This is a genomic window from Bacteroides eggerthii (assembly GCF_025146565.1).
GTDB lineage: Bacteria > Bacteroidota > Bacteroidia > Bacteroidales > Bacteroidaceae > Bacteroides > Bacteroides eggerthii.
Genome location: NZ_CP102258.1, coordinates 692,058 through 749,728, shown reverse-complemented (window position 1 = coordinate 749,728; position 57,671 = coordinate 692,058). Strand labels below are relative to the sequence as shown.

Here is a 57,671-nt window from a genome sequence, read left to right as displayed (position 1 = left end):
CACAAAACCGTCTTTCAGATAGTCGTGTTCCACAGAAGAATGTTGCTGTACACAACTGAAACCGCAATGATGATTCGTAAATACCAATCCGTCTTCCGACACAACCACCCCCGAACAAAAGCCACCGAAGCTGACTACGGCATCCTTCAATGAAGGGCGTCTGGAACTGTACAGTTTATCTGCCGGCATCTGCAGGCCAAGCTCTTTCATGGTACGGCGTGTCTGTTTATCCAGATTGCCCAGCATCCACATGCCCTCATCCGCCCGCACCGCTAAAGTGAAGAAGCAACAAACGGCTATAATTACGAACCTAAATTTCATATCATTTCGCTCTATGTATCTGAAACAAATATCATTCAGCAATCAACCTTAACCGACTGGAACCGGTACGCGCTTTCAGCCATTCGGTAATCTTCTCTTTCTCATGGGTGTCCGGATGCTTGCCGAACTTCAAGACAGCAAGCGTAACGGTATCTATCCGTACTGAGTCAACCGTCAGTTCGAGTGCATGAGAAATGGAAACCGACTTAACGGAAGGATAAAGCACTTTCAACTCAGGAATAATCTTTTTGCCCAATTCATCGTATTTCCGATACTGTTCCAAGTTCTTTTCCAATGAAGAGATTTGTTGTTTCTGCTCCACCAGACGCTGCTCACTGTTCTTATAGAAATCCTCCATAACCATGGCCCGAATAGAGGAAATATCCACCGACTCGTTGTTCATCCCTTGAAGCACAACCAGTTTGGTATTATCCAGTTTATAATCTTTCATTTTACTGCGGGCTATGGCAATAGAGGCTTCCGGCACTTCCTGCCCTATCAAGACTACGCGTATTTCGTGCTGTTTGCCTTCATGATGGATTTTTTTATCCAATACCTGTGTGTTTTCAAACGCAAGCTGTTCGTTTACAAAACGGTTTGCTGCGCTTTCAAAGAAAGTATCCTGAATAATCCCTACCGTAAGATATACAGCCGGGCACATCGTGACAATAGCTATCAGTACGATATACTTCCGCACTTTCTTCTCACGATTCTTATCCACAAACTCTTTGCGTTGGAAATGCATCACACGCACACCGATAAAAGTAGCCAGACTGATGAAGACGGAGTTGATGAAATAAAGATAGAATGCACCGAGGAAATAAATCAGATTGCCCGTTGCCAATCCGTAACCGGCTGTACACAGCGGCGGCATCAACGCCGTAGCAATGGCGACACCCGGAATCACATTCCCTTTTTCTTTGGTGGAAAGCGCCGTTACTCCCGCAAGGCCACCCATTAATGCGATGAATACGTCATAAATCGTAGGTGAGGTACGTGCCAGCAACTCCGACTGTCCCTCGGCAACCGGACTGACCAAAAAGAATATGGTGGCGGTGGTAACACTGAACAAGGTGGTTATCAAGAAACTTTTCAGTGAACGTTTCATCAGTTCAAAGTCATTCAGACCGACCGAAAGCCCCACACCCATTATAGGTCCCATCAACGGAGAGATAAGCATCGCGCCGATAATTACGGCGGTGGAATTGACATTCAAACCGAGTGAGGCCATAAAGATAGCAAATATCAGAATCCACAAATTGGCTCCCTTAAACTCAACACCCTTCCGAATGGAATCGACAGTTTCGAGCTCATTGTCTTTATCTTTGCGTAAATCCAGATACTCTTTCAGAAAGTTCTTGATTGCAAATGCGTTTCTGTTGGAATTGACAGGCTGTTCCATAAAATAAACTATTTTCTAATAAAACGATTGATAACAGGTATTTGGCCAAGCGGTAAGTCACGCTTTATAATATAAGCTACAAATAAGGATAATAGCAACGTGCGGAAAGCCATACGAAGATAGATATTTCCAATCGGCACATATTCCGCAATTACATAGAGTATGGCAGCCAGGAGCACATAACATCCGATTGACTTCAAATCATACCGGATAGGATATTTCTTCTGACCGACAAAATAAGAGAGCAGCATAGCTACACCATATCCCGTAAATCCGGCCCATGCACAAGCCATATAACCGTACTTCGGAATCAAAAGGACATTCATCGCCACCAGAATTGTGCAACCTATCAATGAGAAATAAGCCCCCCATCGCGTTTCATCAATCAGCTTATACCAAAAAGAAAGATTAAAGTAAATTCCCATAAAAATCTCCGCAGCCATTACGATAGGAACCACACGCAACCCCGGCCAATAGTCGCGACCGATGATATACCGGAGAATATCCAAATAGAACATCACCGCAAGAAAAGCAACCAGCGTGAAGATGATAAAGAACTTCATGGCCTGTGCATACACCTGTTTATTGTCCTTATCACGACTCTTACCGAACACGAAAGGCTCGTAAGCATAACGGAAGGCCTGTGTCAGCATTGCCATTACCATTGCAATCTTGCTGGCGGCTCCATAGATGCCAAGCTGTACGGTGGCTTCCGCCTCGTCAGGATACACAAAGGGAAAGATTATCTTGTCCGCCACCTGATTCAGAATACCCGCAATGCCCAACACCAGCAACGGCAAGCTATAAGCAAGCATCCGCTTCAACAGTTTCTTGTCCAGCACATAAGTGAAGCCGCGCAATTCGGGTATCATGCAAAGCATAATGGTAGAGGTGCATACAAGGTTGAAGAGGAAAGCATACGCCACGTCATCGCCTTCCATCCAGACGTAATAAATCAGGTTCAAGGCTATGTTCAGGAAGATGAACAACAGTTTGAGCGCCGCAAACTTAATAGGACGTTTCTTATAGCGCAAATAAGCGAAAGGAATACTTTGAATGGCATCCATCGCCACTACAATCATCATCATTCCCACATACCAGGGATGTTCTCCATACTCCAGCCAATCGGCAACGGGTTGAAGAAACAACAATCCCAGAGCAAGGAATGTCAACGCACCGATGCCTACGCTGAGTAATGTTGTGGAATATACCCGCATCGGGTCGTCCTCTCCTTTATTGGCAAAGCGGAAAAAGCCCGTCTCCATGCCGCACGTCAACAGCACCAGCAACAGCGCCACCCACGCATAGATATTAGTCACAACGCCATAACCTCCCGACTGCGCAGACAAGGCCATGGTATATACGGGTACTAACAGATAGTTGAGGAAACGCCCCACAATACTGCTCAACCCGTAAATGGCAGTTTCTTTTGCCAATGATTTTAATCCAGCCACGTTATTTAGTGTTTAGCAATTTTTCAATGCTCCATTATACTCCATGCCGATCGTTTACCGGAAAACGTCAATCATTAAACAACGTTCTCTGACTATTGTAGAGGCTTCGTCCCAAATGTTTGTAAGCCAGCTCCGTTACTTCACGACCGCGAGGAGTGCGCTTCAAGAAACCTTCCTTTATCAAGAACGGTTCATATACCTCTTCAATAGTGCCTGCATCTTCTCCCAAAGCCGTAGCAATGGTTGTCAGGCCTACCGGACCACCCTTGAACTTATCGATAATCGTACAAAGTATCTTATTGTCTATCTCATCCAGACCGTATTTGTCAATATTCAGCGCTTCGAGCGCAAAATTAGCGATCTGCGTATCGATGCTGCCCGAACCTTTCACCTGCGCAAAGTCCCTCACGCGGCGCAGCAAAGCATTGGCAATACGCGGCGTACCCCGACTGCGTCCTGCAATCTCCGAAGCAGCCTTTGTGGAACAAGGAACATCCAGAATACTTGCCGAACGACGGATGATGCCACTCAACACATCATCATCGTAATATTCCAAATGAAGGTTGATGCCAAAACGGGCACGCAACGGAGCAGTCAGCAAACCGCTACGGGTGGTAGCGCCCACTAAAGTAAACGGATTCAGGTCGATCTGTATGCTTCGTGCCGACGGGCCTTTGTCGATCATAATATCAATGCGGTAATCCTCCATAGCCGAATACAGGTACTCCTCCACCACAGGACTCAACCGATGTATTTCGTCAATGAAAAGCACATCGTTCGGTTCCAGACTGGTAAGGACACCGGCCAGATCACCCGGCTTGTCGAGCACCGGCCCGGAAGTAATCTTGAAGCCTACTCCCAGTTCGTTGGCTATAATGTTGGAAAGTGTGGTTTTTCCCAATCCGGGAGGACCATGAAGCAATACATGATCCAAGGCCTCGCCTCTGAGGCGGGCAGCCTTTACGAAAATACGCAAATTATCAACCACTTTATCCTGTCCGCTGAAATCCTCGAAATTCAAAGGACGGAGAGCGTTCTCGAAGTCACGCTCCTTGCTGGTCAGTTGATGATCACGTATGTTAAAATCTTCTTGTTCCATTCAAAATCAGTATATACAGCGACAAAGATAATGCAAATCTTTCAACGTTTCATAAACTCCTTCCTTTCTTCTTCCGGAAATTTCTCAATGGCATAACGCAGCATGGTACGCGGCATCACCTTGCAATATTTCTCCAGAAACTGCACCAACAAATCCTTGTCCCTCTTCCCCATTTCGCGCAGCATCCAGCCTATTGCCTTTCTCATCAAATCGTGCGGATGATGCAACAGCCGTTCGGAAAGCGCCAGAATATCAATGAAATCACCGTTTTTGATTAGAGTATAAGTGGAAACAACCGCAATACGCTGGTCCCAAAGCAGTTCACTGCCTGCCAAACGATAAAGATCTTCGCGGGACTTATCTTTCAAATATTCCCCCACAATACCCGGAGCAGACAAGTCCACCAAGTCCCAGTTATTGATGCGCGACGTCTGTGAAAGATAGAAATCATAAATGCGTTTTCTCTCCTTTTCATCGCTTTTCTTGAAGCGCTCCACCAGCATCAACAGAGCACAAAGACGACATTCATGCCATTGGCTTTGCAAAAGTTCCGCCATAACATCCAAAGGAGCATCTTTATGCCGCTTGGCCACTAAACGGGTATTCGGCACTACCACTCCCAGAAACTTGTCGCCTTCGCCATATTGCCCTTTTCCCGTTTTGAAAAAATTAGGGAGATACTCCCTTTTCACCGGATCTATGTACTCGCTTATCTCCTGTTCTATCTCCTTTGCCCACTGTCTCATATTCTCTTATATATTTGCTATTCGTAATGTTACCTGCCAAAAATAGCAATTTTTTCCACGCTAAATAGAAAGATATTCCTACTTTTGCAGAAAATCAACATATTATTTTATGATTTTAAATTACATTTGGGTAGCATTTTTTGTAATAGCTTTCATTGTGGCGCTCTTCAAACTCCTGTTCATGGGAAATGTAGAGATATTTACGGAACTTGTCAACTCTACATTCGACTCCTCCAAAACTGCATTCGAAATATCGTTGGGGCTGACCGGCATTCTGTCCTTATGGCTCGGCATTATGAAGATCGGTGAAAACAGCGGTATGATCAACGCACTCTCCCGCTGGTTGAGTCCGGTGTTTTGCCGCCTCTTTCCGGAGATACCCAAAGGACACCCCGCCATGGGATCTATTTTCATGAACCTCTCCGCCAACATGCTGGGGTTGGATAATGCCGCTACCCCAATGGGGCTGAAAGCCATGAAAGAACTTCAGGAACTCAATCCGAAGAAAGACACAGCCACCAACCCGATGATTATGTTCCTTGTGCTGAACACTTCCGGATTGATATTGATACCTGTCAGCATCATGATGTACCGTTCGCAAATGGGTGCTGCGCAGCCCACCGACATCTTCATCCCGACACTGATTACCACTGCCATTTCCACCACTGTCGGTGTGATTGCCGTCAGCATTGCACAACGGATAAACCTGTTGAATAAACCTATCCTCATTCTGATCGGTTGCATCAGCCTGTTCTTTTCCGGACTTATCTACCTGTTCACCCAAGTAAGCCGCGAGGACATGGGAGTCTATTCCACACTGGTTGCCAATATAATACTTTTCTCCATCATCCTGCTTTTTATCCTTTGGGGATTGTGGAAGAAGATTAATGTGTACGACGCTTTTATAGAAGGTGCCAAGGAAGGGTTTACAACAGCCATACGCATCATCCCCTACCTGGTAGCTTTTCTCGTTGGAATCGCCGTTTTCCGCGCTTCAGGCGCAATGGATATAATAGTAAACGGCATCGGCTACATCGTAGGCTTGTTCGGAGTAGATACCGGCTTTGTAGGAGCTTTGCCCACCGCTTTGATGAAATCATTGAGCGGCAGCGGCGCCAATGGCCTGATGATTGATACAATGAAGCAATATGGCGCCGACTCCTTCGTCGGCCGCATGAGTTGCGTGGCACGCGGTGCTTCGGATACAACGTTCTATATACTTGCCGTTTACTTCGGCAGTGTAGGCATTACGAAAACCCGCAACGCGGTTACCTGTGGTCTGATAGCAGATTTATCCGGCATTATCGCCGCTATCATCATCAGCTATATATTCTTTTTCTAAAAAAAGCCCATTCTAATAAATAGTAAACAATATGATAAGTTATCAAGCGGACGGCATCAAAATGCCTGCAATCAAGAAACGGGAAACAACGGAATGGATTAAAGCCGTTGCTGCCACCTATGAAAAAAGAATCGGTGAAATCGCCTATATTTTTTGCTCGGACGAGAAAATTCTCGAAGTAAACCGGCAATATCTTCAGCATGATTATTATACCGACATCATCACTTTTGACTATTGCGAAGGCAACCGCCTGAGCGGCGATCTCTTTATCAGCCTTGATACGGTACGCACCAATGCCGAACAATTTGCCGGCAACGACTATGAAAGAGAACTGCACCGGGTCATTATCCATGGCATCCTGCACCTTTGCGGCATCAATGATAAAGGTCCGGGAGAACGGGAAATTATGGAAGCTGCCGAGAACAAGGCACTGGCCATGCGATAGAAATTGCAACGCAAGACAAGCATAAAAGTGATGAGTTTTTTGTCATCACTCATCACCCTTAGGCTCAACTATCTGTAAATAAGCGACTTAATAAGTTACGAGAAACATTATGACAGTGACGACCAAATGTTGGTCGTCACTGTTTTTGTTTACTATTATGCTCTCTAGCATATCGTAACATCCTTATTTACAGCAACAACAAACGTTCCATACAGCCCTTGTCACAATATTGTTAAAATACCTTTTATACCGAGACATTAAGTTCATTTGCGCTGAAAGGACAAGTGCAATTGCCTCTTCCCAACCGAAGGAACGTTGCTGATTTGATAAACCTGAAGAAGAAAATCGGTTAAAGCAATGAAAAATAAAAAGATACGCGTACCAAGTCAATACCAACGGTTGGTACGGCTTGTACCTCACTAAGGTACAAGAGATTTCTCAGTGAGGTACACGTCGTACCAAAGCAGGAAACTTGCCGTACCTTACTAAGGTATTCTCCGGAACCAAGGAGCCGGATATCTATGTACCGGAGACGCCGGCAGTCCCACACGAAGTATTTCCTAAGAATTCACAAGGAAAAGAAAGAAATCGCGGCTACAAAATAACTTTTTAGTAACTTTGCAGGGTTTAAAAAGAGATTGAACGAATGGAGTTTAAGTATGATGTTATTGTAATCGGCGCCGGACATGCCGGCTGTGAAGCCGCTGCCGCTGCCGCAAACCTGGGTTCAAAGACCTGTCTTATCACGATGGACATGAATAAGATAGGCCAAATGAGTTGCAACCCTGCCGTAGGCGGTATTGCCAAAGGGCAAATTGTACGTGAAATAGACGCATTGGGTGGATATATGGGATTGGTAACTGACAAAACCGCTATCCAGTTTCGTATATTAAACCGCTCCAAAGGACCTGCCATGTGGAGTCCGCGTGCGCAATGCGATCGTAACAAATTCATCTGGGCATGGCGTGAAATTCTGGAAAACACTCCCAACCTGCATATTTGGCAGGATACCGTACAAGAGATTCTTGTTGAAAACGGCGAAGTGACCGGACTCACTACTCTTTGGGGAGTAACTTTCCGCGCCAAATGCATCGTACTGACTGCCGGAACTTTCCTGAACGGACTGATGCACGTGGGACGCACCATGCTTCCGGGCGGACGAATGGCCGAACCTGCATCCTACCAACTGACCGAATCCATTGCCAGACATGGCATCACATACGGACGAATGAAAACCGGAACGCCGGTACGCATCGACGGACGCAGCGTGCACTATGAGGATATGGATGTTCAGGACGGAGAAAACGATTTCCACAAGTTCTCCTTTATGGATAACGGCGTGCGCCATTTGAAGCAACTGCCATGCTGGACCTGCTTCACCAATGAAGAAGCACACCGCATCCTGCGCGAGGGTCTGCCGGACTCTCCCCTTTTCAACGGACAAATTCAAAGCATAGGTCCCCGTTACTGTCCCAGTATAGAGACAAAAATTGTGACCTTCCCCGACAAAGAGCAGCATCAGCTTTTCCTGGAACCGGAAGGTGAAACCACTCAGGAACTCTACCTGAACGGCTTCTCTTCTTCCTTGCCAATGGACATACAGATTGAGGCACTGAAAAAGATTCCTGCATTCCGGGATCTCGTAATTTACCGCCCCGGTTATGCAATAGAATATGACTTCTTCGATCCCACCCAGCTCAAACATACGTTGGAAACGAAGAAAATCAAAAACCTGTTCTTTGCCGGACAAGTAAATGGAACCACCGGCTACGAAGAAGCAGCCGGACAGGGCATCATCGCCGGTATCAATGCACATATCAACTGCCATGGCGGAGAACCCTTCACCCTTGCACGCGATGAAGCATACATCGGCGTATTAATCGATGACTTGGTAACCAAAGGCGTTGACGAGCCTTACCGTATGTTTACTTCACGTGCGGAATATCGTATCCTCCTCCGTATGGATGATGCCGATATGAGACTTACCGAAAGAGCCTGGAAACTCGGACTTGCAAAGAATGACCGCTACGAGTTACTAAGAAGCAAACGCGAAGCCGTTACAAACATCATAAACTTCACCCGGAATTATTCGATGAAACCAGCATTAATCAATCCGGTACTGGAACAACTTGGCACCACTCCACTTCGCCAGGGATGCAAGCTGATAGATTTGATAAACCGTCCGCAAATAACCCTGGAGAACATGGCACAGCATGTCGGCGCTTTCCATCGGGAACTTGATAAAATTACGGAAAGAAAAGATGAGATTATCGAAGCGGCAGAGATACTTATCAAGTATGAAGGATACATCGGACGCGAACGAATCATAGCAGATAAACTGGCACGACTGGAAAGCATAAAGATTAAGGGAAAGTTTGACTATAATTCCATTCAATCCCTTTCCACCGAAGCCCGCCAGAAGTTAGTCAAAATCGACCCGGAAACAATAGCCCAAGCAAGCCGGATTCCGGGAGTATCACCAAGCGACATTAATGTACTGTTGGTGCTTTGCGGCCGATAAGAGCCAACGTTCCACGTGAAACAAAAAATTCAATAAACGCAATAAAAAAACTGATTATGAGCAAAGAAACACTTGCCAAGAGCATTCGGGAAATTCCCGACTTCCCTATCCCCGGAATCTTATTTTATGATGTAACCACCCTGTTCAAAAATCCGGTTGCATTGCAGGAACTTTCAGACACCTTGTACGAAATGTACAAGGACAAAGGAATAACCAAAGTTGTAGGCATAGAATCCAGAGGATTCATTATGGGACCAATTCTCGCCACCCGCTTAGGAGCCGGCTTCGTACCCATACGCAAACCCGGAAAGCTGCCGGCAGAAACCATTGAAGAAAGCTACAATAAAGAATATGGAAAAGATACGGTGCAAATCCACAAGGATGCCATTGAACCGGACGATGTAGTGTTGCTACACGATGACCTGCTGGCCACAGGCGGAACAATGGAAGCTGCCTGCAAATTGGTAAAGAAGATGAATCCCCAAAAGATATATGTAAACTTCATTATCGAGCTGAAAGAGCTGCATGGAAAGGATGTATTCGATAAAGATGTGGATGTAGAGTCTGTACTGACGCTATAAAAATAACGGTAGGGCGACAGCACCTTTAGAGTATGGAAGAACTAAAAACAAGTGATTATCTAAAAGGTATCGTTCTGAACCTTCCCGAAAGCCCCGGTGTTTACCAATACCTGAACACCGAAGGAACGATTATATATGTAGGAAAAGCCAAAAACCTGAAACGCAGGGTGTCGTCCTACTTCAACAGGGAGCACGAACCGGGAAAAACACGCGTACTGGTAAGCAAGATTGCAGATATCCGGTATATCGTAGTCAATACGGAAGAAGACGCCTTATTACTGGAAAACAACCTCATTAAAAAGTATAAGCCCCGCTACAATGTATTGCTGAAAGACGATAAAACCTACCCGTCCATCTGCGTACAGAACGAATACTTTCCACGCGTATTCAAGACACGAAGAGTCATACGCAACGGCTCTTCGTACTATGGTCCGTACAGTCACATACCGTCCATGTATGCGCTGCTCGACCTTATCAAGCATTTATATCCGCTACGCACTTGCAACCTGAACCTCTCTCCGGAAAACATCCGGACCGGGAAATTCAACGTATGCCTGGAATATCACATCAAGAACTGTGCAGGTCCTTGCGTCGGCAAACAAAGTCAGGAAGAATATCTGAACAACATCGCCGAGATAAAAGAGATACTCAAAGGCAACACCCAAGAGGTAGGGCGGATGCTGTATCGGCAAATGCAGGATCTTGCCGCCGAAATGAAGTTTGAAGAAGCGCAAAAGATCAAAGAAAAGTACCTGCTGTTAGAAAATTATCGTTCCAAATCAGAAGTCGTGAGCAACATATTGCATAATATCGACGTGTTCTCCATTGAAGAAGATACCGATGAAAAGTCCGCATTCATCAATTACCTGCATATCACGAACGGAGCTATCAACCAAGCTTTCACCTTTGAGTACAAAAAACGGCTGAACGAAACCAAAGAAGAGCTCCTTTCGCTGGGTATCATCGAAATGCGCGAACGCTACAAAAGCCTCTCCCGCGAAATCATCGTGCCTTTCGAACTGGATATGGAACTCAAAGATGTCGTCTTCACCATTCCACAACGCGGTGATAAGAAAAAACTGCTTGAACTTTCCATCCTCAATGTGAAACAATACAAAGCCGACCGGCTGAAACAGACGGAAAAGCTGAACCCGGAACAGCGCACTGTGCGTCTCTTGAAAGAAATCCAAGGGGAATTGCATCTCGACCGGCTGCCTATGCGCATAGAATGTTTTGATAATTCCAACATCCAAGGGTCGGACCCTGTTGCGGCATGCGTCGTTTTCATCAAAGGTAAACCGTCCAAAAAGGACTATCGGAAGTACAATATCAAAACAGTGGAAGGCCCCGATGACTATGCATCCATGAAAGAGGTCGTGAAACGGCGTTACCAGCGCGCTATCGAAGAGAACAGCCCCCTCCCCGATCTTCTTATCACCGACGGCGGAAAAGGGCAAATGAGCGCCGTAAAAGAGATTATAGACGAACTAAACCTTGACATCCCCATTGCCGGACTTGCCAAAGACGGGAAACACCGTACATCGGAACTGCTGTATGGATTCCCGCCTCAAACAATCGGACTCAAACAAAATTCCCCCCTTTTCCGTCTGCTGACACAGATACAGGACGAGGTACACAGATTTGCCATAACTTTCCACCGCGACAAGCGCAGCAAGCGACAGGTAGCCTCGGCCTTAGACGAGATAAAAGGAATCGGAGAAAAAACCAAAAACACCCTGCTAAAAGAGTTCAAAAGCGTAAAACGCATCAAGGAAGCATCCACAGAGGATATTATCAAGGTGGTTGGCGAAGCCAAAGCAAAAATCATAAAGGAACACTTTGCCAACAAATAGCCCTATCTTACACATAACAATCACAAATTTATTCGTAACTTTGCAATTCGCAAAATTAATTTTTAGAACCAAAGCATGAGAGTAGTCATACAACGTACCGGACATGCATCTGTTACCATCAACGGGATTTGCAAGTCTGCCATTCAAAAGGGCCTTATGATATTGATTGGCATAGAGGAGACAGACGGAAAGGAAGATATTGATTGGTTGTGCAAAAAGATCGTCAACCTGCGCGTCTTTGACGATGAAAATGGCGTAATGAACAAATCCATACTCGACATCGGCGGTGACATACTGGTAATCAGCCAGTTCACGCTGCACGCATCGACCAAGAAAGGCAATCGCCCCTCCTATATCCGGGCAGCGAAACCGGAAATATCTATCCCGCTATATGAACAATTCTGCAAAGAATTGAGTTTAGCGTTAGGCAAGGAAATAGGAACCGGCGAGTTCGGAGCCGACATGAAGGTAGAATTATTGAACGACGGTCCTGTGACCATTTGCATGGATACAAAAAACAAGGAATAATGACACTGAAAGAAGCACAGAAAGAAGTAGACTCCTGGATTAAGCAATATGGAGTGCGTTACTTCAGCGAGCTCACCAATATGGCCGTACTGACCGAAGAAGTAGGTGAACTGGCACGAGTTATAGCGCGCAAGTATGGCGACCAATCCTTTAAGGAGGGAGAAAAAGATAATATCGAAGAAGAAATAGCAGATGTCCTTTGGGTACTTCTCTGCATCGCAAACCAAACCGGAGTCGATGTCACCGAAGCGTTTGCACGCAGCATAGAGAAGAAAACCAAACGTGACCAAACAAGGCATATCAATAACCCTAAATTATCTGATCATGGAGAATAATGAATCCACCCAGAACAAGTACGATGCTGCTTTGGCAAAGTACAACACCAATTTGAACGATGCGGAAGTGGCTGCAGAAGTAGCCAAAATAATCGAGGAGAAAGTGCCTGCAAACAACACTCCGGAAGTAAAGAAATTCCTGTTCAATTGCATTGACCTCACCACGCTCAACAGTACAGACAGCGATGAAAGCGTCATGAAATTTACTCAAAAAGTAAACCGGTTTGACGAAGAATTTCCCGACCTGAAAAACGTGGCAGCTATCTGTGTATATCCCAATTTTGCAGAAGTAGTAAAAGATACATTGGAAGTAGAAGATGTAAAAATTGCCTGTGTATCAGCAGGTTTCCCTTCTTCCCAAACTTTTATAGAAGTAAAAATTGCCGAAACCGCCATGGCCATTATGGAAGGTGCTGACGAAATAGACATCGTCATCTCTGTAGGCAAGTTCCTGAGCGGAGACTATGAAACCATGTGCGATGAAATACAAGAACTGAAAGCTACCTGCAAAGAGCACCACCTGAAAGTAATCTTGGAGACGGGAGCTTTGAAAACGGCAGCAAACATCAAGAAAGCCTCTATCCTATCCATGTATGCCGGAGCTGATTTCATCAAGACCTCTACCGGAAAACAACAGCCTGCCGCTACTCCGGAAGCAGCATACGTAATGTGCCAGGCCATTAAGGAATACCATGCGTTGACAGGCAATAAGATTGGTTTCAAACCGGCAGGCGGCATCAACTGTGTAAATGACGCACTGATTTACTATACCATTGTGAAAGAAGTGCTTGGAGAGGAATGGCTGAACAATGAATTATTCCGTTTGGGAACCAGCCGTTTGGCAAATCTATTACTCTCGGAAATCAAAGGCGAAGAAATGAAGTTCTTTTAACAAGAAGTATTAGTGTAGAATGCAGACAGCCTGACAAGATCTCTTGTCAGGCTGTCTGCATATATAAATCATTTTATTATTTCTCACGCTCTATCACATAATCAAGATAGGAAATAAGCGCTCTCTTAACATCCGTATCTTCCATGGCAGCCAACAATGAAAGCGCCTTTTCTTTAAAGTCCACCATAACTTTCGTGGCATACTCAATGCCGCCATGCTCTTTGGTAAATTCGATCAATCGGGCTATTTCATCAGCAGTCGCCGTTCCGTTCTTAACCTTTACAGCAATCTCCTGCGCCGGCTTGTCCTGCGTTGAATTGAGTACATAAAGCGCAGGCAATGTCAGCTTTCCTTCCAGCATATCATTTCCGGTAGGTTTACCGATTTCTTTGTTCTCATAATAATCGAATATATCGTCTTTAATCTGAAAACAAAGACCGATATACTCACCAAACAAACGCGCATATTCCGCCTTTTCATCGTCAACACCCACCGAAAGCGCACCTGCTTTCATGCACGCGGCAAACAATACGGCTGTCTTCTTGCGGATGACATCAAAATAGACCTCTTCGGAATATTCAGGGTTACTGACATTGGAAAGTTGCAACAACTCCCCTTCTGCCAAATCCTGCCCTAAATTTGAAACGAGATCAATTATAGCGTAATTACGCGTCATCCCCACTTCCACCAAAGCCGTTGCCAACAAATAATCACCCGTAAGAACCGCTACCTTATTATTAAAGATAGCATTCACAGAAAGCTGCCCCCGGCGTTCGGTACTCTCATCCACCACATCATCGTGCACCAAGCTCGCTGTGTGCAGAAGCTCCAGAGCAACCGCAGCATGCAGTGTTGCCGGACGAACCTCATTGTACAACTTTGCAGCAAGCAGAACCAGAATCGGGCGCATCATCTTCCCATTCTTCTGTCGGATATGCGCAATCACGCTATTCAGCAAAAGATTAGAACTGGAAAGGCAAGTATCAAAATGCTTTTTGAAGTCTTCCAACTCCGCAGAAATCGGGGATTTTATGAGGGATATACTGTCCATACATCGCTATTTGAGCACAAAAATAGTAATAAAACAGTTAATACGGTATTTTTTTGTACTTTTACCATGAAAAAAAGGATAAATCTATGAATTCAACCGATAAACTTTTCTTGCTTGACGCTTATGCATTGATATACCGTTCTTATTATGCATTTATCAAAAATCCGCGAATCAACTCCAAAGGATTCAACACTTCTGCCATTTTGGGATTTGTAAACACTCTCGAAGAAGTGCTGAAAAAAGAAAATCCTACGCACATAGGGGTAGCTTTCGATCCTTCAGGACCAACATTCCGCCACGAGGCTTATGAACAATATAAAGCGCAGCGGGAAGAAACTCCCGAAGCCATCCGTCTCTCCGTACCTATTATAAAAGATATCATCCGCGCCTACCGTATTCCTATTCTGGAAGTCTCCGGTTACGAAGCCGATGATGTGATAGGTACACTTGCCACAGAAGCCGGAAGACAAGGTATCATCACCTATATGATGACTCCCGATAAAGACTATGGGCAGTTGGTATCGGACAATGTATTCATGTATCGTCCCAAACACAGCGGCGGATTCGAGGTCATGGGCATCGATGAGATAAAAGCCAAATTCAATATCCGCTCCACAGAGCAGGTCATCGATATGTTGGGATTGATGGGCGACTCTTCCGATAACATTCCCGGCTGTCCGGGTGTGGGAGAGAAAACCGCACAGAAGTTAGTTGCGGAATTTGGCAGCATCGAAAACCTGCTTGCCCACACCGATCAACTGAAAGGCGCACTGAAGACCAAAGTGGAAGCCAACCGGGAAATGATTACTTTCTCCAAATTCCTTGCAACCATTAAAGTCGATGTACCCATTAAGCTCGACATGACAACACTCGTTCGCGAAGAACCTGATGAAGAGAAGCTTCGCAAGATTTTCGAGGAACTGGAGTTTCGCACTCTCATTGACCGCGTTCTGAAAAAATCAGGTGCTCCCCTCTCCTCTTCTTCCAACTCCGTTTCACCCGACCTTTATGCCGGAACCTTGTTTGCTCGTCCAGTCGATAGTCCAACTCCTGAAAACAACGGTCCTGTTCAAGGCGATTTGTTTGCAAATTTTGCAGACAACGGCACAGACAACGCGGAAAATTCAAATCTCACGCACTTAGAAATGCTTGATGTAGACTATCAACTCATTGATACAGAAGAAAAAAGAAGCGAAATTATTCAAAAGTTACTTACAACAGAAATTCTCTCAATAGATACTGAAACTACCGGAACCGAACCAATGGAGGCAGAACTGGTAGGAATGAGTTTCAGTAATGCCGAAAACCGGGCTTATTACGTCCCTGTTCCGGCAAATCGTGACGAAGCATTAAAAATCGTAAATGAATTCCGCCCGCTTTATGAAAATGAAAATTCCATGAAGGTGGGACAAAACATCAAATACGACATGATTGTCCTTCAAAACTACGGAGTGCAGGTGAAGGGAAAACTTTTCGACACCATGCTCGCCCATTACGTATTGCAACCGGAACTCCGTCACAACATGGACTACCTTGCCGAAATCTACCTGCGCTATCGGACAATCCACATAGATGAACTCATCGGAAGCAGAGGAAAGAACCAGAAAAGCATGCGTGACCTTCCACCGGAAGACGTGTACCGCTACGCTTGCGAAGATGCGGACGTCACTCTAAAGTTGAAGAACGTACTTGAAAAGGAACTGAAAAAGCAATCTGCCGAACATCTCTTTTATGAGATTGAAATGCCACTCGTACCGGTACTTGTCAACATTGAAAGCAACGGAGTACGCATCGATACAGAAGCTCTCAAGCAATCGTCCGAACATTTCACTCTCCGCCTGCAGGAAATCGAAAAAGAAATCTATGCACTGGCAAATGGTGAAACTTTCAACATCGCCTCTCCCAAGCAAGTAGGTGAAGTGCTGTTCGACAAACTCAAAATCGTAGAAAAAGCCAAAAAGACCAAAACCGGCCAGTATGTTACCTCGGAAGAAGTACTCGAAAGTCTGCGCAACAAACATGCAATCATTGGCAAGATACTCGAATACCGCGGGCTGAAGAAACTGTTGAGCACCTATATCGATGCATTGCCCCAACTGATAAATCCGCGTACAGGCCGCATCCATACCTCTTTCAACCAGGCAGTAACCGCCACCGGCCGGCTCAGTTCCAGCAATCCTAACTTGCAGAACATCCCCATTCGCGATGAAGACGGTAAGGAAATCCGTAAAGCCTTTATTCCTGATGACGGGTGCGAGTTCTTCTCCGCCGACTACTCACAGATTGAACTGCGTATTATGGCACATCTGAGTCAGGACAGAAATATGATTGACGCTTTCCTCAGCGGATATGACATCCATGCGGCCACCGCTGCCAAAATATACAAGGTGGATATCAGCGAAGTAACCACCGATATGCGCCGTAAGGCTAAAACCGCCAATTTTGGTATTATATACGGTATCTCTGTCTTCGGGCTGGCAGAACGTATGAATGTTTCCCGTCAGGAAGCCAAAGAACTGATAGACGGATATTTTGAAACCTATCCGCAAATCAAGGAATATATGGACAAAAGCATTCAGGTGGCACGCGAAAACGGATATGTGGAAACCATCTTCCACCGCAAGCGCTTCCTGCCGGACATCAACTCCCGAAACGCCGTAGTACGCGGTTATGCAGAGCGTAATGCAATCAACGCCCCTATTCAGGGAAGTGCTGCCGATATCATCAAAGTAGCCATGTCGCTCATCTATCAACGCATTCAAAGTAACAATCTGAAAGCAAAGATGATTTTACAGGTCCATGACGAACTAAATTTCAGTGTTCCTGAGGCAGAAAAAGAGATTATACAAAAAATTGTAATCGAAGAAATGGAACGGGCATATCGCATGCTGGTACCCTTAAAAGCTGATTTTGGCTGGGGGAAAAACTGGTTGGAAGCACACTAATCCGGTCTATAACTTTATTTAACTTACAATCAGAAAGCAACAGAAGTGATTGCTTTAAAATACAGTTTGCTCATCAGAATATCCGGCATCTTCACTGCCGGATATTTTTTATTCATTAATCTTTCCAAAAAGAAAGTATATTTCCTGTACATATTCTGACATATTGATAAAATAAATCCCGATTATTATATTTATGTCAATTTATTGCGTACATTTGCAGCGTAATCAATGACATATTGATAGAAAATAGTAAGTATAACTCTAAAAACATAAAACCATGAAAACTTTAAAAACTTTGATTCTGTTCTCTTTTCTTTTTGTATGTGGAATGAATGTATCAGCAGACAATAAAAGTAACCTCATTTACAATTCGGAAGAAGTAAATGGTATGAAGGTCGCTGAAACTGTTTACAAAATGGACGGCAGTACACTTGCCAACTATATGAAGTACAATTATAAGTATGATGACCAAAACCGTATGACAGAAAGCGAAGCCATGAAATGGAACGCTGTCAAGAATACATGGGCCAACGACATGTGCATCCGCTACGCTTATCAAGGAAAGTCGGTTACCACTACCTATTATAAGTGGAACAATAAAAAAGGCACATACGTCCTCATTCCTGAAATGACTATTACAATGGATAACCCTAACATGTAAAATACATCCATTCTCTCTTAAAGATACTTTACAACCCAAAACCTTTCTATAAACTAAAGAGCCAAGATACGCAATGTATCCGGCTCTTTTTGTATTTTTGTCTTTCAATAAAGAATATGAAACATGATACCCCAGGCACTTATCCTCTACATTGAGACAGAGATTATCCCCCGGTACGAGCAATTTGACAAGGCACATAACCTTTCGCATGTGCAGGCAGTCATTGAAGAAAGCCTCGCCCTTGCCAAACTTTATCCTGAAGCAGACGAACGCCTCGCATATACCATAGCGGCCTATCATGATACAGGACTTTGCCGGGACCGCGCCACACATCACCTTGTTTCAGGAGAAATCATAGCGGAGGATGCCAACCTCCTGCAATGGTTCGGCAAAGAAGAAATAGAAATTATGCGTGAGGCCGTAGAAGACCACCGGGCCTCCACCGACCATGAACCACGCAGTATCTATGGCAAAATCGTAGCCGAAGCCGACCGTATCATAGATCCGGACACCACGTTGCGCCGTACCGTACAATACGGGCTAAAGCAAAACCCTGCAGCCGACGAAACATGGCACTACCAACGTTTCTACGATCATCTGATGGAAAAGTATGCTCCCGGCGGCTATCTGAAACTTTGGTTTCCCCACTCAAAGAACGCCCGGCAGTTGAAAGAGTTGCAGGCCATTATAGCGGATGAAGTGCGTCTAAGAAGCATTTTTCACCAAATGTTCGAAGAAGAGAAAAGATAAAAGACTATCTTTGCAGCCAATTAGCTGAATAATAATTAAAAAACAAGATATACTTATGGCATTAAAAGCAGGTATAGTGGGACTGCCCAACGTGGGGAAATCCACTCTTTTCAACTGTCTGTCCAGCGCAAAAGCACAGGCGGCAAACTTTCCTTTTTGTACTATCGACGCTCAAATGGGCCAAGTGTCCGTACCCGACGAACGACTGACCAAACTTGCCGAAATCGTTCATCCGGGGCGTATCGTGCCCGCCGTATGCGACATTGTCGATATTGCCGGACTGGTGAAAGGCGCCAGCAAAGGTGAAGGATTGGGTAATCAGTTCTTAGGCAACATCCGCGAGTGCGACGCCATTATTCATGTGTTGCGTTGTTTCGATAATGGCAATATCGTTCACGTGGACGGAAGCGTGGATCCTGTACGCGACAAGGAAATCATTGATACCGAACTCCAGCTCAAAGACCTCGATACAGTAGAAAACCGCATCAAGCGCGTGGAAAAAATAGCAAAAGTAGGTGGCGACAAATTGGCAAAAGTGGAATACGAACTCCTGCTCCGTTACAAAGATGCACTGGAACAGGGACAGAGCGCCCGCACCGTAATACCGCAAAACGATGATGAGGAGCAATGCGCCAAACAGATGTTCCTGCTTACCACCAAACCAGTACTTTACGTCTGCAACGTGGACGATACAAGCGCCGCAAGCGGCAATCAGTATGTGGAGCAAGTACGTCAGGCCATTCAGGGTGAAGATGCCCAACTCATCATAATCTCCGCCCAGACCGAAGCCGACATTGCCGAACTGGAAACTTACGAAGAGAAACAAATGTTCCTCGAAGACCTCGGCCTGAAAGAAAGTGGCTGCAACCGACTGATTAAAGCCATTTATAGCCTGCTGAACCTTGAAACCTTCATCACCGCCGGCGAAATGGAAGTAAAGGCATGGACCTACCGTAAAGGCTGGAAAGCTCCGCAATGCGCCGGTGTCATCCATACAGACTTTGAGAAAGGTTTCATCCGCGCCGAAGTCATCAAATACGAAGACTACATCAAGTATGGCAGCGAAGCCGCCGTACGCGAAGCCGGAAAACTGGGCGTGGAAGGCAAGGAATACGTAGTGCAGGACGGAGACATCATGCACTTCCGCTTCAACGTATAAAAAACATCCATTGTGAGCTGTCCGGAGATTCCTGGCAGCTCATTTTTTATAATCACATCAATATGCTACAAATGACAAACAGTAATCTGAAATACCTCATTGCAGGCACAGGCGGAGTAGGCGGAAGCATTGCCGCTTTCCTTGCATTGGCAGGAAAGAACGTTACTTGCATCGCACGCGGCGAGCATCTTGCCGCTATACATGAGCATGGTTTGCGGTTACACTCCGACTTGAAAGGTGAACATACACTGAAGATACCCGCTTATACCACAGAAGAATACACAGCCCTCGCTTCCTCATCAGCCCACTTCAAGGCAGATGTTATCTTTGTATGCGTCAAGGGCTATTCCGTAGACTCCATTACAGAATTAATCAAATGCGCCGCACATAAAGATACGGTGGTCATCCCCATTCTCAATGTCTACGGAACCGGTCCCCGCATCCAACGGCTGGTTCCCGGTGTAACGGTATTGGACGGTTGCATCTACATCGTAGGATTTGTTTCCGGCAAAGGAGAGATCACACAGATGGGAAAGATATTCCGCCTGGTCTACGGAGCACACAAAAACACGATTGTTCCTCGTGAAACATTGGAAGCCGTACAACATGACTTGCAGGAAAGCGGCATCAAAGCTGAGATATCTCCCGACATCAACCGGGATACTTTCGTAAAATGGTCTTTCATTTCGGCCATGGCAGTAACAGGCGCTTACTATGACGTGCCCATGGGTGAAGTGCAAAAACCCGGCAGGATACGCGACACCTTTATCGGACTTTCGCAGGAAAGCGCTGCATTGGGACAAAAGCTGGGCATTGAGTTCAAGGAAGATATGGTGGAATATAATCTCAAAGTAATCGACAAACTGGCTCCCGAAAGTACCGCTTCCATGCAAAAAGATATGGCAAAAGGACATCAAAGCGAAGTGCAGGGATTACTGTTCGATATGATTACGGCAGCCGAAGAACAGGGAATTGAGATTCCTACATACAGAATGGTAGCAGAGAAATTCAAATAATTTTATACCTTTGTCCAATTATCTTATATTATCTTTGTCATTCAGAACGTGGTGCAAAATCTTTTCCTTGCCACACATACACAAAAAGAGCAGATTCTTTGCTACGCTCCGAACGACGACACCCAATGACATAAACTAATTTTAATTACTTATGAATATACCAACTCTCCTCTCTATCAACTGGAATCCTGATCCGGAGCTGTTCAACCTTTTCGGAAGTATTCCAATCCGTTATTACGGCCTGTTATGGGTTGTCGGTATTGCTCTTGCCTATGCGATAGTACACCGTCAGTACCATGACCGGAAAATCGACGAAAAGACGTTCGAACCGCTGTTCTTTTATTGCTTCTTCGGCATCCTGATAGGGGCGAGATTAGGACACTGCCTGTTCTATCAGCCGGACTATTACCTGAACCACTTCTGGGAAATGATACTCCCCGTAAAGTTCCTGCCGGACGGCGGTTGGAAATGGACGGGATACGAAGGGCTTGCCAGTCATGGCGGCACGCTGGGATTGATTATCTCCCTCTGGATGTACTGCCGCAAGACAAAGATGCACTATATGGACGTACTGGACATGATAGCCGTTGCCACTCCTATCACCGCCTGCTGCATCCGCCTTGCCAACCTGATGAACTCCGAAATAATCGGTATGCCGACCAATGTCCCCTGGGCATTTGTATTCGAACGCGTAGATATGCTGCCCCGCCATCCGGCACAGCTCTACGAAGCAATAGCTTATTTTATCTTCTTCCTGGGCATGGTCTACCTGTACAAACGCGGACAGAAGAAGCAGGAAAGCAAACTTGAAACAGACTTCAGCACCACCAAGGCAAAGTCCACCGCAGTGCAAGCAGTAGCCTCCCTACCCTATCATCGCGGCTTCTTCTTCGGTCTCTGCCTGACGGAGATATTCGTCTTCCGCTTCTTCATCGAGTTCCTGAAAGAAGACCAAGTGGATTTTGAAAAGACAATGGCGCTGAATATGGGGCAATGGCTCAGTGTTCCGTTCATACTTATCGGAATTTACTTCATGTGTTTCTACGGCAAGAAAACGGCAGGAAAATAATATCCTCCGGCAATAAAAAAACTTCAAGGCATGAAACCGGCAGTCCATCCAAGGAAACTGAAGGTTTCATGCCTTGCCGCTAAATCCATACCACACAGGCTACTTCCCTTTTACTATCCGCTTGATGTCATTCAGCTTGTTCAACGCTTCAAGCGGCGTCAGGTTATTTACGTCCAGATTCAGTATCTCATCACGTATTTGGCACAGTATCGGGTCATCAAGCTGGAAGAAGCTGAGCTGCATGCCGCCACGCATCTCTCCCACTTCGGCCATAGGTTTGCTTGATACACCCTGTTGACGGTTGTCCGTCTCAAGTTGCTTCAAAATGTCAGCGGCACGTTTCACGATACTTTTGGGCATACCCGCCATTTTAGCCACATGAATACCGAAAGAGTGTTCGCTGCCACCCCGTTCCAGTTTACGCAGGAAAATGACTTTATTATCGATTTCCTTCACCGACACATTATAGTTCTTGATGCGTTTGAAGGACTTCTCCATTTCATTCAGTTCGTGATAGTGCGTGGCAAACAGCGTACGGGCCTTGGCACGAGGATGTTCGTGGATGTATTCCACAATGGCCCATGCAATGGAAATGCCGTCGTAAGTGGAAGTGCCGCGCCCCAACTCATCAAAGAGCACCAGACTGCGGGAGGAGAGATTGTTCAAGATGTCCGCCGCCTCGTTCATCTCCACCATAAACGTAGATTCGCCTACGGAAATGTTGTCGCTGGCACCCACGCGGGTAAATATCTTGTCCACCAGACCGATGTGTGCGCTTTCCGCCGGAACGAAACTGCCGATCTGCGCCATAAGCGTGATCAAGGCGGTTTGGCGGAGCAATGCAGACTTACCCGCCATATTAGGACCGGTGATGATGATTATCTGTTGCGTACTGCTGTCCAGCATCACATCGTTGGCTATGTATTTCTCGCCTATGGGAAGTTGCTTCTCAATGACCGGATGGCGTCCCTGATGTATCTCCAAAACCTCATCGTCGGAAATTACCGGACGGATATAATTGTTTTCGCGGGCGGCGGTGGCAAACGAAAGCAGACAGTCCAGACGCGCTATCTGATTTGCATTAATCTGAATGGCAGGAATAAATTCGCTCAAAGACTGCACCAGCTCCGTATAAAGTTGCGTTTCCAACACCAGAATCTTGTCCTCAGCGCCGAGTATTTTCTCTTCATACTCTTTCAATTCCTGCGTAATGTAACGTTCGGCATTGACCAAGGTCTGCTTGCGGATCCACTCCTGCGGCACTTTATCCTTGTGCACATTGCGCACTTCGATATAATAGCCAAAGACATTATTATACCCTATCTTCAGACTGGGAATACCCGTCAGTTCACTTTCACGTTGCTGCACCTGCAAGAGATAATCCTTGCCGGAATAGGCTATTTGGCGCAACTCGTCCAACCCGGCATTCACGCCCGATTTTATCACGCCGCCTTTATTAATAAGCAACGGAGGATCGTTGTTGACCTCCTTGTCAATGCGGTCGCGAATGGACCGGCAGATATTCAGTTGTTCGCCGATGTGGTTCAGACTGGCATTATCTGCATCCATACAGGCTTCCTTGATAGGTTCAACAGCCTGCAATGCCACCTTCAGGGCAACCACTTCGCGCGGAGAAACGCGCCCTACGGCTACTTTGGAAATGATGCGTTCCAAATCTCCTATCAGATGCAGCTGTTCTTCGATCAGCTCCTTGAAGTCGGGTTTGCGGAAGAAGTATTCCACTACGTTCAACCGTTCGTTAATGGGCTGTACGTCTTTCAGGGGAAACACCATCCAGCGCTTCAACAAACGGGCTCCCATCGGGCTGATAGTCCTGTCTATCACATTCAACAGACTGCTGCCGCCGTCGTTCATGCTGCCCATCAATTCGAGACTGCGCACCGTAAACTTATCCAGACGGACGTACTTGTCTTCCTCTATGCGGGCCAACGAAGTGATGTGCCCTATCTGGGTATGCTGCGTCATAATGAGATACTGCAAGACAGCCCCCGAAGCAATGATGCCATTCTTGAGATGTTCCACCCCAAATCCTTTCAGGTTCTTGACTTCGAAGTGTTTCAGCAGTTTCTCGCGGGCGGTGGTCTCCGTAAACACCCAGTCGTCCAACTCGAACGTAAAGAATTTGCTGCCGAAATTGCCTTCAAACATTCCCCGGCGGCCACGCTCAAAAAGCACTTCTTTCGGGGCAAAATTATTCAACAACTTATCGACGTAATCGAAAGGTCCTTCCGCTGTCAGGAACTCACCGGTGGAAATATCCAGGAATGACACTCCGCAGGCACCCTTACCGAAGTGAACGGCGGCAAGGAAGTTATTCTCCCGGTAGTTCAGCACATTGTCGTTGATGGACACACCCGGAGTCACCAATTCGGTGATGCCGCGTTTCACCAGCTTTTTGGTGAGCTTCGGATCTTCCAGCTGGTCACAAATGGCTACGCGTTTACCCGCACGTATCAGTTTGGGCAGATACGTATCGAGCGCATGGTGAGGAAATCCCGCCATTTCGATTGTTTTCCCTTTGCCATTGGCACGCTTCGTCAAAGTAATGCCCAATATCTCGGCAGCTACAATGGCATCGGTGGAATAAGTCTCATAGAAGTCACCACAACGAAACAGCATGACGGCATCAGGATGTTTTGCCTTCAAATCAAGGAACTGCTTCATCATCGGGGTAAGGACAATATCTTCATTCACAATGGTATCTTTTTAGAATTTAATGTAATCTGATTAGTCAGGACAAAGATAATCCTTTTTTAGAAAATACACAGAACGGGGCTTTAAATCCTTAGCAAGCCTTAACAAAGTGGGGAATTTTACTAAAACATGTTATAAAACACACTTTTTTATTTGCTTTATTTGGAGATTTCCAAAAAGTCCGTACCTTTGCAATGTGTTTTTCATAGTATTAGATTTAAGGTTAACAAAGGTTGGAGTACAGCGGTACTCCTTTTTTTATGCCCATGGGTCTCCTCTTTCCCCTTTATCTCTTTCCCGCCCAATACACACCGCCCAATATGAGCATGGCTCCCATGAGTGACATTACGGTGAACTGTTCGTCCAGCAGGACAGCGGAACCTATCAGCGTGAAAAGCGGATTCAAATAAATGTAGTTGGAAGCCCGCACCGTACCCAATTGCTTCAAAATGATGTTCCACACCACAAAGCAAACCAGAGAAGCAAGTACACCCAGAAAAAGAAGGTTCATCCAAACCGCCGGCTGCCAAAGTCCGGAAAGAGAAAATTGCCAGGGATGAAGGATAAAAGCGGGAAGAATAGTCAGTATTCCGTAGAAGAAAATCTTGCGGGTAATGAAAGTCGTACGATAACGCCCGGACATTTTTTTCATTATCAGGCTGTAGAACGCCCAGGAGAAGGCGGCAAGAAGAGTCAGGAAATCGCCAAGCGGTGGAATCTTCAATATGAAATGGCCGTTATAGACCACCAACGCCACCCCCACCAGCGCCAGCAGGGAACCGCCCACCAGTCCGGCGGTGGCTTTTTCTTTTTTATAGATCAGCAAGGACAAAATAGTGGTGAGCAGCGGAGCCGTACAAACAATAAAAGCCACATTGGTGGCCAGTGTGATTTCCAATGCCGTATTCTCCGTAAAGAAGTAGAAAGAACCGCCCGTAACGCCGCCCCACAGCAACCAAAGTTCATCTTTCCAATTATCGGCAAACAGTTTGCGCGGAGAGATAAACCAAATTCCCAGATAAGCCATCAGAAAACGAAGCAAAAATATCTCCTGCGGAGAAAGTCCATGCTCTATCAATACTTTTGTAGAAATAAACGTCAGTCCCCATATCCCTACGGTAAGAATGGCTATGAGATGATAAATATAGTTCTTCGTTGTATGCATACACCGCTTATAAATTACGCACAAAGATAATGCTTTCCTTTTTCTATACAATGAGACAGGCTTTTATAATACCCGAAAGAAGATTTACTGAAACCTTTGGGGAGATTTACTAAAATGAAAGGAAAGATTTAGTAAATCTCCGTCCGAGTTTTAGTAAATCTCCCCAAAGGCCTTATACAGGGCTTTTGAAAAGAGGTTGTGCCCATTATCAGAAAAACATACAAATTGAAGCGCCTCCGACAGGAAACATACAAAAAAAGGGATGTGATCTTCACAGATTACATCCCTTGCAATATCCTAAAAAATCTTCTTTGTAAAATCCTATTGAATTAATTTAGCCATTATTTGTATTACAAACAAAAAATTAGTTTTAAAAGCACATCACAAATATAAGTAATAAAAAGCGGAATGTCAAGCATTCATGCTGTTTTTTTACACTACTTCGCTACAAATCTGAAAATAAACCCTTAACTTTGCACCGTTTAATTAACAGGATATAAACCGAATTAAACAAACTATCAACAAGTTTTAGTAAGTATATCAACAAGTTTTCAACAATATAATTAAAACCATTATGGAATACAATTTCAGAGAGATTGAAAAAAAATGGCAGAAACGGTGGGTGGAGAACAAAACCTACCAAGTGACGGAAGACGAAACAAAACAAAAATATTATGTACTGAACATGTTCCCCTACCCCAGCGGCGCAGGCCTGCACGTGGGACATCCATTGGGATACATCGCTTCGGACATCTATGCCCGTTACAAACGCCTGCAAGGTTTCAATGTCCTGAACCCCATGGGATACGATGCTTACGGCCTGCCGGCAGAACAATATGCCATACAGACGGGACAGCATCCCGCAATCACCACCGTCAACAATATCAACCGCTATCGCGAGCAGTTGGACAAGATAGGTTTCTCCTTCGACTGGAACCGCGAAATCCGCACCTGCGACCCGGAATACTACCATTGGACGCAATGGGCTTTCCAAAAGATGTTCAACAGCTTCTACTGCAACTCCTGCGCATCGGCAAAACCCATCGCCCAACTGATAGAGCACTTTGAGACCAAAGGAACCGAAGGACTGGACGTGGCTTGCAGCGAAGAGCTCAGTTTCACCGCCCAAGAGTGGAACGCCATGAGCGAAAAAGAACAGCAGGAAACCCTGATGAACTATCGCATCGCCTACCTGGGTGAAACAATGGTGAACTGGTGTCCCCAACTCGGAACCGTACTTGCCAACGACGAGGTGGTGGACGGCGTATCGGAACGCGGCGGTTTCCCCGTAGTCCAGAAAAAGATGCGCCAGTGGTGTCTCCGCGTATCCGCCTATGCACAACGCTTGTTGGACGGACTCGACACCATCGACTGGACCGATTCCCTGAAGGAAACCCAAAAGAACTGGATAGGCCGCAGCGAAGGCGCTGAAATTCAATTCAAAGTGAAAGACAGCGATTTGGAATTCACCATTTTCACTACCCGCGCAGACACCATGTTCGGAGTTACCTTCATGGTACTTGCCCCCGAAAGCGAACTGGTGGCACAAGTGACCACCCCGGAACAAAAAGCCGATGTGGACGCCTATCTGGAACGCACCAAGAAACGCACCGAACGCGAGCGCATCTCCGACCGCAGCGTAAGCGGCGTCTTTTCCGGAAGCTATGCCGTCAATCCTTTTACGGGCGAAGCAGTGCCCATCTGGATCAGCGACTATGTGCTGGCAGGATACGGAACGGGAGCCATCATGGCCGTACCGGCACATGACAGCCGCGACTATGCCTTCGCCAAACACTTCGGATTACCCATCGTTCCGCTGGTGGAAGGTTGCGATGTCAGCGAAGAAAGTTTCGATGCCAAGGAAGGCATCGTATGCAACTCACCAAAAGCCAATACAGAGCCTTATTGCGACCTCAACCTTAACGGGCTGACTATCAAGGAAGCTATCGCTACTACTAAAAAATACGTGAAAGAGCATAATTTGGGACGCGTGAAGGTGAACTTCCGCTTGCGCGATGCCATTTTCTCACGCCAGCGCTACTGGGGTGAACCGTTCCCCGTTTACTACAAGGACGGTATGCCTTATATGATTGATGAAAGCTGTCTGCCCCTGGAACTTCCCGAAGTAGCCAAATTCCTGCCTACCGAAACAGGCGAACCGCCGTTGGGACATGCCGCCAAATGGGCTTGGGACACAGCAAACAAATGTGTAGTGGACAACAACAAGATTGATAACATAACCGTTTTCCCACTGGAACTGAATACAATGCCGGGATTCGCAGGTTCGAGCGCATACTATCTGCGTTATATGGACCCGCGTAACCATACTGCCTTGGTAGACAAGAAAGTGGATGAATACTGGCGTAACGTCGACCTCTACGTAGGCGGTACGGAACATGCCACCGGCCACTTGATTTATTCCCGTTTCTGGAACAAGTTCCTGCACGACCTCGGTGTTTCCGCCGTAGAAGAACCGTTCCAAAAACTGGTGAACCAAGGCATGATTCAAGGAAGAAGCAACTTTGTGTATCGCATCAAAGATACCAACACGTTCGTATCCCTGAACCTGAAAGACCAATACGACACTACCCCACTCCATGTGGATGTCAACATCGTATCCAATGATGTCCTCGATACGGAAGCCTTCAAAGCATGGCGTCCCGAATACGCAACGGCTGAATTCATACTTGAATCGCCGGAAGGAACCGAAGACAAATCAAGCAAAGGCAAATACATCTGCGGCTGGGCTGTTGAAAAAATGAGCAAGTCCATGTTCAACGTTGTCAATCCGGACATGATTGTAGAGAAATACGGCGCAGACACGCTCCGCATGTACGAGATGTTCCTCGGTCCGGTGGAACAGTCCAAACCTTGGGACACGAACGGCATAGACGGCGTGCACCGCTTCATCAAGAAATTCTGGTCACTGTTCTACGACCGCAACGGCAATTATCTGGTGACCGACGAACCTGCCAACAAAGAAGAACTGAAATCTTTGCATAAGCTCATCAAAAAAGTCACAGGAGACATCGAACAGTTCTCTTACAACACAAGTATCAGTGCTTTCATGATTTGTGTCAACGAACTGTTTGCACTGAAATGCAGCAAGAAAGAGATATTGAACCAGCTCACAGTCACACTGGCTCCTTTTGCCCCGCACGTATGTGAGGAACTGTGGGAAACATTAGACAATGCCGGATCGGTGTGCGATGCACAATGGCCTGCATACAACGAAGAATATCTGGTGGAGAATACGGTGAACTATACCATTTCATTCAACGGAAAAGCCCGTTTCAACATGGAATTCCCTGCTGATGCAGCATCGGAAGCCATACAGGAAACGGTACTGGCAGACGAACGTTCCATTAAATGGATAGACGGGAAAAACATCGTCAAAGTCATCGTAGTGCCCAAGAAGATTGTAAATATTGTTGTTAAATAACAAATATGCAAATTACAAAACCAACCAAAGCCGAAGTGATGAGGGAGTTGAAAGACTACATCTTCATCACTTTCGGACTAATTTCCTACGCTATGGGATGGGCTGCGTTCCTCATCCCCTATCAGATCACTACCGGCGGTACCACAGGTATCGGAGCCATCATCTACTACTCCACCGGATTCCCTATCCAATGGTCGTATTTCATCATTAATGCAGTCTTGATGACCTTCGCCATCAAGATTCTCGGACCGAAGTTCAGCATCAAAACCACTTATGCAATCTTTATGCTGACTTTCCTTCTGTGGTTCTTCCAGATATTGGTGAACGGAGCCGACGGAGTGCCGCCACTGGTATTGGGTCCCGGCCAGGACTTCATGGCATGCCTGATAGGCGCTGCCATGTGCGGCGTCGGTCTGGGCGTAGTGTTCAACTGTAACGGAAGTACAGGCGGTACGGATATCATTGCCGCTATCATCCATAAATATCGTGATGTAACCTTAGGACGTATGATCATGGCATGTGACGTCATCATCATCACTTCCTGTTACTTCATATTCAATGACTGGAGACGGGTTATTTTCGGTTTCGTAACCCTGTTTGTCATCGGTATCGTGCTGGATTATATCGTCAACGGCGCACGCCAGTCGGTGCAATTCTTCATCTTTTCCAAGGATTATGAAAAGATTGCCGACCGCATTACCAAAGAGACCCACCGCGGTGTGACGGTACTCGACGGCATAGGATGGTACAGCAAACGCAATGTAAAAGTACTGGTTGTGCTGGCCTATAAGCGCCAATCCGTTGAAATATTCCGTCTGGTCAAAGACATCGACCCGAATGCTTTTATTTCACAAAGCTCTGTCATAGGCGTATATGGAGAAGGTTTTGATAAATTGAAAGGAAAATGAAAAAGAAATTTGTATTTGCAACCAACAATGCCCATAAGTTGGAAGAAGTTACCGCTATTTTAGGAGACAAAATAGAACTTCTCAGCATGAAAGACATTCATTGTCATGCGGATATTCCCGAAACGGCAGATACACTCGAAGGAAATGCCTTGCTAAAAGCAAGATATATCTTTGAAAACTACAACATGGATTGCTTTGCCGATGATACCGGACTTGAAGTGGAAGCGCTGAACGGAGCTCCCGGAGTATATTCGGCACGTTATGCCGGCGATGCGCACAACTCGGAAGCCAATATGAGGAAACTATTGCAGGATATGGAAGGAATAGAGAACCGTAAAGCCCAATTCCGTACTGTTTTTGCCCTTATCATCAATGGAAAGGAGCATCTGTTCGAAGGCATCGTAAAAGGTGAAATAACGAAGCACAGATGCGGCAGCTCCGGCTTTGGATATGATCCTGTCTTTATTCCCGAAGGATACACGCAAACATATGCCGAAATGGGAAATACGCTGAAGAATAAAATCAGCCATCGGGCATTGGCTACGAATAAACTTTGCAATTTCCTATCCAAGTAATGATTCCGCCATTTGAAACGCAGCAAAGAGTCTACTTCTCTCTTTTTTATATATTACCGTAAGGTAACTATATATTGCCTTACAGCGTGAATCCTTGTCAAGCAATAGAATATGTTAAAATATAAGCGGGTGTGTCAAAACTCTGACAAGCCTATCATTAGTTTCGCTCAAAATATCTTTTATTTCTTACGCTAATGTATAGTCTGTCATGCAGAACGTAGTGAAACATCTCTTCTCCTACTCATACTCACACAGAGAGTAGATTCTTCGCTCCGCTCTGACTATACCTTAATAAAAAAAGGCAGAAGAGGTTTTGAGCGAAGCTAATGACAGAGTAAAATGATAATTAATGTTAGTTTTGACACACCTTCTTTGTTATAAGTCAGTATAGTTACTTACCGTAAATATAGAGAATAGATTCAGAGTCGGTTATAATCCTAATTTGGCAGAGATTTCCAGCATCTTCTTAATCGGCTTCACTGCTTTTTCCGCTATTTCCGCATCTACTTTTATTTCCGGAGACTCGTTTTTCAGGCAATCATAAAGCTTCTCCAATGTGTTTAATCTCATAAAATTACATTCATTGCAAGCACAAGTACTGTCATTGGGAGGAGCCGGAATAAACTTAGTCTGCGGACATTTCTTTTGCATCTCATGCAGGATACCGGATTCCGTAGCAACGATATATTCCTTTTCGGGATGACCGACCGCATATTTCAGAAGAGCAGCCGTAGAACCCACCACATCCGCCAGTTTCAAAACCGTACTCTTACATTCGGGATGCGCCAATACCACCGCACCGGGATGTTGCTGTTTTAATTCAACAATCTTTTCAACCGAGAACTGTTCGTGTACATGGCACGCGCCGTCCCATAATAACATGTTCCTGCCGGTAACGGAGTTGATATAATTTCCCAGATTCCTATCCGGACCAAAGATTATTTTTTCATCTTTGGGAAAACTTTCCACGATTTGCTTGGCATTGGTGGAGGTAACCACTACATCGGTAACCGCCTTTACGGCAGCCGTCGTATTCACATAAGATATAACCGTATATCCGGGATGCTCTTTGACAAACTGCGCAAACTTATCAGCCGGACAACTGTCGGCAAGTGAACAACCTGCAGCCATATCCGGTACCAACACCTTTTTGTCGGGACAAAGCACCTTCGCTGTCTCACCCATGAAGTGAACACCGCACATCACGATAATGTCAGCTTCGGTTTTTGCCGCCCATTGCGCCAAAGCCAAACTGTCACCGACATAGTCGGCTATGTCTTGTATTTCACCTTTCTGGTAATAGTGTCCCAGAATGATCGCATTCTTCTCTTTCTTCAGCTGCTTAATAGCTTCTATCAGATTATTCATAATAATAATTTTTATTTCTCTTCTTTCTTTAAAAATCCTTTGATAGTGATGATAGGCTGTTAATAGTGTGGACAAGTTAATACGATTTTTCTTGTCCATGAAGTTATTAGTATGAGGTAAAACTTTATACTCCGGTTATTAACGTATGAAATAAGGGTTATACCGCTTGATAATAAGTCCCCTACTCTCTCATAACTTCACTTCATTAACACCTTGTTGATAAACCGCAAAGTTAATAACTTTAGAGAGATTTATTAGTGAAAGAGTGCTTAAAAATGTGTTTATATAGCCTTTGAAAATTTAGGCTAACTTTTTTGGTTTGTTCGTTATACCCATGTAATATGTGTTACTTTGAATAATGCAAGTATTATTTTTAAAAATCTTTCCCTGTACTATTGACACCTTTTCAACGGTTATTAACAGGGATGTGAACGGAAAAAAGTATCTTTGCCGGCAGACATACTCTTTGTGGGAAACCGAAAGATGTAAAATTGATTGTTATGAATAGAAAACTGAAGATAACCGAACTTAATCGCATTAGTACAGAGGAATTTAAAGAAGCTGAAAAGCTGCCGCTCACAGTTGTATTGGATAATATTCGCAGTTTGCATAATATAGGTTCCGTATTTCGTACTTCGGACGCTTTTCGCATCGAATGTATTTATCTGTGTGGCATTACAGCTACTCCACCCCATCCTGAAATGCATAAAACAGCTTTGGGAGCGGAATTTACTGTTGACTGGAAGTATGTTAATAACACTGTCGAAGCTGTTGATAACCTCAAGAACGAGGGCTATACGGTTTATTCCGTAGAACAAGCCGAAGGCAGTATCATGCTGAATGAGTTGACTTTAGATAAAAGTAGGAAGTACACCATAGTAATGGGGAATGAAGTAAAAGGTGTTCAACAAGAAGTTATTGACCATTCTCATGGCTGCATTGAAATTCCACAATATGGCACGAAACATTCTTTGAATGTATCGGTCACAGCAGGTATTGTTATTTGGGATTTATTCAATAAATTGAAATGACATGGGTGTTAATAAGTGGTTGGAATACTGTTTTTCAACCTGTTTTCAGACAGAGAAATAAACAATTGTTTATTTTGTTATTAACAGAATTAATGGTTTGTAAATAAGTGGTTTATGACTTTTAGTTTGTCAGTTAGTAACTATGTTCTTAACAGGTTGTGGATAAGTGGTGAAAACTGTGTATGAAGGTTATTAAAGTTGTCCGCTTTCTACCATTAAAATCACCCTTTCCGTAAGTGCATCGTCTCCGGTAGGATCATATTGTTTTTTCAGACTGGCACCGAACAATGCTGCAAAGGTTTGATAGAATCCGGCTTTGAAAGGTCCCATAAATGCTTTGACCAATTCATAAGAAGTGGAATGGGTTTGTCTGTCCACTAATTTAATCAACAGCTTTCCTTGAGAGAAGGAGAGTTTTTTCATTCGGGGAGTATACTGTTCCTTCAGCCCTTTTTCCACAGCTTTCAGATGCTTTTGCCGTCCTTTTTCGGTAGGTATGGTTTGCAAGTATTCATAAGTTTCGATAATTGCCCGGTTGATTTCTTTGGAAATGGGAAGTACTTTCTTTACATCGCGGATGAGTTTGTAGTACTTTGCCATTTCACGCCTGTTCTTGAATTTAAGCGGTTTGAAAATGTAGACGGTAGGCAGTTTGACGTATGGAATGGTGTCACCTTCATAAACGCACATAGGAGTAAGGAAGACACTTTTCGTTCCATTCTCTTTGGAGGTTTGCTGGGCATGGCAAATGAGGCTTCCTGATAAGAGAAACACAATGAGTATTACTATTTTAAACTGCCCGTTCATGGCACAAAAGTACACCATTCTATGGAATGTTGTTGCATTGCTTTTGTTTTTCCTTGTTCAATTAACTAATTTAAGGTAACTTCGCTGTCTATAAATTTGAAAATAGCTCATTATCAATGACGATAATCAAGGTAGGAGTTTTTATAAGTATGCTGTTAATAACTCCTATGCTTGTAGCTCAAAATACGACTGTATCCCTGTGGGAAGAAAATCTGGAACAGCTTTCCATGGATGGGGAAGAAAGAAACTGGGAAGACGAACTGGAAGAACTTTCCAGGCGTCTGCAGGAACCGATTAATATCAATGTTGCTACCAAGCGGCAATTAGAAGAATTTCCTTTCCTGACTGCATTTCAAATAGAACATCTTTTGGCGTATGTGTATGTGCATGGACAGATGCAGACTGTCTATGAATTACAACTGGTAGAAGGAATGGATAAACGTACTATTGAGTTATTATTGCCTTTTATCTGTGTAAAGTCTGTTGAGAATAAATCAGGTTATCCTTCTTTGAAAAAGATATTGAAGTATGGTAAACAGGAAATACTGACACGTATGGATGTACCTTTGTATGCCCGTAAGGGATATGATAAAAACTATTTGGGACCGGCTGTTTATCATTCGTTGAAGTATGATTTTCGTTATGGCGATTATTTGCAGATGGGAATAGTGGGAGAGAAGGATGCGGGTGAACCGCTTTTTGCCTTGCAAAATAAAAAAGGATATGATTATTATTCTTTTTATTGTCTGCTTAAAACTTCGGGCAGATTGAAATCATTGGCATTGGGCAATTATAAGTTGAGTTTTGGTCAAGGACTGGTGCTTAGTACGGACTTCCGATTGGGAAAAACGTTTTCCATGTCTACATCGGAATACCGTACGGGAGGAATTCGGAAACACAGTTCTACGGATGAATATAATTATTTTCGCGGGGTAGCCGCTACAATGGAACTTCTCCGCTGCTTGGAGCTTTCTGTTTTCTATTCGCACCGTTCTATGGACGGTGTAGTAAAAAACGGGGAAATCACTTCTATTTTCAAGACAGGACTGCACCGTACGGAAAAAGAAGCTGATAAAATGGATGTTTTTACCATGCAATTAGCGGGAGGCAACCTGACTTATGAAAAGAATAAGCTGAAAATAGGGGTGACAGGTATTTATTATTTTTTCAATCATCCTTATGAACCGGACTTGAAGAAGTATGCAAAATACAATTTGCATGGAAATAATTTTTATAATCTGGGTGTGGATTATAAATATCGTTTGGGAAAATTGGTGTGGGTAGGAGAGGGAGCAGTGGGAAAACAAGGATATGCTTTGCTAAATCAATTGAAGTATAGATTATTAACAAGTTATCAACTGCTGTTAATTCATCGTTATTATTCGCATGATTACTGCTCTTTCTTCTCCCATTCTTTCGGAGAAAGCGGTACGCCGCAGAATGAAAACGGCTGGTATCTGGCAGCAGAGGCAACTCCTTTGGAACATTGGAAATTTTTTGCTTCATTGGATTTGTTTTCTTTTCCCTGGTGGAAATATCGGATCAGCAAACCTTCACAAGGTATGGACGGGATGTTTCAGGCCACTTATTCTCCTCGTAGAAACTTATCGGTATATTTTAATTACCGGTATAGGCAAAAGGAGAGGGATGTGCCGGAAACAGGCGGGAAAGTCACCTTACCTGTCTATCATCACAAGTTCCGTTGCAGGCTTACTTATATGCCGAAAGGTTTTCTGTGCCGTACTACGGTCGATTACAACCATTTTCGCCAGCAAGATGGGAAAGGGTATGAATTCGAGGGAAAACAAGGTTGGCAGTGTAGCCAGTCTTGTGCTTATACATTTTCTGGATTTCCTTTGGCTGTATCTGTGCAAGGCACTTACTTTCATACGGACGATTACGACTCCCGGATTTACGCTTCTGAAAAAGGCTTGCTTTATACATTTTACACCCCTTCTTTTTATGGCAGAGGGTTTCGTTATTCTGCTCATGTACGTTATGACTTGAACAAAACTTTTATGTTTCTCGTTAAGTTCGGGCAAACCGTCTATCAGGATCGTGCAACCATCGGTTCGGGTAACGATTTGATAGAGGGAAATAAAAAAACGGACTTGCAGATGCAGCTTCGTATTAAGTTTTAAAGAGCAATTAAGTCGTTTTTTATAGCAATTTTCTATATTTGCCGTTGAAAAACGTAGAAAATAGGTGAAAAATTAGAAATAAAATGACTGTCATTTATCCCTCTCCCATATTCGGTCCTGTCCATTCCCGCCGTTTGGGAGTATCTTTGGGAATTAATCTGTTGCCGGAAGACGGTAAGGTATGTACTTTCGACTGCATTTACTGTGAGTGTGGGTTTAATTCCGATCATCGTCCTAAGAAGCCGCTTCCCACACGTGAAGAAGTACGTGCTGCTTTGGAAGCCCGTTTGCAAGACATGCAGAAGAACGGGCCTGTTCCCGATGTACTGACTTTTGCCGGAAACGGAGAACCGACTGCACATCCGCATTTTCCTGAAATTATAGAGGATACACTTGCCTTGCGCGATAAATATTTTCCGGAAGCTAAAGTCAGCGTATTGAGCAATTCAACTTTCATTCACCGTCCTGCCGTATTCGAAGCCTTGAGTAGGGTGGATAACAATATTCTGAAACTGGATACGGTAGATGAAGCTTATATCCATGAACTTGACCGTCCGACAGGACATTATTCTGTTCGTGAAATAATTGACGGTATGAAAGCTTTCAAGGGTAATTGTATTATCCAAACCATGTTCCTGAAGGGCGGTTTTCAGGATAAGGATATGGACAATACTTCCGATAGGTATGTTTTGCCTTGGTTAGAGGCCGTTAAGGAGATTTCTCCCCGACAGGTAATGATTTATACCATTGACCGCGAAACTCCCGACCACGACCTGCAAAAGGCCACTCATGAGGAATTGGACCGTATTGCAGTATTGGTAAAGGAAATGGGGATAGCTGTGAGCGTTTCTTATTGAATAAGATAATTTTAATATTAAAAAGGGGACTATCCTTCGCGGACGGTCCCCTTAGTTCGTTTTATAGAGTAATTTTTATGAAAAAAAAATGAAAATTCCGAGTATTATTCTTCGTCTTTGTCAACTTTGGCTTCCGCGATGATTTCTTCGGGAACTTTTTCACAGCGGATGTATTTGTTTACATCGCTTTCATCATCTTTTGATGTCCAAGTCATTGAACCGCTTTCCAATAAATCAGTTACGATATATTTATTGTTCCAGTCACCGTTACCATAGTCATAAACTCCGCTGATGATATAACCCAAATAAGGATTGTTTTCAATGCTGAAACTACCGGTAATGTAACGGGCATACATACTGTCGAACTTCTGGTACATTTCGAAAGTTTGTTCCTTGCGGTTGAAAATCACATAACAGTATGTACCTTCATCCAAAGAAGCTCCGTTCCATTCGGCAAGTTTCCATGTACCCTCCAGATTGGCGGGAGTAACTTCTAAGGTCGGGATTACCGGTTCGTCATCTTCACAGGAAGAGAAACAGAACAGGAAGGCGAACAAAGCCATTAATTTGAAAATATTCTTCATATCGAATTTCTTGTTTTTATCGTTACTTAATACAGTTTACTTTTATATTTAATGTCCGGTCCGAAGGGCGTGCATCCACTCCTTCAAGAATAATCGGGAAGGTGAATGATTTCCCTTTTTCCGCGGGAATGAGCGATGCGTTGACCGTTACTACGATATCGGCTTCACTGCCCGGCTGAATAACTTCCGGCTCTGTGCGGAAAGTTGCGAATTTAGGAATGATGAGTGCTGACAAACGCAGCGGCTTGTCTCCGCTGTTACCGCATAGAATTCGTTCCGAAGGCTGCTTTCCGGCAGCTACTTCCCGAAATTCCAGTTGGTTTTGTTTCAGTCTCAGTTTTCCCATTGCATATGGGTAGCGTGCCCATTCGTCGGCTCCGGGAATGACGTTTCCTATCAGTGTCAGGCGTGCCACCGGGGTTTTATCCGAAGAAGATAGATAGACGAAAGTGTTCGTATCTATCGTTCCGGGATGATTTTTCGGGTGGTAAGTCAGCGTGATGGTTCGCGTTTCGCCCGGAAGTACTTTTCCTGTATAGGCATCTGCCGCCGTACAGCCGCAAGTTGTCCTTACGCGGGTGATGACAACCGGCGCTTTGCTTACATTGGTGTATGTGAAGCTGCAAGCCCGCGGAGCGTCATCTTCGGTCAGTGTTCCAATATTCTGTACAGTTTTCTCGAAACGCAGTATCTCATCCCCCTGTTTCATCAACGGCGGATTTATGAGCGAGTCGATTTTCTCTTGTGAGAGAAAGCGGACGTCTTGGGCTTTAACCGCCCAAGCCTGTCCGATTCCTGCACAGAGTATAAATAGCTGTATCCAAGTAATGGGTTTCATTGATAATTTTAATTACATCCAACCGTTGTCGTTAGCTTTCTTGCGAACGGTAACGGTGATGGTCTGTTCCGTACCGTTACTTACCTTCACTGTGATGTGAGCCGAACCGGTTTTTACTCCGGTTACCTTCATCAGCGTACCGTTGACGGTTACTTTCGCAACGGCTTCGTCGCTTGACGTACAAGTATAAGTCAGTTTCTCGCCGTCTATGAAGAAGCCGGCCAGATTGATGGTAGATTCGGCGTTTTCCGCCACATATACATTGGGCACTTTCATGTCCGAACCGCTTCCTTCGATGTTGTTCAGCAATATGCCGGCATTGGCTGCTCCGGTACCCATTTTGTCGATATAGGCAGACAAGTTCATCTGGGTGAGCGAAGCACCATGAGAAGCGCTGTTTCTGTAGAACTTTTTAGTTCCCGTATAGAAAGAGTTGACAGGTTTCACCGATTCTTTCAATAGTTTCACAAATTCGTCCGCCTTGAAATGGCGACGTTGTTTTACGGCGTATGACAATCCTAAAGCTGCTACGCCCGATACGTGCGGGCACGCCATTGAGGTCCCGTCCATATAGCCGTAGGCAGGTTTTCCGTTTTGTATCATAGTGGAAAGAATGGAGCCCGATGCTTCCGGATTTTCTTCTAGCCAATATTCCGGTTCTCCTTTTCCTGCTTGGCTATAATACTGTACGTCACCGCCCGGAGCGCAGATGTCCACTTCTGTGCCGAAGTTGGTATAGGACGCCGGTGTGAAGTCGGCGGCTATTGAACTTACGGATATGCATTTGGAATAGGCGCTGGGGAAAGCCGGTATTTTGGCATATTCATTACCCGATGCAAAGATGGCGATACCGCCGTCTATCACTCCATTGGGAGAACCTGCATTGTTGATGAAGTAATCCAGGGCTTCTTTTTCCAGCGGATAGAGCTTGGTCCATTCTGCCTCGGTTGCCGGGCCCGGTACAAATCCATCTATTGCATTGGCGTCTGCCGAGTTATATCCCCAGCTGCATTGCAGGATTACTGCTCCGTTGTCGGCGGCATATTTAATGGCTTGGGCTTCCGCGCTCAGCGTAACGCCGCCTTGTCCTGCAAATACCTGGCACGACATAATCTTCACGCCTGAGTTTGCAGTGCCGTCTCCGCCGGCGATGCCGCAAACACCTTTGCCATTGCCGTTTACGGCCGCAATGCTTCCGGCAACGTGTGTTCCATGTCCGGTGTCGTAGGTATCTGTCCATGAGATAATGGCGCTGTTCGTTACGAAGTTATAACCGTATCTGTCGTCTTTATATCCGTTTCCGTCATTATCTTCATCGCTATACAGATTTTCCTGTTCGTTCACCCAGATGTTGTCTTTCAGGTCGGGGTGGGTGTACATTACGCCTTCATCCAGTACGGCAACGATGATAGAGGGGTCTCCTTTGCACTTTGCCCATGCCTCTACACAGCCTACGTCGCATCCGGCTATTGATTCTGCTCCATTCTCCGGATTATCAAACGGGTTTGTTCCCGTATTGTTATAGTGCCATTGGAATTGCAATCCCGGATCTGAAAAAGTGCTGTTGGTTGCCGCGCGCGTAGCCGCTTTCTGTTGCAGGGCTGCTTCGCTGATGTAAGTACGGTAGTTTCCGGTGTTATAAGCACGTTTGATGCGGCTGTTTCCTTGTACCTTCGAAATCTCTCCCAAACGGCTGAGACGGTTGGCAGCCTGCTGCAAATCCGTATTTTCATCGAATTTCACCAAGTACCACAGGTGCAGTCCGGCGGTGCGGGTACGTTCTTCGTTTCTGGAGTCTACGGGAAATATACGCTCAAAGTGGTATCCTCCTAAAATGTCAAGCACCTCATCGGTAGACGGAATGCCCGAACGGGTCATGGCACTACCGCTTCTTGTGGCGCGTGTCATCGTCCGGTCGAGGATGGCAGTCATTTCAGGCTTGAACTTTATCAGCAGTTCGCCCGAAGTGACGTCTGCCGGAAGTTGAACTTCCGTCTCCTCGGGTGAGGTAGACGGTTGTTCAATGATTTCTTGTTCCGAGCATGCAGCCAGTGTAAGAGCGAACAGTGCTATGTATAAGAATTTTTTCTTCATTGTTTCGTTTTAAAATTATTCTTGTTGATGATTCTTCTTTTCAGAATATCCCGGTCTGTTATCAGTTGTTATTGAGCTACGTATCTGCGGTAGTAAAGCGGATAGGCGGTACCTTGAATTGTTACCTCTGTTCCGGGATCCTTATCGCCGTAATAATACTTATAGTCGTACTTCTGATTGTCTATATTATCAAACAATACGGGAGCTCCTTCAGAGTTTTTACCTCTTTCCTGCTGATTGAAAACCAAGACTTCCGGATCCCATTCCACAAAGTAGGGGTGGAAAAGTATCCATTTGGGCATATCGCCCGTCATGAAGTTCAGGTTGATGGAAAGACTGCGTGCATTGGGCAATACGCGCGGAACATCCTGTCCATGTACTACTTCCTTATATTGTCCGTTCACTCCCGGATAAGTTACCGGATTATCGTTTGTTTTCAGCCAGATACAAGTGTCGCCTACCAGCTTGTCCAAATAATCCTTTTTATCGGTGGAGAAATCATCTTTCGTATAGCGTGTAGGCTTTCCTGCGGCTTGCAGCGCAGCGGTTATTTCGCTATCCGTAGGCAACTGTCCTTCGATGAAGTTATAAGACAGGGACAGGGTAACCAGATTGTCCCAAGTCAGCAGTTTAAAGAATGCTGCCCGTTCTCTGGCTTCTTCGGTGATGTTGACATGCAGTCCGATAGGTCGTCCATTGTATTCGCTGCCTCCTCTGTTGTCCATCTGGCTCAAATCGTTGAAGGAGTCCGTACGGCGACATCTGCTTAATAATAATGCTCTTACATGCGGGAAGTTTTCTTGGTTCACCACATCCGTAATGGTAGAGAGTTTAGGGAAGTTATTGGAAGATAAATCCAGTACTTCCAGACCTTTTTCTTTACCCTTGCCGCCCAGTTTTATAAAGTTATCGGGCAACTTGATAAGACCATACGCATATACACTTAGATATTTCAGGTGTTCCAGTTCACAAATTTCTTCGCCTAAAAGAACCTCTCGCAACTGGAAGTTGGCATTACTCTGAATACCGAATGATTCCAAATATTTGAGGTGTTTCACTTCCTTAGGAAGGGTTTCGCCTTCTTTCAAGTTCACCATTATGAATTTCACGCTGCGTACGCGACCGATGGCTTCCTGTGAAGGTAAGTCGTCGTCGGTTGCTTCCCAAAGGGTTACATAGTTCCAGTTCTGCATATTCTCGCTGGTGTCGAATGACATTGTAGCCTGTACCTTTTTGTTGATAGTGATGATGGCAAGCGAGTCGCCCGAACGGTTGTCTTCTATTTTCAGAGCCGGTTTCTGGCGGACGGTGAGAATAACCGCATCTATCTCTTTGCCGTCGGCATCTTTCAGCTTGTCTTCCTCAGGATTCTGCGGAATCAGGCGGATTTTGGCAACGCGGGTAAAAGGTGCCGTATTCATTTCCCAGCGGAAGCGCACTTTGATGGTACGCGGACGCGCTTTTCTGTCGAGGTTTACTTCCAGGTCGTCGTTTTTGGGCAACGTAAGCCAGTTGGCGCGTTCGGGCTCCATTTCTACTTTTTCCGTATCGTTCATCGGTTCGGCAAACGAGTACTCTATATTCTCCTCATCAATTTTGAAGTGAATGTTGGTAGAGATGGTGGTTTCGAAAAAGCGCTTGTCATACTCGGCTGAGTTCTCAATTTCCACTTCCGGTTCTTTCAGCAATATCTGCTTGTTGAAGCCGAACTGGGTAATCGTAATCAACTTAGGTTCTTGTCCTTCCGCTGCAAACCGTATCTGGGTGGTACGTGCGTTGTTCTCCAATGTAGAATCGATGGCCAGTCTGCAATCTGCCGAACCCATTCCGTTTGCGGGGGAAATGCTGATCCAGGGTTTGGCTGAACCGGCCACCCAATCGGCGTTGGTAGAGACGGCGACTTGCTCTGTACCTCCCTCCGGGCCGATTGTGATTTCGTCCTTGTCGGTGGAGATGTTGTTCGATACTCCTGCTTCATCTTCCTTGCACGAGGTTACGATGCCCGCGCAAAGAGCCAGTCCTATTATTATTTTCTTTGAATATTTCATTTCTTGTGAGTTTATCGTTTAATATCCAGCGCATCGCAACCGCGAATATCCTGCGTCTTATCGTAGAACAGCATGTACATGCCTGCTTCGATGTAGGGGCATACGTAGCTCAAGTCGATGGAAATGTTCGGATTGTCCTTGATGTCCAGTACCGAAATGTTCGGGGTTATCTTCTCGTTTACTTTACGAATGTCGTTCGAACCGATTTGCAGTTGCGTCAGGCTGGGACACAGGGTGATACCTTCCGGCCATTCGCGCAGGGTGCGGTTACCTTGTGCGTCGCGTTGGTTACGGATACCGAAGCCTTTCAGCGTGCTGCTGTTCAGCGGTTGTGTAGGGAACTTGGAGAAACTGTTGTAGCTCAAGTCTATACCAACCAAATAGGGCAGCGTGGTAGCCCGGAAATCGTCGGACAACTTTGTAAGCTTGTTGAAACGCAAGTCTATCGAAGTAAGCAAATAGGTGTTCTTGAAGTTTTCGTTTTCGTCTTTCAACGAGTTTTTGGGTATTTCTGTCAGCATATTACCCATCAGGTTGATGGAAGAAAGCGGTGAACCGGTTGAGAACAGCTCTTTGGGGAACTTGCTTATCTGGTTGTTTGACAAGTTGATGGAAGAAACGTTGATACCTTTGAAAGGAGTGGGGTCAAGAGGATCAAAATTCTTTCCGTCCACCGAGCCTATCTCGTTGTAGGAAAAGTCTATCGCGCTCATTACCGAAACGGATTTGGCATCGAAGATATTAGGGATATACTTCAATTTGTTATGCGCAAAGCTCAGATTTTCCACCTGTTCGGTAAATCCGCAGAAGTTTGCGGGGATTTCTGTGATTTGGTTATATGCCAAATTGAGTGATGCCAATTTTATTTCCGAGCCGAATGCCGGTAACTTGCCTTCAAGTTGGTTGTAGAGACATTCCAGCATGCCCAGTTTTTTCATCTTCTGCAAAGATGTTTCCACCGGGAATGTTTTCAGGTTGTTGTAGCCTATGTAGATAATCTGGATTTTCTCTCCTACCGGTGCGTCTGCGAGGGCTTGCCAGTCGTCTTTCAACTGCTCTCCGGAGATACCTCTGTTGCAGGCAACGTTAATCAGCTGCATTTCGGGCAGTGCTTTTAAGAATGTAGGCAACTTTGTGAGGTTCGGGCAGTTATATACCTCTACATCTGTCAGATCTTTCAAATTATCCCACTTCAAATCTTCCGTCTTATATTGTTGGGCGTATTCGGAGTTTTCATTCTCCCATGCTTCGCAAATGTTTTCGGCGACGAAAGGAGAGTTACCCATATAGAACTGGCGCAGTTTGGTTAAGCGCATCACTGCTTTGGAAACGAATGTGATATTATTGCTCAACTGTCCGATTTGCGTATCTTTCAATGTGATACGGCTGCTTTTTTTGATACTTTTCTGCTGCGGATCGCTGTTGATGCAATCTTTGATAAGGTCGGAGAAGTCTTCGCGCGGGTCGTAGTCAACGAATGTTTTTTGGTAGTGCATACGCATTTTTTGCTTCTGCTCGTCACTCATATTCGCTGAAATGCCTTTGGGGCCGAACAGTCTCTCGTTTACTTTCTCCCCATGCGAGCCTAATGCCAGAACTTCCAGTTCCGTGAGTTGTCCGATAGCGTCCGGCACTCTTCCGCTGGCGCCAAAGCCTTCTAAGGAAAGCCCTGTTACACGACCATTGCTGTTGAGCGATACACCGGGTTGGGCTCCCCACATATCCAGTTCCTTATTGAAATTCCAGTTGGCGCCCGGTTGAGTACCGAAGCCTTGTTGGCTCCAGTTTTTGCCGTTCAGCGCATCCCAGATTTCTTTCAGTGCAAGGTAATCCTTGATGTATTCGGCGGTGCGGGACAGTTTAATGGGGACAATGGCGTCGTCAGTGAGCGCATTGTCTTTTACGGTGAACTGTTCGCCTTTTACGGCTTGTGTTTCCAGTGTCTTTACCAGATTTCCGTTTTTGGAATATGTAGTGTAAGAAGTCACCTGATAGTTTCCGGCGGGCAACCATACGGCAGAGTCGCACTTTGCAGTGGCGATGTCCATATACTTGTCATTATCGTTGTCGGGGTTTTGGTGCTCTTTGGACTCTTCCTTGTAAGTCACTTTGAAGCCTTTAATCGTTGTCGGCTTTTTGGTGAACAGGTTGGTTACGGTTATGTCTGCCAGCTTTATTTGGCTGAACAGATATTCTCCCGGTGCGCGGGTGCTAAGTCCGTCTTTAATCAGCTTAAACTTAACCATACCGCGTGTCACTGTATTTACGGTCAATGCTTTTTCTTGCAGACCGTCTTGAACTACGGTAAATTCATCATCTTCTTCTACCGAACCTGCCAGCAATTCTTCATCGAGTTTGTCGTACAGGTAGTATCCTACTATTTTGTAAGTACCGGTCAGTAGTTGCAGTTTATCACTGCGCAGGCCGAACTCTGCATTCTCTGCGTTATATGAATTGAGAACCAATGTTTGCGACAGTGTTACACCGTCTCGCAGCATCACTACGTTTATCTTTTTTGCATCCGACAGCAGTTCCAGTTTATCGGTGGCGCGGGTAGCCGCACCTTCTCCTGTGCTTTTGTAGAGTTTGAACTGCACATAGCCGTATTGACCTGTTTGCAGTGCATCTTCCTCATCGGAACATCCCGTTACCGCCACCATCGCCAGCAAGCTGACGATGAGGGGTAAAAAGAATATAGAGCGTATCTTTAATTTATGTAGATTCATTTAATCTATTGTTCGTTATTCTATTGAAAGTTATTTTTATTGAGCAGGTTTGTTAACCACTAATAAATATTTCTCATCAGTATTTGTTGTTATGAGTAAAGCTATGGAATAGTTAATATATGTACCCTGTCCGTAGTATACGTATATAGTGCCACTATCTATAGATACATCACTAGCTTCAGTGTCGTTAAAATTAAAATCAGAAGTTGTTTCCGTCAATTCTTCTGCATCGAAATTATAACATTGCAATTTTTTTATAGTATTTTCTGAGGATGCAAATTTAATCATATAAAGTTGAGGAGAAGTAGGCGTTGCCTCCCAAATGTTATTGCCATCTACACCATATAGGTCGGAAACCCAGCCGCTGTTGTTACTATGCAGTGTACAATTAATGTTGTTTAGCATGTTGTCTGTTACAGTAAATACATCAGCAGTAAATTGAACCATTAAAATTTTCTTGTTTATACTATTTTTATCTTTGAAGACAATATAAATGGGATTTTCAGGTACATCAATTGATATACTATTTTCTCCTGGTTCTGAAACTATCTCTGTGTTTTCGCTGTTATTTTTGGTATTATAAATTGAGTATCCATTTATATTTGACCAATTACTTAATAATGGATTGATTGACACGTTATTATAGTTTTCTGTTTTGGGAACCTCTACCGAATAAACAGCTGTTACTGAATAATCATGGAACTTATTTAAAATGCTTTCGTCTGTAACTTTGTTGCAAGTAAGTGGCATGTATCCACCTTTTAATATCTCAAAAGATTCTCCATCTGCTTTCTCTTCTTCCTGAATCAAATTAATCAAGAGATTATTTTGTCCATAAACATAAACCAAATCTTGGTCTCCTTCTTCATTTGTAGTTACAAGATTGGCTACTATATCCTCTTTGATTTGTTCATATTGAGCTTTTGGAATAACAAGAGCATAACCTTCTCTGCTGTCATACTCTTCCATGTCAGGATTGAGTTTATCCACAGTAAGAGTTACTTTATTCCCATTTTTAATATACTTTATCCACGAAGAGCTCATTTCTTTAATAACTTTCCTACCAGTTCGCTGGTCATTAGAAGCATCCAGTAGCACCACTTCATATTCATCTTTGAGTGATACCACAGTAAATTCCATTTTATCATTAAAGGTAATAACGTTTTCACCTCCGTCCATACTTCCTGCTAATTTGAAAGTTTTTCCGTCCAGAGATACGTTCCAACCATAGCGAGAGGAGATTACAGGTTCTGTTATATTAATATCTTCAGCTCCCATTCCTTTGAAGAAAACAGGGAAAGAGAAAGATGCGTTTCCTGCTTCGTCAGCGAAAGTGATTACATTCTTGCTGTCTTTGCCAGCTTCAACCGGCCATTTCTCATATTCACCGTTCTCTTTAACTGTTAAACCGTTGGTTGCCTGAATTTTCAGTTCACCTTCTTCTTTATCATTTACTTCACCTGCCATTGAACCACCGTCCAAAATGACCCATTCAGGGAAACTGGTTGCAGCAAAACGGAAGTTGGCTTTTACTGTAAACGATATCTGTTTTTTGTATCCTACTTCAAGACCTTGTTCTGTGGTAATTTCATTTCCCTCAGCATCGTATATTTTCAGTGAATATCCTTTGGCAGAACGTGTTACGGTGGCAATCACTTTCGTTTCGCCGCCCATATCCAATTTCAGTTGCGCTTCACTGGTTTTGCCTATCTCTTGTGCGGCATCCGTAACCTTAATCGTTATACTTTGTTTGCCTGCTTCGCCTTTAACAACTTCTTTATCTTCGCCGTTCACCTCGAACTTACACCAAATGGCTGCCGTAGAACTCAGTTGCCAAGTCATATTGGCGTCAAAGGTAAGTACCTTTGTTTCGCCGGCATTACAGGAAATGGCTTGTTCTTCCGGAAATACCGGGGTAGTGGCTCCTTCTTCTTTATCGTCTGAACAACTTGTGAATGACACAATAAACATCATAGCCAATGCCATGATCCAACTCATACCTTTTAAATTTAATGTTCTCATAATTGTATGGTTTTAAATGTTAATATCCTTGTTCTTTTAATTTTTCCCATTCGGCTTCGCTGATCCATTCGATGATGTTGGCGAAAGTACCTACAACCCCGTAGAGCGAGCCGTCTTTGTTGTCTACGCTCAAAGTGGTGTACTGGAAGATGAATTTTTCGCAGGTGCTGTAATAAGATACGTACTGCGTGGGCTGGCTCATCAGCAGTTTGCCGTTGCCATGAATGGTTCCAAACGCTTCACCTGTGCTGGCGCACAACTGCTGTTTCATTTCAATGAGTGGATCGAGTACCTTGTTGCGGGTGAACTTTATCTTGATGTCATAGCCGTCATAGTAGTATCCGCGAAGTACAATGGTGTTCTCTTCACCCTCCACAACTTCCGAGGTTATCAGGCGCATGTCCACATCCTGCATAAACTCGCCGAAATAGGAGGAAGTCACCTTGCAGTGTCCGGTGAAGTCGTTGATGTCGAACGGGCAAATCTTGCGCAACACCACTTTGGTCTCTGTACCGTACATATCCCAGCGGTCGTTTTCCGGAATGATGAGGCGCAGGGCAAAGCCCAGTGAATCGTTGATGCCGATATTCTCGTAAAGGCCTTCTACCTCTACGTTGGCGGCTCTTTCGCCTGCCTTGATGGTTACTGTGTTCGAAAGGATTTTATAATGTTTTCCTTCTACGGCATTACTTTTTTTATCTATTACCTCTACGGCAAAAGTACGGTCGCGGTCGGCAGTCTCGGTGGCTGATACGGGGACATTGAATATCTCATTCGTTTCTTGCACGGGACAATAATAGATCGTGTCGGAAAACATAAGATAATTGGGCCCGCCGTATACCACCCTGTCCTGTTCGCACCCGACAAGGCTTATCAAAGCAGCCAAGGCTGCCATACATCCCATTAATAGTTTCTTCATTATCGTATGTATTTAATCTTATTTGTTACTTTCATTAGGTTCTACCTGCGAACCCGGAGAGTCGAGCTCGTGCTGGGGAATAGGCCATACGAACAGAGGATCGTCTTTCTCCACTTTCAGGCTGCTGCCGTTGGTCAGCGACTGGTCTTGCGGTTTGCGCTTGAATCCCTTGTGCCAACGCTTCAGGTCTTGCAAGCGGAAGCCCTCCATATAAAGTTCTTTCACACGCTCTGCTTCGATGATGTCCATGGCATTCTCCTTGTTCATGGCAGTAGAACCGCCGTACGAAGAATAACGGGCTGTACGGATGGCGCTGATGTCACTGCCCGCTTTGGCATAGTCGGGCTGGTCTTTCTGCACGTAGGCTTCCGCACGAATCAGGTACTGCTCGGACAGGCGAAACACTTTGGGCATGGTGACGTGGAGTATGTTGTACTGCTTCATGAAGTCTTGGTTGCCGAAGTACTTCATCAGCAATGGCCAGGTGAGCCCATGGCTGTATCCGGTGGTGTAGGCCTTGAAGAAAGAAGAAACGCGCAGGTCATTGCTGTCATACAAGTCGATGACCCATTCTGCCGGCACATAGTCCGGACGGAAGTTGCGGAAGTCGTAGTTGGCAAAGATGGTGCCCAGTCTGCCACCGTAAGAGTTTACGGTGAAGCCCACTTTCCAGATGCCTTCTATGGAGTGATCGTTGGTCCACATATATTGATAGTAGCTTACGCCCTGTGATACCTGTCTTGTACAGCTTGCCAGCGTATAATAATTGCTTTCTATCACTTTGTCGGAGTACTTGATGGCGTCGTCCCACTTCTTCATGTACAGGGCAATGCGTGCGCGCAGGGCATAGACGGTGTATTCGTTGAAGTAGGTGGTGTCGTAAAGCGTGCCTTTGAAGTCGTCTTCCAGTTTCAGGAGGTCGGCGGCGCGGTTCAGGTCGTCCAGTACGAATTGGTAAGAGTCTTTCAGCGAAGCGCGCTTCATCTCTTCGTTGCCGTTGTAGTGCTCGGTCAGTATCACGCCCAGTTCGTTGGCGGCTTCTTCATCGCTTTCGTAGGCTTTGCAGAAGAGCTTTATCAGTTCCGAGTAGGCGAGTGCGCGGGCAAAGTAGGCTTCGCCGCAATATTGATCCAGTTTGTCGAGGTCGGCATCGACGGTGGTGTTCTTTCTTACGTAGTCCACGCGATCCAGCATGAAGTTACAGCGATTGATCACTGCGTACAGGGCTTGGTATACCGCTTCGATGTCTGTGTTCGTAGCAAGGATATCTTTCCAGCGCCAGATGTTGCCGTATGTATTGGTGTAACCGTTTACGGCGTACACGAAGTCGGCTTGGAGGTCGGGCAGCAAAGTGAGGTTGCCGGAATACAGGGCGCTGCTCTTGAAGGCATCGTAGATGCCGATGACTGCCTGGTTTACGTCGGACACCGACCGGATGGCATTGTCAAAAGGAACTTCGTCTTCGGGCAGTTTGTCCAGACACGAAGCGGCAGACAGTGCTACGGCAGCCAACAGGATATAATTTCTAATTTTCTTTATCATTTTTCTTTCTGCTTATACTGTGTTAGAATGAAACTTCAATACCCAACGTGTATTGGCGTGAAGCCGGGTATTGTGCTCTGTAAATATTGCTTGCCACTTCCGGGTCAAGTCCGTTGAATCCGGTAAAGGTCAGCAGGTTCTGTCCTTGCAGATAGATACGGGCTGAGGTAAAGAAGTTGGTCTTCTTCAATATCGGCTGCGGAAGTACGTAAGCCAGCGTCAGGTTCTTCAGACGGAGGAATGAAGCGTTCTCCAGAAAACGGTCGTCGAGTTGCGCCACTACGCCGTAGCGGGGAATATCGGTAAGGTCACCCGGCTTTTTCCAGCGGTCATACAGCAGTCGTTTGGACTGGTTGTAGGCGCTGTACAGTCCATTGCTCTCTTCAAAGAAACGGTCGTTGTTCATCACGTAGCGGTCGGCCATCCAGCTGAATTGTGCGGACAACGAAAGACCTTTCCATGCAAAAGTGGTTCCGAAACCGCCCGCCCATGGAGAGTCAAACGTTTTTCCGGTCATCACTTTGTCTTCCTCGCGGAATTCGGTAGTCAGCTCGCCGTCTTTGGTGTACCACAGGGCGTCACCGTTGGCAGGATTCACACCGGCATAGCGGTTCATGAAAAATTCGTGTACGGGGCGGCCTACCACGAACTTCAGTCCGGTAGTGGAGTTTACGTATTCCTGTACGCCGTTGTAGAGTTCCACCAACTTGTTCTTGTTGTAAGAAACATTGGCGTTCACGTTCCACGTAAAGTCTTTGGTGCGGACGATGTCACCGTCTATGCTGATTTCGACACCGCGGTTTACCATTGCACCGATATTTTCCCAACTGTAACCGTCGCCGGTCACCGCGTAAGATTGGGGAACAAGCATCAGCATGTTGCTGGTTTTCTTATGATAGAAGTCGATATTCACGTTGGCGCGGTTGAAAAGTCCCATGCGGACGCCCACATTGTTTGCCCACGTCTGCTCCCAGCCTAAATCTTCATTTCCGGGCTGTTTGGGATAGATTCCGGCTTCGTCGTTGTAGTTGGGACCGCCTGCCACTAATGCCAGGTGGTCATAGTTCGGTATTTCAGAGTTGCCCGATGTACCTGTACTCAACGCAATTTGAGCGCTGGTCAGCCACTCGACGTCTTTCAGGAATGATTCGTTCTTGATGTTCCACATAAAGCCCAGCGACCAGAAAACACCCCAGCGGTGGTCTTTACCGAAACGTGAGGAGGCATCCGTACGGGCAGCCATTTCCGCGTAGTACAAATCCTTATAGTTGTATTCGCCGCGGAAGAAGAACGACAGGTAAGAATAAGAACTGTTTGAATCGCCCCATGCGGAAGCTCGTGTTCCCGACGTTACATTCGTCAGCTTGTCGTTGGCTTGTCCTCTGGAAACTACCTGGAAGCCGGTCGATTCGAAGTTCACCGCTTCCTGTCCCAGCAGGAAGTTGAGCGAATGGCTTTCATTCAGTTCCCAGCGATAATTGGCGGTGGTCGTTTCGCTCAGCGTCAGTACATCCGACGAGTTGCGTCCTGCAGAACCCATGCCGTTGTTGATGACATAACTTGGGTATGACTGCATGAAAGCCGTAGAGTGAGAGTAGTCTGCACCGAACTGTGTACGGATAGTCAGGTTCTTGATCGGAGTGATGTTGGCAAATACGGTGGACAACACCTTATATTTTTTATAATGTACAGGATTGTTGGCCATCCATTCAATGGGGTTCTGGCCGGTTCCTGCCCATGTGCCGTTGTTTTCGGAGGCAAGTGAGCCGTCTTTGTTGTAAGGGTTCCAGTAGGGAAGCATGAAGCGTGAACCTGAAATCGGTGTATAGAGCGCCATGGAACCTTCCTCGGTTTGCTGGATTTCTTCGTAAGCAGCCATCGTGCTTGTTCCTATCTTCAACCAGTTGCTTGCCTTTACTTCTGCATTGGCGCGCATGTTGTAGCGACGGAAAGAAGAGCTTTGGGCGATACCTTCCTGATCGTAGAAACCGCCGGAAACGTAATAGTTCAAGCGGTCGGTGGCGCGGTTCACAGACAGTTCGTAGTTCTGCAGCGGAGCGCGGTCGTTGAATATTTCATCTATCCAGTTGACGTTGGTGCGCGAAAGCAGTTCGTAGTCTTGCCCGGCGTCCAGGCCGATTTCTTTTTCAAACTGGATACGCTCAGGCGTGTTCATCATCATCCACTTGCCGTTGGATGCCAACTGTGAGATACCATACTGGGCACGCAGGGTCACTTTGGCCTTATCCATAGCCAGACCGCGCTTGGTAGTGATTACTACCACGCCGTTTGCCGCACGTGCACCGTAGATAGAGGTTGAAGAAGCATCTTTCAATACTGAGATCGATTCAATATCTCCCGGACTGATTGTATTGAAATCAGAACTGGAAATAGGCACACCGTCGAGAATAAACAGCGGGGATGTACCCGAATTGATTGAGTTGGTACCGCGAATCTGGAAAACAGCAGCTTTACTGGGTTCTCCCGAATTGGAGATTACTGACAAACCCGGAGTCTGTCCTTGCAGCGCCTGGTCGAAACCGGCTGCCGGAACATTTTCCAATTTTTCCGATTTTACGGCAGATACAGCGCCGGCAATTGTCCCTTTTTTACGGGTTCCGTACGCCACTACCACTACTTCGTCTATTAATGCGGCGTCTGAGGCGAGCCGAACGTTCAGCGTACCAGTTTTTGCGCTGACTTCATGCTTCTGCGATTGCATACCGATGTACGAAAAGACTAAAGTCGTTTTTGTCGTACCTTTAACTTCAAGGCTGTAGTTTCCGTCAATATCGGTTACTACGCCATTTCCACTTCCCTCTTGCAAAATTGACACGCCAATCAACGGTTCATTATCCTCTTGGGATATAACCTTGCCTTTTACATAAAAACTTTGTGCAAAAGCCGATTGAATAGTCAATAATGTAAGAAAGACAAACCAAAGAATTGATTTTCTCATCCTTGTCTTTAATTTATTATTGATTAAAATTTGAATTGATAAATGTCTGTTATTGTAGAATTATGGAAACAGTCTCCTTAGCGTGATATCTCATCACGTTTTTTAACGTTTCTCCAAACAAAAGACAGGCTATGTTTCGTATTGTGTTTCATTTTTTTTAGCTGAAAATAAAATCTGTTATGTAAATCCTTGCAAAGATATTAAATAATTAATATAGACGTGAAAAAAGAGATAAATAATTGCATAACGGATTGCAAATTTATTAAATTCCGGATTATTAAAAATTAGAAAAAAGGCAGAGTATTGCAGAGGAGAATTAGGAATATTTAAAAAAACAAGTGATATAAATTGTAAAAATGGGGGATATGTCGTGACAATATGTTTGTATAAATATGTAAGGTTAAAGAATGTTGCTATTCATTCTTTCTTCCATAAATCAAGGTTATAGGCAGCTTCTACCTGCTTTTCAACGTTATCCGGCAGGGCTGGGAAGAAATCGATTCCGGTGATGCGTTCTACTTCGTCCACGCTGTTGACATAGGTGTCCAATGGGTGGTTGCCCGATGTATTTTTATAAACAAAACCGATGGCTTTCGGTGGGTTGCTGTTTGTGCAGAGTATGACTTTGAAAAATGCTTCGGGTACGGTGATCTTGTGTTTTTTTCCGATAGTGCGGTGCTTTTGGCGGTAGAGGACAGGGCCGCAGACAACATAGATTTTCCCTTCTTTTTTTGCCCACAGGCGGCAGGCTTCTTCCAGTTCTTTCCAGTCGCCGCGGTTCAGGTTATGATTTTGGGGGCAGATATTGGTCATGTAGAAGCTTTCCTGCATGGCTTTCCAATGCCAACGGTTGTCACCGGCAGGGCACATGTGACCTCTGTCCATGCCTGAGCGCTTATAGTCGTCCGTAGTTACCGCTTGGCTTTCGGGCAGGTCGGGATCGGGCAGGAATTTGTCGGTGCGGCTTTCACGTTCTATCAGTTTTTCCGGTGTAAGTTCCCAGGCCACCCAATTCGGTATCTTGTGTTCGCGGTTGTAGGAGGCGGTATAGCCCTTGCGGTGCAATATTTGTTCGGGTACGTTTTTCAGTGGAGCCGGCAGTAGGGGATTTCCGGTGGTTTCCGTTGTTTCTGCCCGTTTTGCTGTCTTTTCCGTGGGAACGGGCAGTTTGTTACGGAGCGCATTGGCTATCGGTTCATGGAAGACGGCCGCAAGGCATGCCAGAACTATCAGGTAAATCACTCCTTTGGGTTCTTTCTTGTTGCTTCTTCTTCTCTTTGCCATAATGCTTCTCTTTTGTCCTATCTTTTCTTAATAAGATAGAGCGTTTGTAATAGCTTGATTATCAGTTTGTAAAATGGCGACTATCTCAGTATACTGCTAAGGGGGTCTCAGTCGTATACTGAGATAGTCTCACTATACGACTGAGATCCCTCATTATACGACTGTTCTTTTTCAGGTTCCTTTTGTAAACATTTACTCGGCCAGCTTGCGTGCCCGTTCCAGTGCCACATTGATATTGGGGCAGATATTCTCTTCGCCTAAAAGCGTGTAGAAACCGGACTTTTCCAATACCTGATGCACTTTGGCGTTCACGCCGGAGAGTACAACGGTTATCTTTTCCTTTTGCGACATCTTGCAAAGGCTTTCCAGATTGTGGATACCCGTAGAGTCAATAAAAGGAACTTTACGCATGCGGATGACTCGCACTTTGGGGCGGTCGCCAAGTTGCGCCATTACTTCCTCAAACTTTGTGGCGATGCCGAAGAAATAGGGACCGTTGATTTCGTACACTTCCACGCCTTCCGGAATAATGAGATGTTCCTCATTTGTGGCAATGTCCGATTCGGTATTCGGGTCTATTTCGTCTTTGATAACAGATATCTCGGTGGTCTCCATGACGCGGCGCATAAAGAGTACGCAGGCGATGACCAGGCCTACTTCAATGGCAATTGTCAAATCGAAGATAACCGTCAGGAAGAAAGTTATCAATAATACGGTGACGTCCGATTTCGGGTTTTTCAGCAGTGCTTTGAATACGCGCCAGCCACTCATGTTATAGGATACAATCACCAGTACGCCTGCCAGGCATCCCATTGGGATGTACTGTGCCAGCGGCATAAGCAACAAAAGAATCAAGAGCAGCACCACTGCATGGATTATACCGGCTACGGGTGACTTGCCGCCGTTGTTGATGTTGGCCATTGTACGGGCAATGGCGCCTGTGGCAGGGATACCGCCGAAAAGTGGGGTAGCCATGTTGGCAACACCCTGTGCTATCAGTTCGGTATTGGAGTCGTGCTTGTCACCGATTACGCCGTCGGCTACGGTAGCCGAAAGCAAAGACTCTATGGCTCCCAGTATGGCAATCGTAATGGCAACGGGAAACAGGTTCTTGACGGCTTCCCAGTCCAAGGCAGGCATCACAGCATCGGGAAGTTCCGCTTTAATGCTGAAACGGTCGCCGATGGTGTCGATGCAGCTAATGCCGCCATAGGTTTTCATCAGATAGACTGCAATGGTCACCACGATAATGGCGATGAGCGAACCGGGTATCTTCTTTGAGAATCTCGGAGTAATGGCAATGATGAAGATACTGGCGATGCTGACAACTGTATTCCACCAGTTGACAGTGTCGAAATGGCGGAAGTAGACCAGCCATTTCCCGATAAAGTCTCCCGGAACCTTCTCTCCACCGAAACTCAGTCCGAATATATCTGCAATCTGGGTGGTAAAGATCGTGATTGCAATGCCGCTTGTGAAACCTACAATAATGGGATAGGGGATAAACTTAATGACTGCTCCCAGCTTGAACACTCCTAACAGAATGAGAATGACGCCTGCCATCAGCGTGGCTACAATCAGTCCTGCCTCTCCATATTGCTGAATAATGCCGTAAATGATAACGATGAATGCACCGGTAGGGCCGCCGATCTGAACTTTGCTGCCGCCCAGCAGGGAGATTATAAAACCGGCAATAATAGCCGTAATAATGCCTTTTTCAGGTGATACACCCGATGCAATACCAAACGCAATGGCAAGTGGCAGGGCTACGATACCTACAATGATACCGGCCATCAGGTCTGCCATAAAAAGTTCTTTTGAGTAGTTTTTTAAAGCCGTATATAGTTTAGGCTTGAATTCGAACGCTTTCATTATTAATTTGACTTTTTTACGCTATAAAAAGTGTGTGTTTATAAATAAGCTGCAAAAGTAAGCAAAATAATGTATAAATTGATAGATTGGCCTGTTTTTTGCAAATTTGTTGAACACAAATAGCCTGTTTTTTGTTTTCTATGCAGATTACTTGTTTTCTTAAATATAGAATACAAGGGAATGACCTCTCTCTTTGGATTTGCAGGCGAAATAGATTTCACCTATGGAGCAATAGATAAATCCGATGAGACAGAGTGTGGTTATATCAAACTTAATTCTTAATTTTGTATCAACAATCATAAGGACAAAGCGAACGGTATTTATACGTAATAATATTAACTAATTTAAAAAAGAGACTATGGCTAAAAGTGTTAAAGGAACCCGTACTGAAAAGAATTTATTGACTTCATTTGCCGGTGAATCGCAAGCAAGAATGCGCTATACTTACTTTGCAAGCGTTGCTAAAAAAGAAGGTTACGAACAAATTGCTGCTATTTTCACAGAAACAGCCGACCAGGAAAAGGAACACGCTAAACGTATGTTCAAGTGGTTGGAAGGCGGAATGGTGGAAATCACAGCTTCTTATCCTGCCGGCGTTATCGGTACTACTCTTGAAAATCTTCAGGAAGCTGCTGCCGGTGAACATGAAGAATGGTCATTGGATTATCCGGGCTTTGCTGATGTTGCCGATGAAGAAGGTTTCCCCGAAATTGCCTTGATGTATCGCAATATTGCTATTGCTGAAAAGGGACACGAAGAACGCTATCGCGCTTTTATCAAGAATATTGAAACAGCTTCCGTATTTGCAAAGGAAGGCGAGGTTGTATGGCAATGCCGTAACTGTGGTTTCATCTATACCGGTAAAGAAGCTCCTCAGGTATGTCCGGCATGTTTGCATCCGCAGGCCTATTTTGAGGTAAAGAAAGAGAACTATTAGGATTCCGCTTTCCTTCAAGGAAAGGATATAGATATATGGAAGGGCTGCATCGTTGGTTGGATGCAGCCCTTTTATGATTGGTGCTTTCTATTTTTTCAATACTACGGAAAGTGATTCGTATGCTTTGGAAGCATCTTGGATTTCAAGTAGTTTGTCCCAGTTGGTAGCTGGTTCTGTCTTGTGGTTGTAACGTTTGGTGATGTCTAGTATAAGTTTTCCGTTCTGAGCAACGGCTTTTGCAATGAAAGCGCCACATTCGTTCTCTACCTTTACATTCAATTTTTCCACTCCCTCGGCAGCTGCTTCATAGCCTGCCGGAAGGTTGACGGTGATATTCCATTGGAAAGTGCGGGGAGCCGACATGTATATGTCAGCCGAACGCTTGCGTTCCTTGCCCTCAACCAGAGTTTGTTCGCCAAGTAGTTTCCCTGCGGAAAGCACATAGTGAGGCCCGGCTTTTCTGACATAGCCATCCATTGCGTAACGGACGTCATAAACAAAAGCGGCGCTGTCCGGACGGTTGCCTAAGCATTGCATCTGATAATTAAGCAGTTCTTGCGCATCCTCGCCATGATAGAAGTTGATTTCCCATTTATAGTCATCTTTTTCCTGCTCACGTCCTTTCCGGAACATTTCCTGAAGATCGTCTGCATATTTCTTGCCTATT

The 57,671-nt window shown here is 45.2% G+C and carries 43 protein-coding genes (2 of these 43 cut by a window edge); 21 read left to right on the top strand and 22 right to left on the bottom strand.

The window, feature by feature from the left end; all coding sequences use genetic code 11:
• From NQ546_RS03125 to NQ546_RS03105, 5 genes are all read right to left on the bottom strand, one after another.
• Positions 1 to 321, bottom strand: the 5' portion of a protein-coding gene (locus NQ546_RS03125; protein ID WP_004291891.1) for a S46 family peptidase. It extends 1,821 nt beyond the left edge of the window; 321 of the gene's 2,142 nt are visible here — the first part of the coding sequence; it begins with the start codon at positions 319 to 321; the stop codon falls past the left edge of the window.
• A 31-nt stretch (positions 322 to 352) separates the two neighbouring features.
• Positions 353 to 1,723 (bottom strand): TIGR00341 family protein, encoded by a 1,371-nt coding sequence (locus NQ546_RS03120; protein WP_004291890.1) that lies wholly within the window; start codon positions 1,721 to 1,723, stop codon positions 353 to 355.
• 8 nt (positions 1,724 to 1,731) lie between these two features.
• Positions 1,732 to 3,177 (bottom strand): lipopolysaccharide biosynthesis protein, encoded by a 1,446-nt coding sequence (locus tag NQ546_RS03115; RefSeq protein WP_004291889.1) that lies wholly within the window; start codon positions 3,175 to 3,177, stop codon positions 1,732 to 1,734.
• 67 nt (positions 3,178 to 3,244) lie between these two features.
• Positions 3,245 to 4,276 (bottom strand): Holliday junction branch migration DNA helicase RuvB, encoded by a 1,032-nt coding sequence (ruvB, locus tag NQ546_RS03110; protein WP_004291888.1) that lies wholly within the window; start codon positions 4,274 to 4,276, stop codon positions 3,245 to 3,247.
• A 41-nt stretch (positions 4,277 to 4,317) separates the two neighbouring features.
• On the bottom strand, positions 4,318 to 5,022 hold the full coding sequence (locus NQ546_RS03105; RefSeq protein ID WP_004291887.1) for a DNA alkylation repair protein: 705 nt from the start codon (positions 5,020 to 5,022) through the stop codon (positions 4,318 to 4,320).
• A gap of 109 nt (positions 5,023 to 5,131) precedes the next feature.
• Here NQ546_RS03105 and NQ546_RS03100 point away from each other — a divergent pair, with 109 nt between their 5' ends.
• The 8 genes from NQ546_RS03100 to deoC all read left to right on the top strand — a co-directional run bounded on the left by NQ546_RS03100 (position 5,132) and on the right by deoC (position 13,519).
• On the top strand, positions 5,132 to 6,364 hold the full coding sequence (locus tag NQ546_RS03100) for a nucleoside recognition domain-containing protein (protein ID WP_004291886.1): 1,233 nt from the start codon (positions 5,132 to 5,134) through the stop codon (positions 6,362 to 6,364).
• A gap of 31 nt (positions 6,365 to 6,395) precedes the next feature.
• Positions 6,396 to 6,809 (top strand): rRNA maturation RNase YbeY, encoded by a 414-nt coding sequence (gene ybeY / locus NQ546_RS03095; protein WP_004291885.1) that lies wholly within the window; start codon positions 6,396 to 6,398, stop codon positions 6,807 to 6,809.
• A 646-nt stretch (positions 6,810 to 7,455) separates the two neighbouring features.
• Positions 7,456 to 9,330: a tRNA uridine-5-carboxymethylaminomethyl(34) synthesis enzyme MnmG gene (gene mnmG / locus NQ546_RS03090; protein ID WP_004291883.1), complete on the top strand. Its 1,875-nt coding sequence runs from the start codon at positions 7,456 to 7,458 to the stop codon at positions 9,328 to 9,330.
• Positions 9,331 to 9,386: 56 nt separating this feature from the next.
• Positions 9,387 to 9,911, top strand: a complete 525-nt coding sequence (locus NQ546_RS03085) for an adenine phosphoribosyltransferase (RefSeq protein WP_004291882.1) — start codon at positions 9,387 to 9,389, stop codon at positions 9,909 to 9,911.
• Between the two features lie 32 nt (positions 9,912 to 9,943).
• On the top strand, positions 9,944 to 11,764 hold the full coding sequence (gene uvrC / locus NQ546_RS03080) for an excinuclease ABC subunit UvrC (protein ID WP_004291880.1): 1,821 nt from the start codon (positions 9,944 to 9,946) through the stop codon (positions 11,762 to 11,764).
• Positions 11,765 to 11,839: 75 nt separating this feature from the next.
• A complete protein-coding gene (dtd, locus tag NQ546_RS03075) occupies positions 11,840 to 12,292 on the top strand; it encodes a D-aminoacyl-tRNA deacylase (RefSeq protein WP_004291878.1) in 453 nt (150 codons plus the stop codon).
• Complete coding sequence (locus tag NQ546_RS03070; RefSeq protein WP_004291876.1) at positions 12,292 to 12,627, top strand: nucleotide pyrophosphohydrolase; 336 nt, start codon at positions 12,292 to 12,294, stop codon at positions 12,625 to 12,627. The genes dtd and NQ546_RS03070 overlap by 1 nt, the downstream gene beginning before the upstream one ends.
• A complete protein-coding gene (gene deoC, locus NQ546_RS03065) occupies positions 12,617 to 13,519 on the top strand; it encodes a deoxyribose-phosphate aldolase (RefSeq protein ID WP_004291873.1) in 903 nt (300 codons plus the stop codon). The genes NQ546_RS03070 and deoC overlap by 11 nt, the downstream gene beginning before the upstream one ends.
• Positions 13,520 to 13,595: 76 nt before the next feature.
• On the opposite strand, the gene NQ546_RS03060 is transcribed toward deoC, so the two are convergent.
• A complete protein-coding gene (locus tag NQ546_RS03060; protein ID WP_004291871.1) occupies positions 13,596 to 14,570 on the bottom strand; it encodes a polyprenyl synthetase family protein in 975 nt (324 codons plus the stop codon).
• An 86-nt stretch (positions 14,571 to 14,656) separates the two neighbouring features.
• Here NQ546_RS03060 and polA point away from each other — a divergent pair, with 86 nt between their 5' ends.
• The 6 genes from polA (at position 14,657) to lgt (ending at position 22,170) form a co-directional block, all read left to right on the top strand.
• Positions 14,657 to 17,515, top strand: coding sequence for a DNA polymerase I (gene polA, locus NQ546_RS03055; protein ID WP_004291869.1), 2,859 nt, complete (start codon positions 14,657 to 14,659; stop codon positions 17,513 to 17,515).
• 277 nt (positions 17,516 to 17,792) lie between these two features.
• Entirely contained in the window at positions 17,793 to 18,176 is a 384-nt protein-coding gene (locus NQ546_RS03050; protein ID WP_004291866.1) for a DUF3836 domain-containing protein, read from the top strand.
• Between the two features lie 123 nt (positions 18,177 to 18,299).
• Entirely contained in the window at positions 18,300 to 18,926 is a 627-nt protein-coding gene (locus tag NQ546_RS03045; protein WP_004291864.1) for an HD domain-containing protein, read from the top strand.
• A gap of 55 nt (positions 18,927 to 18,981) precedes the next feature.
• Positions 18,982 to 20,085, top strand: coding sequence for a redox-regulated ATPase YchF (gene ychF, locus NQ546_RS03040; protein WP_004291861.1), 1,104 nt, complete (start codon positions 18,982 to 18,984; stop codon positions 20,083 to 20,085).
• 71 nt (positions 20,086 to 20,156) lie between these two features.
• Positions 20,157 to 21,101, top strand: coding sequence for a ketopantoate reductase family protein (locus tag NQ546_RS03035; protein ID WP_039953468.1), 945 nt, complete (start codon positions 20,157 to 20,159; stop codon positions 21,099 to 21,101).
• A gap of 151 nt (positions 21,102 to 21,252) precedes the next feature.
• A complete protein-coding gene (lgt, locus tag NQ546_RS03030) occupies positions 21,253 to 22,170 on the top strand; it encodes a prolipoprotein diacylglyceryl transferase (protein ID WP_004291856.1) in 918 nt (305 codons plus the stop codon).
• Positions 22,171 to 22,269: 99 nt separating this feature from the next.
• On the opposite strand, the gene mutS is transcribed toward lgt, so the two are convergent.
• Together mutS and NQ546_RS03020 are read right to left on the bottom strand one after the other, a co-directional pair.
• Positions 22,270 to 24,885 carry a DNA mismatch repair protein MutS gene (gene mutS / locus NQ546_RS03025; RefSeq protein WP_004291854.1) on the bottom strand — a complete coding sequence of 872 codons (2,616 nt, stop codon included), beginning with the start codon at positions 24,883 to 24,885 and terminating at the stop codon, positions 22,270 to 22,272.
• A 286-nt stretch (positions 24,886 to 25,171) separates the two neighbouring features.
• Entirely contained in the window at positions 25,172 to 26,050 is an 879-nt protein-coding gene (locus NQ546_RS03020; protein ID WP_004291852.1) for a DMT family transporter, read from the bottom strand.
• A 574-nt stretch (positions 26,051 to 26,624) separates the two neighbouring features.
• Here NQ546_RS03020 and leuS point away from each other — a divergent pair.
• The 3 genes from leuS to NQ546_RS03005 are packed head-to-tail and all read left to right on the top strand — an operon-like array spanning position 26,625 to position 30,975.
• Positions 26,625 to 29,492, top strand: a complete 2,868-nt coding sequence (gene leuS, locus NQ546_RS03015) for a leucine--tRNA ligase (protein ID WP_004291846.1) — start codon at positions 26,625 to 26,627, stop codon at positions 29,490 to 29,492.
• 5 nt (positions 29,493 to 29,497) lie between these two features.
• A complete protein-coding gene (locus NQ546_RS03010; protein WP_004291844.1) occupies positions 29,498 to 30,400 on the top strand; it encodes a YitT family protein in 903 nt (300 codons plus the stop codon).
• Positions 30,397 to 30,975, top strand: coding sequence for a non-canonical purine NTP diphosphatase (locus NQ546_RS03005; protein WP_004291843.1), 579 nt, complete (start codon positions 30,397 to 30,399; stop codon positions 30,973 to 30,975). The genes NQ546_RS03010 and NQ546_RS03005 overlap by 4 nt, the downstream gene beginning before the upstream one ends.
• Before the next feature lie 429 nt (positions 30,976 to 31,404).
• Here NQ546_RS03005 and nadA read toward each other — a convergent pair whose 3' ends face one another.
• Complete coding sequence (nadA, locus tag NQ546_RS03000) at positions 31,405 to 32,442, bottom strand: quinolinate synthase NadA (RefSeq protein WP_004291840.1); 1,038 nt, start codon at positions 32,440 to 32,442, stop codon at positions 31,405 to 31,407.
• Positions 32,443 to 32,843: 401 nt separating this feature from the next.
• On the opposite strand from nadA, the gene NQ546_RS02995 reads away from it, so the two are divergent.
• The gene (locus NQ546_RS02995) at positions 32,844 to 33,374 is read left to right on the top strand and encodes an RNA methyltransferase (RefSeq protein ID WP_004291835.1); all 531 of its coding nucleotides are present in this window, start codon (positions 32,844 to 32,846) and stop codon (positions 33,372 to 33,374) included.
• Between the two features lie 192 nt (positions 33,375 to 33,566).
• Here NQ546_RS02995 and NQ546_RS02990 read toward each other — a convergent pair whose 3' ends face one another.
• Complete coding sequence (locus NQ546_RS02990) at positions 33,567 to 34,199, bottom strand: DUF4294 domain-containing protein (protein ID WP_004291834.1); 633 nt, start codon at positions 34,197 to 34,199, stop codon at positions 33,567 to 33,569.
• Positions 34,200 to 34,297: 98 nt separating this feature from the next.
• On the opposite strand from NQ546_RS02990, the gene NQ546_RS02985 reads away from it, so the two are divergent.
• Both NQ546_RS02985 and NQ546_RS02980 read left to right on the top strand, forming a co-directional pair.
• Complete coding sequence (locus tag NQ546_RS02985) at positions 34,298 to 36,322, top strand: helix-hairpin-helix domain-containing protein (RefSeq protein ID WP_004291833.1); 2,025 nt, start codon at positions 34,298 to 34,300, stop codon at positions 36,320 to 36,322.
• Positions 36,323 to 36,405: 83 nt separating this feature from the next.
• Positions 36,406 to 37,179, top strand: a complete 774-nt coding sequence (locus NQ546_RS02980; protein ID WP_004291832.1) for a radical SAM protein — start codon at positions 36,406 to 36,408, stop codon at positions 37,177 to 37,179.
• Between the two features lie 104 nt (positions 37,180 to 37,283).
• Here the strand turns inward: NQ546_RS02980 and NQ546_RS02975 are convergent, their stop codons facing one another.
• From NQ546_RS02975 to NQ546_RS02925, 11 genes are all read right to left on the bottom strand, one after another.
• Positions 37,284 to 37,763, bottom strand: coding sequence for a lipocalin family protein (locus NQ546_RS02975; protein WP_004291831.1), 480 nt, complete (start codon positions 37,761 to 37,763; stop codon positions 37,284 to 37,286).
• A 22-nt stretch (positions 37,764 to 37,785) separates the two neighbouring features.
• The gene (locus tag NQ546_RS02970; RefSeq protein ID WP_004291830.1) at positions 37,786 to 38,601 is read right to left on the bottom strand and encodes a DUF1573 domain-containing protein; all 816 of its coding nucleotides are present in this window, start codon (positions 38,599 to 38,601) and stop codon (positions 37,786 to 37,788) included.
• A gap of 12 nt (positions 38,602 to 38,613) precedes the next feature.
• On the bottom strand, positions 38,614 to 40,695 hold the full coding sequence (locus tag NQ546_RS02965; protein ID WP_004291829.1) for a subtilase family N-terminal domain-containing protein: 2,082 nt from the start codon (positions 40,693 to 40,695) through the stop codon (positions 38,614 to 38,616).
• Positions 40,696 to 40,763: 68 nt separating this feature from the next.
• A complete protein-coding gene (locus tag NQ546_RS02960; RefSeq protein ID WP_004291828.1) occupies positions 40,764 to 42,743 on the bottom strand; it encodes a BACON domain-containing protein in 1,980 nt (659 codons plus the stop codon).
• Positions 42,744 to 42,754: 11 nt separating this feature from the next.
• Positions 42,755 to 45,469: a DUF4458 domain-containing protein gene (locus NQ546_RS02955; RefSeq protein WP_004291827.1), complete on the bottom strand. Its 2,715-nt coding sequence runs from the start codon at positions 45,467 to 45,469 to the stop codon at positions 42,755 to 42,757.
• Between the two features lie 36 nt (positions 45,470 to 45,505).
• Positions 45,506 to 47,491 carry a DUF5003 domain-containing protein gene (locus NQ546_RS02950; protein WP_004291826.1) on the bottom strand — a complete coding sequence of 662 codons (1,986 nt, stop codon included), beginning with the start codon at positions 47,489 to 47,491 and terminating at the stop codon, positions 45,506 to 45,508.
• Between the two features lie 19 nt (positions 47,492 to 47,510).
• Entirely contained in the window at positions 47,511 to 48,410 is a 900-nt protein-coding gene (locus tag NQ546_RS02945; RefSeq protein WP_004291825.1) for a DUF4984 domain-containing protein, read from the bottom strand.
• 18 nt (positions 48,411 to 48,428) lie between these two features.
• Positions 48,429 to 49,952, bottom strand: a complete 1,524-nt coding sequence (locus NQ546_RS02940; protein WP_004291824.1) for a RagB/SusD family nutrient uptake outer membrane protein — start codon at positions 49,950 to 49,952, stop codon at positions 48,429 to 48,431.
• A gap of 22 nt (positions 49,953 to 49,974) precedes the next feature.
• Positions 49,975 to 52,911, bottom strand: a complete 2,937-nt coding sequence (locus tag NQ546_RS02935; protein WP_004291823.1) for a SusC/RagA family TonB-linked outer membrane protein — start codon at positions 52,909 to 52,911, stop codon at positions 49,975 to 49,977.
• 417 nt (positions 52,912 to 53,328) lie between these two features.
• Positions 53,329 to 54,195 carry a DNA/RNA non-specific endonuclease gene (locus tag NQ546_RS02930; RefSeq protein WP_004291822.1) on the bottom strand — a complete coding sequence of 289 codons (867 nt, stop codon included), beginning with the start codon at positions 54,193 to 54,195 and terminating at the stop codon, positions 53,329 to 53,331.
• A 192-nt stretch (positions 54,196 to 54,387) separates the two neighbouring features.
• Positions 54,388 to 56,067 (bottom strand): SulP family inorganic anion transporter, encoded by a 1,680-nt coding sequence (locus NQ546_RS02925; protein WP_004291821.1) that lies wholly within the window; start codon positions 56,065 to 56,067, stop codon positions 54,388 to 54,390.
• 358 nt (positions 56,068 to 56,425) lie between these two features.
• Here NQ546_RS02925 and rbr point away from each other — a divergent pair, with 358 nt between their 5' ends.
• Positions 56,426 to 57,004, top strand: coding sequence for a rubrerythrin (gene rbr, locus NQ546_RS02920; RefSeq protein ID WP_004291818.1), 579 nt, complete (start codon positions 56,426 to 56,428; stop codon positions 57,002 to 57,004).
• A gap of 87 nt (positions 57,005 to 57,091) precedes the next feature.
• Here the strand turns inward: rbr and NQ546_RS02915 are convergent, their stop codons facing one another.
• Positions 57,092 to 57,671: the 3' end of a DUF3857 domain-containing protein gene (locus NQ546_RS02915; protein WP_004291817.1), read on the bottom strand. It continues 1,607 nt past the right edge of the window; the window shows 580 of its 2,187 coding nt (coding positions 1,608-2,187); its start codon lies off the right edge, out of view; it ends in the stop codon at positions 57,092 to 57,094.

What these genes read in the sequence shown, in the direction of transcription:
- NQ546_RS02970 (WP_004291830.1), bottom strand. Translation starts at nt 38,601, where the DNA reads ATGAAACCCATTACTTGGATACAGCTATTTATACTCTGTGCAGGAATC.
- NQ546_RS03070 (WP_004291876.1), top strand. Translation starts at nt 12,292, where the DNA reads ATGACACTGAAAGAAGCACAGAAAGAAGTAGACTCCTGGATTAAGCAA.
- NQ546_RS03120 (WP_004291890.1), bottom strand. Translation starts at nt 1,723, where the DNA reads ATGGAACAGCCTGTCAATTCCAACAGAAACGCATTTGCAATCAAGAAC.
- NQ546_RS03085 (WP_004291882.1), top strand. Translation starts at nt 9,387, where the DNA reads ATGAGCAAAGAAACACTTGCCAAGAGCATTCGGGAAATTCCCGACTTC.
- NQ546_RS03100 (WP_004291886.1), top strand. Translation starts at nt 5,132, where the DNA reads ATGATTTTAAATTACATTTGGGTAGCATTTTTTGTAATAGCTTTCATT.
- NQ546_RS02925 (WP_004291821.1), bottom strand. Translation starts at nt 56,067, where the DNA reads ATGAAAGCGTTCGAATTCAAGCCTAAACTATATACGGCTTTAAAAAAC.
- ruvB (WP_004291888.1), bottom strand. Translation starts at nt 4,276, where the DNA reads ATGGAACAAGAAGATTTTAACATACGTGATCATCAACTGACCAGCAAG.
- NQ546_RS02940 (WP_004291824.1), bottom strand. Translation starts at nt 49,952, where the DNA reads ATGATAAAGAAAATTAGAAATTATATCCTGTTGGCTGCCGTAGCACTG.
- NQ546_RS02965 (WP_004291829.1), bottom strand. Translation starts at nt 40,695, where the DNA reads ATGAAGAAAAAATTCTTATACATAGCACTGTTCGCTCTTACACTGGCT.
- NQ546_RS03010 (WP_004291844.1), top strand. Translation starts at nt 29,498, where the DNA reads ATGCAAATTACAAAACCAACCAAAGCCGAAGTGATGAGGGAGTTGAAA.
- rbr (WP_004291818.1), top strand. Translation starts at nt 56,426, where the DNA reads ATGGCTAAAAGTGTTAAAGGAACCCGTACTGAAAAGAATTTATTGACT.
- uvrC (WP_004291880.1), top strand. Translation starts at nt 9,944, where the DNA reads ATGGAAGAACTAAAAACAAGTGATTATCTAAAAGGTATCGTTCTGAAC.
- NQ546_RS02950 (WP_004291826.1), bottom strand. Translation starts at nt 47,491, where the DNA reads ATGAGAACATTAAATTTAAAAGGTATGAGTTGGATCATGGCATTGGCT.
- NQ546_RS02975 (WP_004291831.1), bottom strand. Translation starts at nt 37,763, where the DNA reads ATGAAGAATATTTTCAAATTAATGGCTTTGTTCGCCTTCCTGTTCTGT.
- ychF (WP_004291861.1), top strand. Translation starts at nt 18,982, where the DNA reads ATGGCATTAAAAGCAGGTATAGTGGGACTGCCCAACGTGGGGAAATCC.
- NQ546_RS02935 (WP_004291823.1), bottom strand. Translation starts at nt 52,911, where the DNA reads ATGAGAAAATCAATTCTTTGGTTTGTCTTTCTTACATTATTGACTATT.
- NQ546_RS02955 (WP_004291827.1), bottom strand. Translation starts at nt 45,469, where the DNA reads ATGAATCTACATAAATTAAAGATACGCTCTATATTCTTTTTACCCCTC.
- NQ546_RS02980 (WP_004291832.1), top strand. Translation starts at nt 36,406, where the DNA reads ATGACTGTCATTTATCCCTCTCCCATATTCGGTCCTGTCCATTCCCGC.
- NQ546_RS03045 (WP_004291864.1), top strand. Translation starts at nt 18,300, where the DNA reads ATGATACCCCAGGCACTTATCCTCTACATTGAGACAGAGATTATCCCC.
- NQ546_RS03020 (WP_004291852.1), bottom strand. Translation starts at nt 26,050, where the DNA reads ATGCATACAACGAAGAACTATATTTATCATCTCATAGCCATTCTTACC.
- ybeY (WP_004291885.1), top strand. Translation starts at nt 6,396, where the DNA reads ATGATAAGTTATCAAGCGGACGGCATCAAAATGCCTGCAATCAAGAAA.
- nadA (WP_004291840.1), bottom strand. Translation starts at nt 32,442, where the DNA reads ATGGACAAGAAAAATCGTATTAACTTGTCCACACTATTAACAGCCTAT.
- NQ546_RS03005 (WP_004291843.1), top strand. Translation starts at nt 30,397, where the DNA reads ATGAAAAAGAAATTTGTATTTGCAACCAACAATGCCCATAAGTTGGAA.
- polA (WP_004291869.1), top strand. Translation starts at nt 14,657, where the DNA reads ATGAATTCAACCGATAAACTTTTCTTGCTTGACGCTTATGCATTGATA.
- NQ546_RS02990 (WP_004291834.1), bottom strand. Translation starts at nt 34,199, where the DNA reads ATGGTGTACTTTTGTGCCATGAACGGGCAGTTTAAAATAGTAATACTC.
- lgt (WP_004291856.1), top strand. Translation starts at nt 21,253, where the DNA reads ATGAATATACCAACTCTCCTCTCTATCAACTGGAATCCTGATCCGGAG.
- mnmG (WP_004291883.1), top strand. Translation starts at nt 7,456, where the DNA reads ATGGAGTTTAAGTATGATGTTATTGTAATCGGCGCCGGACATGCCGGC.
- NQ546_RS03060 (WP_004291871.1), bottom strand. Translation starts at nt 14,570, where the DNA reads ATGGACAGTATATCCCTCATAAAATCCCCGATTTCTGCGGAGTTGGAA.
- NQ546_RS02930 (WP_004291822.1), bottom strand. Translation starts at nt 54,195, where the DNA reads ATGGCAAAGAGAAGAAGAAGCAACAAGAAAGAACCCAAAGGAGTGATT.
- NQ546_RS02985 (WP_004291833.1), top strand. Translation starts at nt 34,298, where the DNA reads ATGACGATAATCAAGGTAGGAGTTTTTATAAGTATGCTGTTAATAACT.
- NQ546_RS03105 (WP_004291887.1), bottom strand. Translation starts at nt 5,022, where the DNA reads ATGAGACAGTGGGCAAAGGAGATAGAACAGGAGATAAGCGAGTACATA.
- NQ546_RS03050 (WP_004291866.1), top strand. Translation starts at nt 17,793, where the DNA reads ATGAAAACTTTAAAAACTTTGATTCTGTTCTCTTTTCTTTTTGTATGT.
- NQ546_RS03035 (WP_039953468.1), top strand. Translation starts at nt 20,157, where the DNA reads ATGACAAACAGTAATCTGAAATACCTCATTGCAGGCACAGGCGGAGTA.
- NQ546_RS02960 (WP_004291828.1), bottom strand. Translation starts at nt 42,743, where the DNA reads ATGAAATATTCAAAGAAAATAATAATAGGACTGGCTCTTTGCGCGGGC.
- NQ546_RS02995 (WP_004291835.1), top strand. Translation starts at nt 32,844, where the DNA reads ATGAATAGAAAACTGAAGATAACCGAACTTAATCGCATTAGTACAGAG.
- dtd (WP_004291878.1), top strand. Translation starts at nt 11,840, where the DNA reads ATGAGAGTAGTCATACAACGTACCGGACATGCATCTGTTACCATCAAC.
- NQ546_RS02945 (WP_004291825.1), bottom strand. Translation starts at nt 48,410, where the DNA reads ATGAAGAAACTATTAATGGGATGTATGGCAGCCTTGGCTGCTTTGATA.
- deoC (WP_004291873.1), top strand. Translation starts at nt 12,617, where the DNA reads ATGGAGAATAATGAATCCACCCAGAACAAGTACGATGCTGCTTTGGCA.
- leuS (WP_004291846.1), top strand. Translation starts at nt 26,625, where the DNA reads ATGGAATACAATTTCAGAGAGATTGAAAAAAAATGGCAGAAACGGTGG.